Origin of the sequence: Sphingopyxis soli (genome assembly GCF_018682675.1) — a bacterium.
Classification (GTDB): domain Bacteria; phylum Pseudomonadota; class Alphaproteobacteria; order Sphingomonadales; family Sphingomonadaceae; genus Sphingopyxis; species Sphingopyxis soli.
Genome location: NZ_JAFMTR010000113.1, coordinates 1 through 57523 on the forward strand (window position 1 = coordinate 1; position 57523 = coordinate 57523).

At 65.8% G+C, this 57523-nt stretch carries 51 protein-coding genes and 1 pseudogene (1 of these 52 cut by a window edge); 19 read left to right on the top strand and 33 right to left on the bottom strand.

Annotated elements, in window-relative coordinates; all coding sequences use genetic code 11:
- Positions 1 to 65: 65 nt before the first annotated feature.
- The 9 genes and pseudogenes from J1N50_RS16760 to J1N50_RS16800 all read right to left on the bottom strand — a co-directional run bounded on the left by J1N50_RS16760 (position 66) and on the right by J1N50_RS16800 (position 9583).
- Positions 66 to 473 carry an MAPEG family protein gene (locus J1N50_RS16760; protein ID WP_215355844.1) on the bottom strand — a complete coding sequence of 136 codons (408 nt, stop codon included), beginning with the start codon at positions 471 to 473 and terminating at the stop codon, positions 66 to 68.
- 75 nt (positions 474 to 548) lie between these two features.
- Positions 549 to 1040 (bottom strand): hypothetical protein, encoded by a 492-nt coding sequence (locus J1N50_RS16765; RefSeq protein WP_215355846.1) that lies wholly within the window; start codon positions 1038 to 1040, stop codon positions 549 to 551.
- 58 nt (positions 1041 to 1098) lie between these two features.
- Positions 1099 to 1470, bottom strand: a complete 372-nt coding sequence (locus tag J1N50_RS16770; protein ID WP_215355848.1) for a tRNA-binding protein — start codon at positions 1468 to 1470, stop codon at positions 1099 to 1101.
- 105 nt (positions 1471 to 1575) lie between these two features.
- A pseudogene (locus tag J1N50_RS16775) lies at positions 1576 to 3583 on the bottom strand (ATP-binding protein).
- Positions 3583 to 3792, bottom strand: a complete 210-nt coding sequence (locus tag J1N50_RS16780; RefSeq protein WP_215355850.1) for a hypothetical protein — start codon at positions 3790 to 3792, stop codon at positions 3583 to 3585. Before J1N50_RS16780 ends, J1N50_RS16775 begins: the two are co-directional and overlap by 1 nt.
- Positions 3789 to 4805 carry a biotin synthase BioB gene (gene bioB, locus J1N50_RS16785; RefSeq protein ID WP_215355852.1) on the bottom strand — a complete coding sequence of 339 codons (1017 nt, stop codon included), beginning with the start codon at positions 4803 to 4805 and terminating at the stop codon, positions 3789 to 3791. The genes J1N50_RS16780 and bioB overlap by 4 nt, the downstream gene beginning before the upstream one ends.
- Before the next feature lie 162 nt (positions 4806 to 4967).
- The gene (gene scpA, locus J1N50_RS16790; protein ID WP_215355855.1) at positions 4968 to 7115 is read right to left on the bottom strand and encodes a methylmalonyl-CoA mutase; all 2148 of its coding nucleotides are present in this window, start codon (positions 7113 to 7115) and stop codon (positions 4968 to 4970) included.
- Between the two features lie 198 nt (positions 7116 to 7313).
- Positions 7314 to 7754, bottom strand: coding sequence for a methylmalonyl-CoA epimerase (mce, locus tag J1N50_RS16795; protein WP_215355857.1), 441 nt, complete (start codon positions 7752 to 7754; stop codon positions 7314 to 7316).
- Between the two features lie 296 nt (positions 7755 to 8050).
- Entirely contained in the window at positions 8051 to 9583 is a 1533-nt protein-coding gene (locus tag J1N50_RS16800) for an acyl-CoA carboxylase subunit beta (RefSeq protein ID WP_215355859.1), read from the bottom strand.
- A gap of 212 nt (positions 9584 to 9795) precedes the next feature.
- On the opposite strand from J1N50_RS16800, the gene J1N50_RS16805 reads away from it, so the two are divergent.
- Positions 9796 to 11205, top strand: a complete 1410-nt coding sequence (locus tag J1N50_RS16805; protein ID WP_215355861.1) for a helix-turn-helix domain-containing protein — start codon at positions 9796 to 9798, stop codon at positions 11203 to 11205.
- Here the strand turns inward: J1N50_RS16805 and J1N50_RS16810 are convergent.
- The 3 genes from J1N50_RS16810 to pgi form a co-directional block, all read right to left on the bottom strand.
- Positions 11202 to 12218 (bottom strand): NAD-dependent epimerase/dehydratase family protein, encoded by a 1017-nt coding sequence (locus tag J1N50_RS16810; protein ID WP_215355863.1) that lies wholly within the window; start codon positions 12216 to 12218, stop codon positions 11202 to 11204. The two genes, J1N50_RS16805 and J1N50_RS16810, sit on opposite strands and share 4 nt — an antisense overlap.
- Before the next feature lie 95 nt (positions 12219 to 12313).
- Positions 12314 to 13660 (bottom strand): glutathione-disulfide reductase, encoded by a 1347-nt coding sequence (gor, locus tag J1N50_RS16815; RefSeq protein WP_215355865.1) that lies wholly within the window; start codon positions 13658 to 13660, stop codon positions 12314 to 12316.
- A gap of 106 nt (positions 13661 to 13766) precedes the next feature.
- Positions 13767 to 15272, bottom strand: a complete 1506-nt coding sequence (pgi, locus tag J1N50_RS16820; RefSeq protein ID WP_215355867.1) for a glucose-6-phosphate isomerase — start codon at positions 15270 to 15272, stop codon at positions 13767 to 13769.
- 114 nt (positions 15273 to 15386) lie between these two features.
- Here pgi and lepB point away from each other — a divergent pair, with 114 nt between their 5' ends.
- The 3 genes from lepB to era are packed head-to-tail and all read left to right on the top strand — an operon-like array spanning position 15387 to position 17850.
- The gene (gene lepB, locus J1N50_RS16825; protein WP_246553701.1) at positions 15387 to 16280 is read left to right on the top strand and encodes a signal peptidase I; all 894 of its coding nucleotides are present in this window, start codon (positions 15387 to 15389) and stop codon (positions 16278 to 16280) included.
- Positions 16277 to 16960: a ribonuclease III gene (gene rnc, locus J1N50_RS16830; RefSeq protein WP_215355869.1), complete on the top strand. Its 684-nt coding sequence runs from the start codon at positions 16277 to 16279 to the stop codon at positions 16958 to 16960. The genes lepB and rnc overlap by 4 nt, the downstream gene beginning before the upstream one ends.
- Positions 16957 to 17850: a GTPase Era gene (gene era, locus J1N50_RS16835; protein WP_215355871.1), complete on the top strand. Its 894-nt coding sequence runs from the start codon at positions 16957 to 16959 to the stop codon at positions 17848 to 17850. Before rnc ends, era begins: the two co-directional genes overlap by 4 nt.
- Here the strand turns inward: era and J1N50_RS16840 are convergent.
- The 6 genes from J1N50_RS16840 to plsY all read right to left on the bottom strand — a co-directional run bounded on the left by J1N50_RS16840 (position 17847) and on the right by plsY (position 26243).
- Entirely contained in the window at positions 17847 to 19010 is a 1164-nt protein-coding gene (locus tag J1N50_RS16840; RefSeq protein WP_215355873.1) for an alpha/beta fold hydrolase, read from the bottom strand. The two genes, era and J1N50_RS16840, sit on opposite strands and share 4 nt — an antisense overlap.
- A 31-nt stretch (positions 19011 to 19041) precedes the next feature.
- The gene (gene topA, locus J1N50_RS16845) at positions 19042 to 21609 is read right to left on the bottom strand and encodes a type I DNA topoisomerase (RefSeq protein ID WP_215355876.1); all 2568 of its coding nucleotides are present in this window, start codon (positions 21607 to 21609) and stop codon (positions 19042 to 19044) included.
- 98 nt (positions 21610 to 21707) lie between these two features.
- Positions 21708 to 22700 (bottom strand): hypothetical protein, encoded by a 993-nt coding sequence (locus tag J1N50_RS16850; protein WP_215355878.1) that lies wholly within the window; start codon positions 22698 to 22700, stop codon positions 21708 to 21710.
- Between the two features lie 129 nt (positions 22701 to 22829).
- Positions 22830 to 24440 carry a vWA domain-containing protein gene (locus tag J1N50_RS16855; RefSeq protein ID WP_246553703.1) on the bottom strand — a complete coding sequence of 537 codons (1611 nt, stop codon included), beginning with the start codon at positions 24438 to 24440 and terminating at the stop codon, positions 22830 to 22832.
- Positions 24441 to 24555: 115 nt separating this feature from the next.
- Complete coding sequence (gene dprA, locus J1N50_RS16860; RefSeq protein ID WP_215355880.1) at positions 24556 to 25641, bottom strand: DNA-processing protein DprA; 1086 nt, start codon at positions 25639 to 25641, stop codon at positions 24556 to 24558.
- Entirely contained in the window at positions 25638 to 26243 is a 606-nt protein-coding gene (gene plsY / locus J1N50_RS16865) for a glycerol-3-phosphate 1-O-acyltransferase PlsY (protein ID WP_215355882.1), read from the bottom strand. The genes dprA and plsY overlap by 4 nt, the downstream gene beginning before the upstream one ends.
- 122 nt (positions 26244 to 26365) lie before the next feature.
- On the opposite strand from plsY, the gene murI reads away from it, so the two are divergent.
- From murI to J1N50_RS16880, 3 genes are all read left to right on the top strand, one after another.
- On the top strand, positions 26366 to 27175 hold the full coding sequence (murI, locus tag J1N50_RS16870) for a glutamate racemase (RefSeq protein ID WP_215355884.1): 810 nt from the start codon (positions 26366 to 26368) through the stop codon (positions 27173 to 27175).
- A 124-nt stretch (positions 27176 to 27299) separates the two neighbouring features.
- Positions 27300 to 28514: a 5-aminolevulinate synthase gene (gene hemA, locus J1N50_RS16875; protein ID WP_215355886.1), complete on the top strand. Its 1215-nt coding sequence runs from the start codon at positions 27300 to 27302 to the stop codon at positions 28512 to 28514.
- Positions 28511 to 29200 carry a nitroreductase gene (locus J1N50_RS16880; protein WP_215355888.1) on the top strand — a complete coding sequence of 230 codons (690 nt, stop codon included), beginning with the start codon at positions 28511 to 28513 and terminating at the stop codon, positions 29198 to 29200. Before hemA ends, J1N50_RS16880 begins: the two co-directional genes overlap by 4 nt.
- A gap of 3 nt (positions 29201 to 29203) precedes the next feature.
- On the opposite strand, the gene J1N50_RS16885 is transcribed toward J1N50_RS16880, so the two are convergent.
- From J1N50_RS16885 to J1N50_RS16905, 5 genes are all read right to left on the bottom strand, one after another.
- A complete protein-coding gene (locus J1N50_RS16885; protein WP_215355890.1) occupies positions 29204 to 29797 on the bottom strand; it encodes a GNAT family N-acetyltransferase in 594 nt (197 codons plus the stop codon).
- A 33-nt stretch (positions 29798 to 29830) separates the two neighbouring features.
- Positions 29831 to 30469 carry a class I SAM-dependent methyltransferase gene (locus J1N50_RS16890; RefSeq protein WP_215355892.1) on the bottom strand — a complete coding sequence of 213 codons (639 nt, stop codon included), beginning with the start codon at positions 30467 to 30469 and terminating at the stop codon, positions 29831 to 29833.
- A gap of 2 nt (positions 30470 to 30471) precedes the next feature.
- Complete coding sequence (locus J1N50_RS16895) at positions 30472 to 31692, bottom strand: BtaA family protein (protein WP_215355894.1); 1221 nt, start codon at positions 31690 to 31692, stop codon at positions 30472 to 30474.
- Between the two features lie 125 nt (positions 31693 to 31817).
- Complete coding sequence (locus J1N50_RS16900; protein ID WP_215355896.1) at positions 31818 to 32267, bottom strand: hypothetical protein; 450 nt, start codon at positions 32265 to 32267, stop codon at positions 31818 to 31820.
- A 46-nt stretch (positions 32268 to 32313) separates the two neighbouring features.
- A complete protein-coding gene (locus J1N50_RS16905) occupies positions 32314 to 33303 on the bottom strand; it encodes a threonine ammonia-lyase (protein ID WP_215355898.1) in 990 nt (329 codons plus the stop codon).
- 65 nt (positions 33304 to 33368) lie between these two features.
- Here J1N50_RS16905 and J1N50_RS16910 point away from each other — a divergent pair, with 65 nt between their 5' ends.
- The 4 genes from J1N50_RS16910 to J1N50_RS16925 all read left to right on the top strand — a co-directional run bounded on the left by J1N50_RS16910 (position 33369) and on the right by J1N50_RS16925 (position 37279).
- Positions 33369 to 34577 carry a saccharopine dehydrogenase family protein gene (locus J1N50_RS16910; protein ID WP_215355900.1) on the top strand — a complete coding sequence of 403 codons (1209 nt, stop codon included), beginning with the start codon at positions 33369 to 33371 and terminating at the stop codon, positions 34575 to 34577.
- A gap of 53 nt (positions 34578 to 34630) precedes the next feature.
- Positions 34631 to 34981, top strand: a complete 351-nt coding sequence (locus tag J1N50_RS16915; protein WP_215355903.1) for a DMT family protein — start codon at positions 34631 to 34633, stop codon at positions 34979 to 34981.
- A gap of 41 nt (positions 34982 to 35022) precedes the next feature.
- Positions 35023 to 36024, top strand: coding sequence for a glycosylasparaginase (locus J1N50_RS16920; protein ID WP_215355905.1), 1002 nt, complete (start codon positions 35023 to 35025; stop codon positions 36022 to 36024).
- A gap of 82 nt (positions 36025 to 36106) precedes the next feature.
- Entirely contained in the window at positions 36107 to 37279 is a 1173-nt protein-coding gene (locus J1N50_RS16925) for a carboxynorspermidine decarboxylase (RefSeq protein WP_215355907.1), read from the top strand.
- A 12-nt stretch (positions 37280 to 37291) separates the two neighbouring features.
- On the opposite strand, the gene J1N50_RS16930 is transcribed toward J1N50_RS16925, so the two are convergent.
- The gene (locus J1N50_RS16930) at positions 37292 to 38962 is read right to left on the bottom strand and encodes an FAD-dependent oxidoreductase (RefSeq protein ID WP_215355909.1); all 1671 of its coding nucleotides are present in this window, start codon (positions 38960 to 38962) and stop codon (positions 37292 to 37294) included.
- A gap of 253 nt (positions 38963 to 39215) precedes the next feature.
- On the opposite strand from J1N50_RS16930, the gene J1N50_RS16935 reads away from it, so the two are divergent.
- From J1N50_RS16935 to J1N50_RS16950, 4 genes are all read left to right on the top strand, one after another.
- Positions 39216 to 40409, top strand: a complete 1194-nt coding sequence (locus tag J1N50_RS16935; RefSeq protein WP_215355911.1) for a type III PLP-dependent enzyme — start codon at positions 39216 to 39218, stop codon at positions 40407 to 40409.
- Positions 40410 to 40538: 129 nt separating this feature from the next.
- Entirely contained in the window at positions 40539 to 41696 is a 1158-nt protein-coding gene (locus J1N50_RS16940) for a CaiB/BaiF CoA transferase family protein (RefSeq protein WP_215355913.1), read from the top strand.
- Positions 41697 to 41760: 64 nt separating this feature from the next.
- Positions 41761 to 42192: an MAPEG family protein gene (locus tag J1N50_RS16945; RefSeq protein ID WP_215355915.1), complete on the top strand. Its 432-nt coding sequence runs from the start codon at positions 41761 to 41763 to the stop codon at positions 42190 to 42192.
- Positions 42193 to 42204: 12 nt separating this feature from the next.
- Positions 42205 to 42657, top strand: coding sequence for an MAPEG family protein (locus tag J1N50_RS16950; RefSeq protein WP_215355918.1), 453 nt, complete (start codon positions 42205 to 42207; stop codon positions 42655 to 42657).
- Here the strand turns inward: J1N50_RS16950 and J1N50_RS16955 are convergent.
- From J1N50_RS16955 to J1N50_RS16990, 8 genes are read right to left on the bottom strand one after another with little or no spacing between them, the layout of a single operon-like run.
- Positions 42654 to 43853, bottom strand: a complete 1200-nt coding sequence (locus tag J1N50_RS16955; RefSeq protein ID WP_215355920.1) for a class I SAM-dependent RNA methyltransferase — start codon at positions 43851 to 43853, stop codon at positions 42654 to 42656. The genes J1N50_RS16950 and J1N50_RS16955 overlap by 4 nt on opposite strands.
- Before the next feature lies 1 nt (position 43854).
- Positions 43855 to 45207, bottom strand: coding sequence for an NAD(P)H-hydrate epimerase (locus J1N50_RS16960; RefSeq protein WP_215355922.1), 1353 nt, complete (start codon positions 45205 to 45207; stop codon positions 43855 to 43857).
- Between the two features lie 37 nt (positions 45208 to 45244).
- On the bottom strand, positions 45245 to 45637 hold the full coding sequence (locus J1N50_RS16965) for a hypothetical protein (RefSeq protein ID WP_215355924.1): 393 nt from the start codon (positions 45635 to 45637) through the stop codon (positions 45245 to 45247).
- Positions 45634 to 47490 carry a dihydroxy-acid dehydratase gene (gene ilvD / locus J1N50_RS16970; RefSeq protein WP_215355926.1) on the bottom strand — a complete coding sequence of 619 codons (1857 nt, stop codon included), beginning with the start codon at positions 47488 to 47490 and terminating at the stop codon, positions 45634 to 45636. Before ilvD ends, J1N50_RS16965 begins: the two co-directional genes overlap by 4 nt.
- A gap of 59 nt (positions 47491 to 47549) precedes the next feature.
- Positions 47550 to 48281 carry an N-formylglutamate amidohydrolase gene (locus tag J1N50_RS16975; RefSeq protein ID WP_215355928.1) on the bottom strand — a complete coding sequence of 244 codons (732 nt, stop codon included), beginning with the start codon at positions 48279 to 48281 and terminating at the stop codon, positions 47550 to 47552.
- Positions 48278 to 49117: a 4-(cytidine 5'-diphospho)-2-C-methyl-D-erythritol kinase gene (locus J1N50_RS16980; protein WP_215355996.1), complete on the bottom strand. Its 840-nt coding sequence runs from the start codon at positions 49115 to 49117 to the stop codon at positions 48278 to 48280. The genes J1N50_RS16975 and J1N50_RS16980 overlap by 4 nt, the downstream gene beginning before the upstream one ends.
- An 8-nt stretch (positions 49118 to 49125) precedes the next feature.
- Positions 49126 to 50766 carry a hypothetical protein gene (locus J1N50_RS16985; RefSeq protein ID WP_343227911.1) on the bottom strand — a complete coding sequence of 547 codons (1641 nt, stop codon included), beginning with the start codon at positions 50764 to 50766 and terminating at the stop codon, positions 49126 to 49128.
- Positions 50767 to 50782: 16 nt separating this feature from the next.
- Positions 50783 to 52438 (bottom strand): electron transfer flavoprotein-ubiquinone oxidoreductase, encoded by a 1656-nt coding sequence (locus J1N50_RS16990; RefSeq protein WP_215355930.1) that lies wholly within the window; start codon positions 52436 to 52438, stop codon positions 50783 to 50785.
- Between the two features lie 140 nt (positions 52439 to 52578).
- Here J1N50_RS16990 and J1N50_RS16995 point away from each other — a divergent pair, with 140 nt between their 5' ends.
- From J1N50_RS16995 to J1N50_RS17010, 4 genes are all read left to right on the top strand, one after another.
- The gene (locus J1N50_RS16995) at positions 52579 to 53343 is read left to right on the top strand and encodes a uracil-DNA glycosylase family protein (RefSeq protein WP_246553705.1); all 765 of its coding nucleotides are present in this window, start codon (positions 52579 to 52581) and stop codon (positions 53341 to 53343) included.
- A 12-nt stretch (positions 53344 to 53355) separates the two neighbouring features.
- Positions 53356 to 55113 (top strand): lytic transglycosylase domain-containing protein, encoded by a 1758-nt coding sequence (locus J1N50_RS17000; protein WP_246553707.1) that lies wholly within the window; start codon positions 53356 to 53358, stop codon positions 55111 to 55113.
- Positions 55103 to 55627, top strand: a complete 525-nt coding sequence (moaB, locus tag J1N50_RS17005) for a molybdenum cofactor biosynthesis protein B (protein WP_215355937.1) — start codon at positions 55103 to 55105, stop codon at positions 55625 to 55627. The genes J1N50_RS17000 and moaB overlap by 11 nt, the downstream gene beginning before the upstream one ends.
- A gap of 81 nt (positions 55628 to 55708) precedes the next feature.
- Positions 55709 to 56797, top strand: coding sequence for a PA0069 family radical SAM protein (locus J1N50_RS17010; protein ID WP_215355939.1), 1089 nt, complete (start codon positions 55709 to 55711; stop codon positions 56795 to 56797).
- Here J1N50_RS17010 and J1N50_RS17015 read toward each other — a convergent pair.
- Positions 56794 to 57523, bottom strand: partial view of a long-chain fatty acid--CoA ligase gene (locus J1N50_RS17015; RefSeq protein WP_215355941.1) — the end only. The gene runs 875 nt beyond the window's last position; the window shows 730 of its 1605 coding nt (coding positions 876-1605); its start codon lies off the right edge, out of view — the gene reads right to left on this strand; its stop codon occupies positions 56794 to 56796. The genes J1N50_RS17010 and J1N50_RS17015 overlap by 4 nt on opposite strands.

The window sequence follows — 57523 nt, forward strand, 5'->3', positions numbered from 1 at the left end:
ACGCGGCTGCCACCTCCCCGCAAGCGGGGAGGATTTGAAGGGCCGCTCCCCACCCCGAAGCCGCCCTATAAATTGAGCATCGCGAGCATCCACAGCGTCCACAGGCTGAGCGCCGCCAGCGTGCCGAAGGTCGCGACGACGCCGACCTGCCGCCCCAGCGGCGCCTTGCCGGGCTCCGACGGCGTGTAGAGCCCGATCACATGCGCGACGCGGCCGATCAGGAAGATCGCGCCGAGGGCCATCAGCGCCAGATGATTGGCGCGCACCGTTTCGAGCAGGCCGAGCAGGATGATCGTGATCGGCGCATATTCGGCGAGATTGCCGTGCGCACGGCTGGCGCTGATCAGCTTCGGATCGCCATGGTCGCCGAACGCGGCCTTGAGCCTCAACCGCTGGCGCACGGTATCGATCGCCGTGACGAGCAGCAGCAACGCGCAGACGGCGGCGACAAAGGCGGTTACCGGCAATGGCATGATCGTCTCCCTTCCCGTGGAACCGCAACAGCCTAGTCGGTCGGGCGCCGATTGCCAGCGGCAAAGCGCAGGCGGTCAAAGATCGGCGGGCGGGAGCGCTTCGTAGTCGGCGGCGCTCGCCGCGGTGCCGCGGTCCTCTGCAAAGCGCCACGCGTTCCGGTCCCAGACGAGCGAGGCGGTGAAGCGACCATAAGCGACGATCTCTCGCCCGCCGATCTTGGCGGTAAGGCGATAGGCGCCCTTGTGCGGCGCCGGGCGCACGGGGCCCTCGAAACGGAATTCAAGCGCGATCGGCGTCCCGGGGTCGACCTGGCGAAAGCTGCGGACATAGGCGGCGCGGATCGCGTCGTGGCCGCGAAAACTCTCGGCCGGCGCGCCGGGGATGTCGAAGACCAGCACGCCTTCGGTCGCATAGGCCGAGGTCGCGAGCGCCGGGTCGAGCGTGCGGTTCGCCTGCTGGAGCAAGCGGTAGGGCGCGACATAGTCGGCGTTCGACGCCAGGGCGGGCGTCGAGGCCGCAGCCAGCAGCGCGGCGACCGCGGCGGTGCGGATCAGGGTCTTTGTCATGCGGGGCTCCTGCGGATGTCGCAGGACTATTCGTCGTTACGCGCGCGAAGGTGACAGGTCAGAAGAGCCGCGATCCGTTGGGCACCGCGCGGTCGGGCGCGAAGAGGATCACCGCCCCCTCCTCGTCGGCAAAGCCCAAGGTGAGCACCTCGGACATGAACGGGCCGATCTGGCGCGGCGGGAAGTTGACGACCGCCGCAACCTGGCGTCCCGGCAGCTCGCCAATGGCATAGCGCGCGACGATCTGCGCGCTGCTCTTCTTCATGCCGATCGCGGGGCCGAAGTCGATCTTCAGCTTGAATGCGGGCTTGCGCGCCTCGGGAAAGGGTTCGGCCTCGACGATCGTGCCGATGCGGATGTCGACCTTCAGGAAATCGTCGAAAGTGATCGGGTCGGCGGCGGGGGCGTCGTTGTCGTGACTGAGGTGCATCCACAAAACCCCGTTCGCCCCGAGCTTGTCGAAGGGCCGTTCTTCTCGCGGATACCGTAGAAGGAAGAACGGTGCTTCGACAAGCTCGGCACGGACGGATATTGCTTATTCCATTTCCAAGATTACCGCGTCGACCGCGAGGCTGTCGCCCTGCGTCGCATTGACGCTCTTCACCGTCCCCGACTTCTCCGCGCGCAGGATATTCTCCATCTTCATCGCCTCGACCGTCGCGAGCGGCTGGCCCGCCTCGACCTTGTCGCCTGCGCCGACATGCAGCGCGACGAGCAGGCCCGGCATGGGGCAGATCAGGAATTTCGACAGGTCGGGGGGGGATCTTCTCGATCATGTGACCGGCGAGCGGCGCGACATGCCAAGGCAGCACGCGGACGTCATGGATGTGGCCGCGCGTCGTCATGCGCCAGCCAGTGCGCGTTTTGGCGACCTTTACCGCCAGTTCGCTGTCGTCGATCTCGGCGACGACCAGCCGGTCCCCCGGCGTATATTCGAGCGCGATGTCGATCTTGTCGCCGTCGACCTTGATATGCTTGTGGCCGACCTTGACCTTGTGCGTCTCGCCGTCGATCACAACTTGCCATTTGGCGGGCGGGTCGAGCCGGTCGCCGAGTTGGCCTTCGGTGCGCCGCGCGCGGTCGGCCTCGGCCGACGCCATGAAGCCCGCGATCGCCGCCAGCGCGCGCGTAATTTTCGCGTCGGTCGGCGCGCCGTGGAAGCCCTCGGGATATTCTTCCGCGATAAAGCCCGTCGTCAGCTCGCCCGAGCGGAAGCGCGGGTGCTGCATGATCGCCGAGACGAAATCGATGTTATGGCCGAGCCCCTCGATCTCGAAGCGGTCGAGCGCCGCGACCTGCAAATCGGCGGCCGCATCGCGCGTTTCGCCCCAGGTCACCAGTTTCGCGATCATCGGATCGTAGAAGATCGACACCTCGCCGCCCTCCTCGACCCCGGCATCGACGCGCACGCCATCGACGCCGCGCTCGTCGCCTTCCCATGCGGGAACCGGGGTGCGATAGCGCACGAGTCGCCCGGTCGAGGGCAGGAAGCCGCGATAGGGATCCTCGGCATAAACGCGGTTCTCGATCGCCCAGCCGTCGATCTTGATGTCGTCCTGCGTCATGCTCAGCTTTTCGCCCGCCGCGACTCGGATCATCTGTTCGACCAGGTCGATGCCGGTGATCGCCTCGGTCACCGGATGCTCGACCTGCAGGCGCGTGTTCATTTCGAGGAAGTAGAAGCTCTCACCCGTCGGGTCGGCGCCCGACACGATCAGCTCGACCGTGCCCGCGCTGTAATAGCCGACGGCCTTGGCGAGCGCGACGCACTGCTCGCCCATCGCCTGGCGCATCTTGGGCGTGACGAACGGCGACGGCGCCTCCTCGACCACCTTCTGGTGGCGGCGCTGGATCGAGCATTCGCGTTCGTTGAGGTAGAGGATGTTGCCGTGCTGGTCGCCGAGGATCTGGATCTCGATGTGGCGCGGGTTGAGGATGAATTTCTCGATGAACACGCGGTCGTCGCCAAAGCTGTTCAGCCCCTCGCGCTTGGTCGCCTCGAACCCCTCGCGGACGTCCTTTTCGTCATAGGCGAGGCGCATCCCCTTGCCGCCGCCGCCGGCGCTGGCTTTCATCATCACCGGATAGCCGATCTCGTTCGAAATCTCGACCGCATGCTCGGTGTCGCGGATTTCGCCGACGAAGCCGGGAACGACATTGACGCCCGCTTCTTTGGCGAGCTTCTTCGATTCGATCTTGTCGCCCATCGCCGCGATCGCGTTCACCGGGGGGCCGATGAAGGCGATATTTTCCTTGGCGAGCGCCTCGGCGAAGCTGGTGCGCTCCGACAGGAAGCCATAGCCCGGATGCACCGCCTCGGCGCCGGTCGCCTTGCACGCGGCGATGATCTTTTCGGCGATCAGATAGGATTCGGACGCGGGCGACGGGCCGATATGCACCGCCTCGTCGGCCATCTGCACGAACGGCGCCCGCGCGTCGGCGTCCGAATAGACGGCCACCGTGGCGATGCCCATGCGCCGCGCGGTCTTGATGACGCGGCAGGCGATTTCACCGCGGTTGGCGATCAGGATTTTCTTGAACATCAGCGATCCAGTTTCTTCCAATAACGTCTGGCGTAGAGCGAGAAACTCAGCACCGAAACGGCGATTATCGCAGCTTTCCATGGCCAGAAAGGAACCTTGCCTGGCGCTTCGTCGCTGCCCCAACTCACGAAAAAATAGACGAACCCCGTCAGCATGACCCAGATGACGAACCCCGCGACAATATTTGCGAGGACGTCGAACAACTTCACTCCGCCGCCTCCGTCAGCATCCCTTGGCGCATCGGCTCTTCGCTCTCCATCGGGCGCAGCCCCAGCTTGGCGAACAGCGCCGCGTCGGCATTGTCGCCCGCATTCGCCGTCGTCAGCAGCTTGTCGCCGGTGAAGATGCTGTTCGCGCCCGCCATGAAACAGAGCGCCTGCGTCGCCTCCGACATACTCTCGCGCCCTGCCGAAAGGCGGACCATCGATTTGGGCATGGTGATGCGCGCGACCGCGATCGTGCGGACGAATTCGATATCGTCGATCTTTGCGAGCGGGGTGCCCTCGAGCATGTCGCCGAGCACCGTGCCCTTCACCGGCACCAGCGCGTTGACCGGCACGCTTTCGGGATGGCGCTCGAGCGTCGCGAGCGCGTGGATGAAGCCGACGCGGTCGGCGCGCGTCTCGCCGAGCCCGACGATCCCGCCCGAACAGACGTTGATCCCGGCATTGCGGACCTCCTCCAGCGTGTCGAGGCGGTCCTGGAAGGTGCGCGTCGAGATGATATTCGCGTAATTCTCGGGGCTGGTGTCGATATTATGGTTGTAATAGTCGAGCCCCGCGACCGCCAGCGTCTGCGCCTGTTCCTTGCTCAGCATCCCCAAGGTCATGCAGGTTTCCATGCCCATCGCGCGCACGCCTTCGACCATCTCGACGATCGCGGGCATGTCGCGGTCCTTGGGGTTGCGCCACGCGGCGCCCATGCAGAAGCGTTTCGATCCCGCGTCCTTCGCCTGCGCCGCGGCCTGCAGCACCGTGCGCACATCCATCAGCTTGGTGGCCTTCAGCCCGCTGTCCGCGGACTTGCTCTGCGAGCAATAGCCGCAATCCTCGACACAGCCGCCGGTCTTGATCGACAGCAGCGTGCAAAGCTGGACCTCGCCGCGCGCGTGATGGCGACGATGGACGCCCTGCGCCTCCCACATCAACTCGTCGAACGGCAGGTCGAACAGGTCGGCGATTTCCTCGCGGGTCCAGTCGGTGCGGATGTCGGTATCGGTCATTCCTGGTCCTTCAATTCTTCGTCATGCTGGCTGCGGCGATGGCCTCGCTGTTTCAGCATCCATGGCCTGCTCTCTAATCCCGCGCTGTGCCAAACGAGAGGGCCGACCATGAACCCTGAAACAAGTTCAGGGTGACGATAAAAATATGACATTGCCGGGATCTCACGCAGCTTCTCCAATCGGCGGCATATTGTGCCCCAACAAGCGCAGCACATCGGCCGCGCACTCCACGACGTTCGATCCGGGGCCATAGATGCCCTGCACCCCCGCGTCGCGCAGATAGTCGTAATCCTGCGGCGGGATCACCCCGCCCGCGATCACCTTGATGTCGCTGCGCCCGGCTTCGCGGAGCTTGTTGATGAGCTCGGGGATCAGCGTCTTGTGGCCCGCCGCGAGGCTCGACGCGCCGACGACATCGACTCCGCTGTCGAGCGCGAGCACGACGGTTTCTTCCGGCGTCTGGAACAGCGGCCCCGACACGACGTCGAAGCCCATGTCGCCGAACGCGGAGGCGATGACGTTCGCGCCGCGGTCGTGGCCGTCCTGCCCCATCTTGGCGACGAGCAGCTTCGGCTTGCGCCCCATGCGGCGTTCGACTGCCGCAACGCCGTCGAGCACCTGTTGCCAACGGCTGTCACCCTCATAGGGCGCGGCATAGACGCCCTTCACCGGCGTCGGCTGGGTCGCATAGCGCTGGAAGCTTTCCTCCATCGCCGACGAGATTTCGCCAAGCGTCGCGCGGGCGCGGGCGGCCTCGACGGCGTGGGCGAGCAGATTGTTCTCGATCGACTGCTCGCCCGCCGCGGCATCGCGCAGCGCCTTCAGCGCCGCCTGGCACGCCGCCTCGTCGCGGCTGGCCTTGGTTTTGTTGATGCGCGCGATCTGCGCCTCGCGGACCTTCGTATTGTCCACCTCCAGCGTTTCGAGCAAATCCTCGTTGGCGAGGCGATATTTGTTCACCCCGACGATCACATCATCGCCGCGGTCGACGCGCGCCTGCCGCGCCGCCGCGGCGGTCTCGATCATCGCCTTGGGCCAGCCGGCGGCGACGGCTTTCGCCATGCCGCCTTCCTTCTCGACGCGCTCGATGATCTCCCACGCCTTGTCGACCAGTTCCTGCGTCAGCGCCTCGACATAATAGGAGCCGCCGAGCGGGTCGACGACCTTGGTCATCCCCGTCTCTTCCTGGATGACGATCTGGGTGTTGCGCGCGATGCGGGCGGAGAAATCGGTCGGCAGCGCGATCGCTTCGTCGAGCGCGTTGGTATGGAGGCTCTGCGTCCCGCCGAGCATCGCCGCCATCGCCTCGATCGTCGTGCGCATGACGTTGTTGTAGGGGTCCTGCTCGGTCAGCGAGACGCCGCTGGTCTGGCAGTGGGTGCGCAGCATCTTGCTGCGCTCGTCCTTGGCGCCGAGGTTGGTCATCACGCGGTGCCACAGCACGCGCGCCGCGCGCAGCTTCGCGATCTCCATGAAGAAGTTCATGCCGATCGCGAAAAAGAAGGACAGGCGCCCGGCGAACTTGTCGATGTCGAGCCCCGATGCAACGCCATAGCGCACATATTCGGCGCCGTCGGCGATGGTGAAGGCCAGCTCCTGCACCTGCGTCGCGCCGGCTTCCTGCATATGATAGCCGCTGATCGAGATGCTGTTGAACTTCGGCATCTCACGCGACGTGTAGCCGAAGATATCCGAGATGATCCGCATGCTCGGCTCGGGCGGGTAGATATAGGTGTTGCGGACCATGAACTCCTTGAGGATGTCGTTCTGGATCGTTCCGTCGAGCAATTTGCGATCGACTCCCTGCTCCTCGCCCGCGACGATGAAGAAGGCGAGGATCGGGATCACCGCGCCGTTCATCGTCATGCTGACCGACATCTGGTCGAGCGGAATGCCGTCGAACAGGATCTTCATATCCTCGACGCTGTCGATCGCGACGCCCGCCTTGCCGACGTCGCCGACGACGCGCGGATGGTCGCTGTCATAGCCGCGGTGGGTCGCGAGGTCGAAGGCGACCGACAGCCCCTTCTGCCCCGCGGCGAGGTTGCGGCGATAGAAGGCGTTCGATTCCTCGGCGGTCGAAAAGCCCGCATATTGCCGGATCGTCCACGGCCGCCCCGCATACATCGACGCGCGCACGCCGCGCGTGAACGGCGCGAAGCCGGGCAAGCCGGGGTCTTCGCGCACGTCCTCCGCGGTGTAGAGCGGCTTGACGTCGATGCCTTCGGGCGTGTGCCAAGTGAGGTCTTTGCCCTTCACTTCCTTGGCGGCGGCGGCCTGCCAGTCGGCAATGGTCGGCTTCTCGGTCATATGCGTATCTCAACCTCATTCCCCTCTCCCCTTGTGGGAGAGGGTTGCGAAAACTTGGCAGCTTGCTGCCTAGTTGAAGCTGGGTGAGGGGTTGCGGTCCAAGGACCGCGCGAGCTTCGCTCGCAACCCCTCATCCAACTGCGGCTAGCCGCCAAGCGGCAAGCCTTCGTATCCTTCTCCCACAAGGGGAGAAGGCAATCAGTGATCGCCCTTCGGCGTCTCCATAATCTCGGTCAGCACCCCGCCCATATCCTTGGGGTGAAGGAAAAAAATCAGCGTCCCATGCGCCCCGATCCGCGGCTCGCCCAGCACCCGCTTGCCCAGCGCTTCGAACGCCGCCTTGGCGACATGAATGTCAGGCACCTCGTAACAGACATGATGCTGCCCCCCCGCCGGGTTCTTCTCCAGAAACGCCGCGATCGACGCATTGCCCGGCAACGGCTCGATCAGCTCGATCTGCGTGCCATCCATCGCCCCGCCCGCGCCCGGCGTATCGACAAAGCATACCTTCACCCCCTGCTCAGGCAGGTCGAACGGATCATGAATTTTCGTCGCGCCCATGACGTCGCGGTAAAAGACGATGCTGTCGGCAATCGACGGCGTCGCAACGCCGATATGGTTGAGGCGGCCTAGTTTCATAGAGATACTACCTTGTTTCCTACCGAAATCCGCCCCTCAACCAATTCGACAACGCCTTCGTATCCTTGAGACGCCGCGCGTTGAATCGTTTGCCAATGATCACTCAGCGGTCCGTAACCGGACGACGACTTAACTTCATGGACGCTGCGGCCCTCACTCGTTAGGCCATTATCGGTGTGCCGAATATGGCCGACGGTCCAAGCCCACGACAAAGCCGCTTCGCTGTTCCGAGCCACAACAGTCAGGGAACGATGCGAGGTGTTATGTACCGAATAAATAGGCATGAAGTTCACCACCTACAGCGGAATATTATCATGCTTCTTCCACGGGTTCTCGAGGCTCTTGTTCCTGAGCTTCCGTAGCCCCAGCGCAATCCGCCGCCGCGTCGAGTGCGGATAGATCACCTCGTCGATATACCCCCGCTGCGCCGCGACGAAGGGGTTCGCGAAACGGTCCTCATATTCCTTGGTGCGCTCGGCGATCTTTTCGGGGTCGCCGATGTCGCTGCGGAAGATGATCTCGACCGCGCCCTTCGCGCCCATCACCGCGATCTCGGCAGTCGGCCAGGCGTAGTTCAAATCGCCGCGCAGATGCTTCGACGCCATCACGTCATAGGCGCCGCCATAGGCCTTGCGCGTGATCACCGTGATCTTGGGCACCGTCGCCTCGGCATAGGCGAAAAGCAGCTTCGCGCCATGTTTGATGATGCCATTATATTCCTGCGCGGTGCCGGGCAGGAAGCCGGGAACGTCGACGAAGGTGATGATCGGGATTTCGAACGCGTCGCAGAAGCGCACGAAGCGCGCCGCCTTCTTCGATGAATTGATGTCGAGCACGCCCGCCAGCACCACCGGCTGGTTCGCGACGATGCCGATCGTGCGTCCCTCGATGCGCCCGAAGCCGCAGATGATGTTCGCGGCGTGCGCCGGCTGAACCTCGAAGAAATCGCCTTCGTCGACCGTTTTGCGGATCAGCTCGTGCATGTCGTACGGCTGGTTGGCGTTCGGCGGGATCAGCGTGTCGAGGCTCGGTTCGGCGCGGTCGAACGGATCGCTCGTCGGGCGCACCGGCACCCCGCTGCGGTTGTTTTCCGGCAGATAATCGAAGAAATCGCGCGTCGCCAGCAGCGCCTCGATGTCATTCTCGAATGCAATGTCGGCGACCGAGCTTTTCGTCGTGTGCGTGATCGCGCCGCCGAGTTCCTCCTGCGTCACCACCTCGTTGGTCACCGTCTTGACCACATCGGGGCCGGTGACGAACATATAGCTGCTATCCTTCACCATGAAGATGAAGTCGGTCATCGCCGGGCTGTAAACCGCCCCGCCCGCGCACGGCCCCATGATCAGGCTGATCTGCGGCACCACCCCCGACGCCAGGACATTTTTCTGAAACACATCGGCATAGCCGCCGAGCGACGCGACGCCCTCCTGGATGCGCGCGCCGCCGCTGTCGTTGAGGCCGATCACCGGCGCGCCGACGAGCATCGCCTTGTCCATCACCTTGCAGATTTTCTCGGCATGACGCTTCGACAGCGACCCGCCGAAGACGGTGAAATCCTGGCTGAACACATAGACCAAGCGGCCGTTGATCGTGCCCGACCCGGTCACGACGCCGTCGCCCGGAATCTTCTGGTCCTGCATCCCGAAGTCGACGCAGTCATGCTCGACATAGGTGTCGAGTTCCTCGAACGAGCCTTCGTCGAGCAGCACGTCGAGCCGCTCGCGCGCGGTCAGCTTGCCTTTGCTGTGCTGCGCGTCGATGCGCTTTTGCCCGCCCCCGAGGGCGGCGGCGGCGCGGCGACGTTCCATTTCGGCGATATTGGCGGACACTCAGCTTCTCCGTCAGAATGGGAATGTGCCGTCTGCCGCCAATGACCGCGTCTTGCAAATGCGAATTTGCAAAGTTGCAAAGTGTAAGTTTGCAAAGTATCCGCCCCTTTAGCCGCTCGTGCCGAGCGAAGTCGAGATACGCTGCAGGATCGCGCCGCGCCAACGGGCATCTCGACTTCGCTCGATGCGAATGGGGATGGAGAAGCTTGGCGATGACCCCAACCCGCCTTTACGCCGGAAACCAGCTCCGCAGCCTGCGCGAGGCGCGTGCAATCCGGCAGTCCGACTTCGCGGCGCAGCTGGGCATCTCGGCGTCGTACCTCAGCCAGATCGAGCATGATGACCGCCCGCTGACCCCCGCGCTGCTCGACCGGCTGCAGAAGCTTTTCCCGCTCGAATGGGAAGAAGTCGCCGCCGAGGCGGGCGATCGCCGGGCGGGCGCGCTTCGCGAAGCCGCGGCCGATCCGCTCTTTGCCGCATCGCCGTTGCCCCCCGAGCAGCTCGAACGCGCAGCGCTCCAGCAGCCGCAGCTCGCCGACCAGTTCGTCATATTGCACGCGGCCTATCGCCGCGCAGGGCAGCGGCTGCAGATTATCGACGAGGCGCTGACCGGCGGCACTGCAGAAGGGAGCCGCCTGCCATGGGAAGAAGTGCGCGACTGGTTTCACGACGCGGGCAATTATGTGGACAGCATCGACCGCGCGGCGGAGACGCTGGCTATGCAGCTTCGCGGACGCGATCCTTCACCGGCGATCGAAACGATCGAACGACGCCTTCGCGACGCGCTGGGTATTTCGATAGTCTATCGGCAAAGTCAGGCCTTGCGCGATTTCGACGCGACGATGCGACATCTGGTAATCGATCCTTCGCAGCCGGCAGAGACGCGCCGGTTTCAACTGGCGCATCAGCTTGCGGCACTCGCGCTCGCGAACGAAATCGTCGCCGTTGTCGAAGCCTCGCCGCTCCGCACGCCGGCGGCGCGACAGCTTTTGCACGTCGGCCTCGCCAACTATGCCGCGGGCGCTGTCCTCATGCCCTACGCCCCGTTTCGCGCCAGCGCCCGCGCGGTGCGGCACGACATCGACCGGCTGCGCCTCGAATATGGCGTCAGCTTCGAACAGGCGTGTCACCGGCTCTCGACGCTCCAGCGTCCCGGTGCGCGCGGCATCCCCATGTTCTTCTGCCGCGTCGACATGGCCGGTAACATCACCAAACGGCACAGCGCGACGCGGTTGCAATTCGCCCGCTTCGGCGGCGCCTGCCCGCTTTGGATCGTCCATGAGGCCGCTGCGATCCCCGACCGCATATTGTTCCAGCTCGCCGAAACCCCCGATGGCCTGCGCTATGTGTCGATGGCGAAGGGGCTGGTGAAGCCGTCGGGCAGCTATGCGCGGAGCCCGCGTCGCTACGCCGTCGCGCTGGGGTGCGAGGCGCAATATGCCGCCGACTTCGTTTATGCCGACGGGGTCGATGTCGCCGCACCGCAGGCGGCGACGCGGATCGGCCTCTCGTGCCGTATCTGCCCGCGCGACGACTGCGACCAGCGGGCCTTCCCGCCAAGCGACCGTCCGATCCTGGTCGACCCCGACCGGCGCGACGTGGTGCCGTACCGGATCGGTTAGGGCTTCACGATCCCCCGCTCGATCAGGCTGTTCGCCGTTGCGAGGATCGCATCCTCGGGCGTCCGCATCGTCCAGCCAAGTGCGGTCATCGCGTGATTGCTGTCGCCGCCGCGGACGTTACCGAGTTCGGCGACGAGTTGCTTGAGCTCGGGCCGGAATAGCGCGAACAGCTTGAGCAGCCAGTCGGGCATTCTCCGCGTCGGCACCTTCTTCGCCTTGTCGCCGAGGTTCGCGGTCAGGATGTCCGCGACGTCGATCATCTTGAGGAACGGTCCCGAGCAGACGTAGCGCTCGTCGCGGATGCCCGGCGCGGTCAGCGTGCGATAGTGGAGGTCGGCGACATCGCGCACGTCGATGATACCGAAGCCGATGTCGGGGCACATCGGCACCTTGCCCTCGAGCAATTGCTTCACCAGTTCGATCGAGGTCGACAAGTCGTCCGACAGCAAAGGGCCAAACACCGCCGCCGGGTTGACCGAGGCGAATTCCATGGCGCCGCCCTCTGCCGCAACCCAGTCGCGGGCCGCACGTTCGGCGACGGTCTTCGAGCGCGGATAGGGCATGACACCGGGGTTGGCGAGGTTGGTCCAGTCCGACTCGTTGTAGAGTTGGCGGCCGTGGCTATGGCCATAGGCGATCGCCGCCATCGACGAGGTCAGGACGAACCGCCCGACCCCTGCCCGCTTGGCGAAGCACAGCGCGCGCAGCGCACCTTCACGCGCCGGAATGACCAGATCGTCGGCATGTCTGGGAACGTCGAGCGGAAAGGGCGAAGCGACATGCGCGACATGGCTGCATCCCGCCATCGCCTCGGCCCAACCGGCGTCATTTTCCAGGTCGGCGGCGAAGAAGCGCAGCTTGCTGTTATCGACCTGCAGCCAGCCGCGAACCTCGTCCTCGCGTTTCAGGCTGCGCACCGTCGTGTTCACGGTCCAGCCATTCGCAATCAGCTGACGGATCAGAAAGCCCGCGATATAGCCGCTGCCGCCGGTGACCAGAACATTGCCCGCCATGCGCCCCTCCAATGCCTGTTATGGGCGGGAGGATAGCATGTCGGTTGCGATTAGGAACCTTTTCCGTTTCGCCGTCACCCCGGCGAAGGGGCGCGCTATTTCAGCAGCACCAGTTCCTCGGCCATGCTCGGGTGCAACGCAACCGTCGCGTCGAAATCGGCCTTGGTCAGCCCGGCCTTCACCGCGATGGCGGCAGCCTGCAAAATCTCCGGCGCGTCGGGGCCGATCATGTGCAGCCCGACGACCTGATCGGTCGCCGCGTTCACAACCATCTTGTAGAGCGCCCGCTCGTTGCGGCCCGCGAGGACATTCTTCATCGCGCGGAAATCGCTGGTGTAGATGCGCACCGTGCCGAGCTTGTTGCGCGCCTCGGCTTCGGTCATCCCGACCGCGCCGATCGGCGGATGGCTGAACACCGCACTCGGAACGTTCTGATAGTCGACGACGGTCGGCTTCCCGCCGAAGACGCTATCCGCAAACGCCTGCCCTTCACGGATGGCGACCGGGGTCAGCTGGATGCGGTTGGTAACGTCGCCGACGGCATAGATGCTCGGCACCGACGACTGGTTGGTCTCATCGACCTTGATCGCGCCTTGATCGTCGAGCTCGACGCCGACCTCTTCCAGCCCGATGCCTTTGGTGTTCGGCACGCGACCGGTCGCCATCAGCACCGCGTCGACAATGAAGGGATCGCAATTTTCCAGATGGACGGTCAGCGTGCCATCGTCATTCTTCTCGATCGACCGGAAAGGGACATTGAACTTGAAATGTATGCCCTTGGTCATCGAGATTTGCAGCAGACGGTCGCGGATCTGCTCGTCATAGCCGCGCAGGATCGTGTCGCCGCGATTGACGATCGTCACCTGGCTGCCGAATTCGTTGAAGATGCCCGCGAATTCGTTCGCGATATAGCCGCCGCCCGCGATCATGATCCGCTTCGGCAGCGTCTCGAGATGAAAGACCTCGTTCGACGTGATCGCATGCTCGCTGCCCGGAAACTCGGGAACGTGCGGCCAGCCGCCGGTCGCGATCAGGATGCGCTCGGCAGTGAGCTCGGTCCCGTCGGCGAGGCGAACCTTCTGCGGCCCGACGATGGTCGCCCGCGTCTTGAAGACCGTGACATGGTGGTTGTCGAGCGTCTGGCCATAAAGGCCTTCGAGCCTGTCGACCTCGGCCAGCACATTGTCGCGCAGCACATTCCAGTCGAAACGGCATTCGGGAACGTCCCAGCCGAACTTGCGCGCGTCGTGGATATCCTCGGCGAAATGCGCGCCATAGACGAGCAGCTTCTTGGGCACGCATCCGCGGATCACGCAGGTTCCGCCGACCCGATACTCCTCCGCCACCGCAACGCGCGCGCCGTGCGAGGCCGCGACGCGCGACGCGCGCACGCCGCCCGAACCGGCGCCGATGACGAAGAGATCATAGTCGAAGTCGCTCATGAATTACCCCTGAAGTGGTCAGGCAGACATTCGCCGCCAGCATCAATGTGGTTACGCGCCGGCGGCTTGCCAATCGAATTTTGCGGTCAGAGACAGCGACGAGGCCTCAGGCGCCGAGCGCCGCCTGCATCAGCGCCTGCGTCGCGGGATCGAATTCGATCGTGCCCTCGGCGAGCCCCTTCGCCATCTCCTTGCCCAGCTCGACCCCGAACTGGTCGAACGGGTTGATGCCGAGCAGGACGGCGTTGGCGAAAACACGGTGCTCGTAAAACGCGATCAGCGCGCCCAGACTGCGCGGGGTCACCTGATCGAGCAGAATCGTCGTCGACGGGCGGTTACCGGGATAGGCGCGCGCGCCGTCCGCGCTCTCGCGGCCCGCCATCAGCGCCGCGCCCTGCGCGATGCAATTCGCGACGAGCGTTTCGTGATGCGCGTCGTCGAGCAGATGATCGGGCTCGCGGGCGACAACGAACTCGACCGGGGTGAGGTGCGTGCCCTGATGGAGCAGCTGGAACACCGCGTGCTGCGCATCGGTGCCGACGCCGCCCCAGGTGATCGGCGCACTTTGCCGCGCGAGCGGCTTGCCCTCAAGGGTTACCGACTTGCCGTTCGATTCCATTTCAAGCTGTTGAAGATAGTCGGGAAGCAGCCGCAAGCGCTCGTCATAAGCGAATACCGCACGCGTCTGGCAGCCGAGGCGGTTGGCATAGATCTGGTCGGCGAACGCCGCGAGCAGGCAGATATTGTCCGCGCCCTCCGCCAGCCGGAAATGCCGGTCCATTTCGGCCGCGCCTTCGAGCAGGTCGGCGAACGCATCCCAGCCGAGCGCCAGTGCGGCGGGAAAGCCGATCGACGACCACAGCGAATAACGCCCGCCGACCGTCTCGCTGAACGGCAGGATGCGCGTTTCATCGATCCCCCATTCCATCGCGCGTTCGGGCATGGCCGTCAGCGCGATGAAGCGGCCGAGCGGGTCGTCGACGCCGCCTTCCTCCAGCCATTGCAATGCCGAGGACGCGTTGAGCAGCGTTTCGGTCGTCGTGAAGGTCTTTGAAGCGACCGCGACGAGCGTGTAGGCCGGATCGAATGTCGCGAAGGCCTCGGCCAGCGCGGCGCCATCGACGTTTGACACGACCGCGACATCATAACGCTCGCTATGCCGTCCCAATGCGTCAACGAGCAGGTCGGGGCCAAGCGCCGAACCGCCGATGCCGATGTGGAGCAGGTGCCGGATTTCTCCGAACGCGCCTGCCTCGATGGCATCGACCATCATCCGCATCCGCTGATGCAGCGCCTGTGCGACATGGACGGACTCGGGGCTCCCCTCGCCGCGTTCGGCGCTATGCTCGGCCGCACGATTTTCGGTGGGATTGGCGATGCCGCCCGAAAACAGCGTCTTGCGGCGCCCGGCAAAGTCCTGCGCGGCGGCGAGACCGCCCAGAATGCCGATCGCCGCATCGTCGAGATGGGTCTTGGCGAAGTCGAAGCGGATATCGGCGACCGTGCGAACCAGCGCCTGCAACCGCGCCTCGGGATCGGCCCCCACGAGGTCGGTCAGCTTTTGCGGCTGCCAGTCGGCAAGCGCCTGCCAGGCCTGATCGGCGGTCGTCATGTCGCAGCTCCTTCGATTTCGGGCCTCGCCTCTACGCCAGCGGCCGCCGCCGCGCCAGCGCGATCCGCCGATATTTGCTTGACGCGCAGACCTATTCGTCGCCAATGCCGGGCGATGACCGACGCCAGCCTGACCGCCGACAATTCACCCGCCGCAAAGCCCGGCCCCACGACTCCCGAGCCCGCGCCCGTTTCGGCGAAGGAAGAGGCCGTCGACACCGTCCGCTTCCTCGCGCTGCTGGCGATCGCGGTGCTGATTTTCCGCAGTTTTTTCCTGTCGCCCTTCAACATTCCGTCTGAATCGATGCAGCCGCGCCTGCTGATCGGCGACTATCTGCTCGTGAACAAGATGGCCTATGGCTACTCGAAATACAGCCTGCCTTTCAGTGTACCGCTGATTCCGGGCCGCATCTTCGCGCGCACGCCCGAACGCGGCGACGTCGTCGTGTTCAAGGCGCCGCCGGTCAACGACAATGATTATATCAAGCGCGTGATCGGTCTGCCCGGCGATACGGTGCAGGTAAAGGAAGGCATTGTCTGGTTGAACGGCAAGCCGCTGAAGCGCGAGCCGATGGCCGATTTCGTGATCCCGGTGACGCAGAACATGATCGACGCCTCGCGCACCACGGGCACCCTGCCCTGCTACGCCCCGCAGTTCGAAGAGATTGGAGCCAATGGCCAGCGCCAGTGCCGGTACCGGCAGTTCCGCGAGACGCTCCCCAGCGGCAAGAGCTATGCGATCCTCGACATCACGACGATACCCGAGGACAATACCGAACCTGTGACGGTGCCCGCCGGACACCTGTTCCTGATGGGCGACAACCGCGACCGCAGCGCCGACAGCCGCTTCGAGGCGCAGGAAAACGGTGGCATCGGCCTGGTTCCCGAGGAGAATCTCGTCGGCCACGCGCTCGTCGGCATGTTCTCGACCGATGGTTCGGCCAGCTGGATCAACCCGATCAGCTGGTTCACCGCCGCGCGCTGGAGCCGTATCGGGGAAGGCTTTTGAGCGACCGCGTTTCCGCGGAGACGATTGCAGCCCTCACCGGCGCCAGCCCCCGCAACCTGAGCCTCTATCAGGAGGCGCTGACCCACGGCAGCAGCGGCGCGGGCGACTATCAGCGGCTTGAGTTTCTGGGCGACCGCGTGCTGGGCCTCGTCATCGCGTCCGAATTGTTCCGCCGTTTTCCGAAGGCTGCCGAGGGCGAGCTTTCGTCGCGGCTTCATGCGCTCGCGTCGGGCGAGACGTGCGCGCGGATCGCGCAAGGGCTGGACCTCAACGCGCATGTCCATTTCGGCAGCCAGGCGATCGGCGACGGCGGACGCTATAGCGACAATATCGCCGCCGATGCGCTCGAAGCGTTGATCGGCGCGCTCTGGCTCGATCTCGGCGAGGAGGCCGCACGGGCTTTCATCGTCGCCAAATGGGGCGCGATGATCGAGGGACAGGTCGCCGCACCCAAGCATCCCAAGGCCGCGTTGCAGGAATGGGCGCTCGCGCGCAAACGCCGCCCGCCCGAATATCGCCTCGTGCGCCGCGAAGGCCCCGACCACGCACCGCGCTTCCTCGTCGCGGTCGCGGTCGGCAAGCTCGCGGAAGCGGAGGGCGAAGGCGCCTCGAAGCAGGCGGCCGAAAAGGCGGCGGCGGCGGCGCTGCTCGAACGACTGACACAGGAAGAAGAAAAATGACCCAGCGCTGCGGCTTCGTGGCCGTCGTCGGCGCGCCGAACGCCGGCAAATCGACCCTCGTCAACGCGCTCGTCGGCCAGAAGGTCGCAATCGTCAGCCCGAAGGCGCAGACGACCCGCACGCGGCTGATGGGCGTCGCGATGGAGGGCGATGCGCAGATCGTCCTGATCGATACCCCCGGCATCTTCGCCCCGACGCGCCGCCTCGACCGCGCGATGGTTGCCGCCGCCTGGGGCAGCCTCGAGGAAGCCGAGGCGATCCTCGTGATGGTCGACGCCGCGGCCAAACTGACAGGCCGCGTCGAGCGTGTGCTCGAAGGCATCGCGAACCGGCCCGAAAAGAAATATCTGATCCTGAACAAGGTCGACCTGACCAAGAAGGACAAGCTGCTGACGATCGCGACCGGGCTCAATGCGAAGGTGGCGTTCGACGAGACCTATTTCATCTCGGCGAGCAGCGGCGACGGGGTCGCCGAGCTCAAGGCCAATCTCGCGAGCCTGATGCCCGAGGGGCCGTGGCACTTCCCCGAGGACGAGGTCAGCGACGCGCCCGAACGCATGCTCGCCGCCGAAATCACGCGCGAGCAGCTCTACCGCCAGCTCCACGAGGAGCTGCCCTATCAGTCGACGGTCGAGACCGAGCTGTTCAAGACGCGCCCCGACGGCAGCGCCGAAATCCACCAGCAGATTTTCGTCGCGCGCGACAACCAGCGCGCGATCGTGCTCGGCAAGGGCGGCGCCCGCATCAAGGAAATCGGCGCCCGCGCCCGCGCCGAACTGACCGAATTGATGGGCCGCAAGGTCCACCTGTTCCTGCACGTCAAGGTGAAGGAAAACTGGGACGAGGACCGCAGCGTCTATCGCGACATGGGGCTCGACTGGGTCGATTAAATCCGCCGACAGTCGTTCGGAGGCGGAGTTCCGTCAAACCGCGCGGTGATCCAGCCGATCGTTTCCTGCGCGCTGTCCTTCGCGCTGGAACCATGATCGCCCGCCATGTCGATCCAGCGCATCGGCGTTCCGCGCCTGCAGACCGCTTTCGCGAACTTGCGCGTGACGGCGGGCGCGACGATCGTGTCTTTGCTGCTCTGCGCGATCAGCAGCGGGCCCGGCACGCGCGCGGGATCGACGCTGTTGGCACGCGCGAAGGAGCCGAAGGGCTCGATCTTCGCAATGTCCTTGGTCCGGGTGGCGCGGGCGATGGTCAAAATGCCGAGGATCGTCCCGAGCTTCGGCTTCTTGTTGAAGGCGACGCAATTATTTTCGGCCAACCGGCGGATGATGCCCTGATTGGTGCGATTGGTGATGCCGTCCTGCGGGAAGCCATAGAGCGTCGACCAGCTGTGCAGCGCAAAGGATAGCAGCAGCGCGCGAGCATTCTTGTCGCTGCCTTCACGCAGGTTGGCGGCAAGATCGGTCGGCGGCGCGGCGGCGGCGGTGCCGACGAGCGTCAGATCGGGCGCGTAGCTCCGCGCCGACATCGCCGTCCACAGCGCGGCATGACCGCCCTGCGACTCCCCCCAAACCGCGAAGCTGCGGCCCCCAGCGGCGCCCGGAATCTCCCGCGCGGCCCGTACCGCGTCGAGAACCGCATTCGCCGTATCGGGACCGACAAGAAAGGGGTGCATTGTCGGACTGGCAAGGCCGATATAATCGGGGGCGACGACGACATAGCCCGCGCGAACGGCATCCATCCCCGCGCTATATTCAAAGAAATTGGAGCTTAGCGACGGCGCGCATTTCTCCGCAACACCCCACGCGCCATGCGTCCAGGCGATCACGCGGCGCGGGCGCGGCGGGATCGCTTCCATCGGCGCCGCGACGATGCCGGTGACCTGGAAACGCTGGCCGTTGCCGTTGCTGGTCCAATAGAGGATTTTCCAAGCCTGCACCCCCGCTGGCGTCGCCTGCATCGGCTCGGCGGAGATCAGCGTTCCGGGTTGCTGCGCAGCGGCGGGCAGCACGAACAGGGCAAGAAGGGCGGACAAGACGGCAAGCGAGCGGCGCATCGAAATACCTCCCGATGCGCCGATGCTACCATAGTGGCCCATAGGCGTCATCCCGGCCTTCGCCGGGATGACACTATTCTGCGGGTGCGGCCTTTTTTGCCGGCGTTTTTTTCGCCGGAGCCTTCTTGGTCGGCGTTTTCTTTGCCGCAGCCTTTTTCGCCGGCGCCTTCTTCTTGCCCTTAGCCGGTCCCTTCGCCGCGCGCGCATCGATCAGCGCGATCGCTTCTTCCTCGGTCAGGGCATCGGCCTCGACCGTCTTGGGCAGCGTCGCGTTGGTCGTGCCGTCGGTCACATAGGGACCGAAGCGCCCGGCCATCAGCTTTATCTCGCCGCCACTCGTCGGATGCGGGCCGAATGTCCTGAGCGGTTCGGCCTTGGCCCGCGCGCCGCGACCACCGCCGTTCGCGGCATCGGCGATCCGCGCGACCGCAGCATTCATACCGATGTCGAAGATCTCGGCGGTGCCGGTCAGCTTCGCATATTTGCCGTCGTGGAGCAGATAGGGGCCATAGCGGCCGAGCCCTGCCATGATGACCTTGCCGCTTTCGGGATGCGTCCCGACTTCGCGCGGCAGGCTGAGCAGCCGCAGTGCATAGTCGAGGTCGAAATCCTCGGCGGGAATGTCCTTCGGGATCGACGAGCGTTTCGCTTCCTTGCCCTCGCCGAGCTGGATGTACGGGCCGAAGCGCCCGCTGCGCTTCGACACTTCCAGCCCGCTTTCGGGGTCGGTACCCATCACCTCGGGGCCACTGTCGCCGGCATCGGAACCGCCCGGCTGCGCAAATTTCCGCGTGAACTTGCAGTCGGGATAGTTGCTGCACGCGATGAACGGCCCGAACTTGCCGCCACGCAGCGCCAGCCGCCCGGTGCCGCAATTGGGGCAGAGCCGGGGATCGCTGCCGTCGCCCTTGTCGGGGAACAGGTAGGGGCCGAGAAATTCGTCGAGCGCCGCCGTGATCTCCGACGGCTTCTGCTCCATCACTTCGCCGGTGCGCGGCTTGAAGTCGCGCCAGAAGCGTTCGAGCACCGCCTGCCACTGCGCGCGGCCGCCCGACACGTCGTCGAGCTCTTCCTCAAGCCCCGCGGTGAAATCATATTCGACGTAACGATTGAAGAAACGCTCGAGGAACGCCGTCAGCAATCGCCCGCTCTCTTCGGGAATGAAGCGGTTCTTCTCGACCCGCACATAGGCGCGATCCTTCAGCACCTGCAGGATCGCGGCATAGGTCGACGGACGCCCGATGCCGAGCTCCTCCATCTTCTTGACGAGGCTCGCCTCCGAATAGCGCGGCGGCGGCTGGGTCTCGTGGCTTTCGACCTCGACGCCGGTCTTCGCGGGCGCATCGCCCTTGCCCATCGCGGGCAGCAGGCGCGCATCCTCATCCTCGGCGTCGTCGCGCCCCTCGTCGTAGAGTGCGAGGAAGCCCGGAAACTTCACGACCTGCCCGGTCGCGCGCAGCACCGTCTTCCCCGTGCCGTCGGAGAGATCGACGCTGGTCCGTTCGAGCCGCGCCGACGCCATCTGGCTCGCAAGCGCGCGCTTCCAGATCAGTTCGTAGAGGCGCGCATGATCGCCGCCGCCGACCTTGTCCTTCGAGAAGTCGGTCGGACGGATCGCCTCGTGCGCTTCCTGCGCGTTTTTCGCCTTGGTCTGATATTGGCGCGGCTGATCGGGAACATAGCCGCCATCGTAACGATCGGCGATCGCCTTGCGCGCGGCGCTGATCGCGCTGCCGTCCATCTGAACGCCATCGGTACGCATGTAGGTGATCGCGCCGTCCTCGTAGAGATCCTGCGCGACACGCATCGTGTGGCTCGCGGAGAAACCGAGCTTGCGCGCCGCCTCCTGCTGGAGGGTCGACGTCGTGAACGGCGGCGGCGGGTTGCGGGTGAGCGGCTTGGTCTCGACCGTATCGACGGTAAAGTGGCCGGCCTTCACATCGGCCTCGGCGGCACGCGCGTCGGCTTCGGTGCCGATCGACAGCCGCTCGATCCTCTCGCCCCGCCAGCGCGACAGCCGCGCCTTGAACGGCGTGCCGGCCATCTCGAACAGGCCGGTTACCGACCAATATTGCTGCGCAACAAAGGCCTCGATCTCGCGCTCGCGCTCGACGATCATGCGCAAGGTCACCGACTGGACGCGGCCCGCCGATTTCGCGCCGGGCAGCTTGCGCCACAGCACCGGCGACAGGGTGAAGCCGACCAGATAGTCGAGCGCACGGCGCGCGCGGTACGCGTCGATCAGGTCGGTGTCGAGCTCGCGCGGATGCGCCATCGCGTCGGTGACCGCCTGCTTGGTGATCGCGTTGAAGGTCACGCGGTCGACCGTCTGCGGCAGCGCCTTTTTCTGGCGCAGCAGTTCCTGCACATGCCAGCTGATCGCCTCGCCCTCGCGATCGGGGTCGGTCGCGAGGATCAGGCGGTCTGCGGACTTTGCCGCGTCCTGGATTTCCTTCAGCCGCTTCGCCTTGTCGGGATACAGCTGCCACTGCATCGCGAAGCCGTCGTCGGGATCGACCGATCCGTCCTTGGGCGGCAGGTCGCGGACGTGGCCATAGCTGGCCAGAACCTTGAAATCGCGACCGAGATATTTCTCGATCGTCTTCGCCTTGGCGGGCGATTCCACAATCACCAATTGCATTGAAAAACTCGTTCCCCGATTACTCTCACGTACACGCGCGAGGGTGGCGGGCGCCCCGGCCCTCCGTCAAGCGGATTTAAGGAGCGCCCTCACCGGGGTCAACGGAGAGCGCCCAGACGCCCAATCAGAAGCTCGCTGGCAAGCGTCGCCGCCTTCGCTGCACCCTCCTCATAGTTGCCGGGCTTGGCGGTGAACTCGAACTTTCGCGTCTTACCGAAACGCAAGCCGCCGAAACCCATGACTGCGGCGACGCCCCCCGCAACATTGGCTCCCGACTGCAAGGCCTTGTCGGCGCCGCTTGAAGCGTCGGCCATTTCGACGAACTCGCCCTCGACCGCGACCGGCGCCTTTATGGTGATGACCGACTGCTTGCCGTTCGGCGCGATCAAGGTCATGCGCGAATAGTCAGCACTCACCGATAGCGCGCTGTTGACCTGAATGCCGCCAAAGCTGAACGCGCCAGGGCGCTTCTGCTGCGAAAAGTCGATCAGATAGACGACGTCGATCACCCCGATCCCACTCTCCTTGGCATATGTGGAGAGCGCATAGCTCGCCTGCCCCGCCGACATGTTGATCCCGATGCTGCTCATCCCCGAGCCCTGGAAATCGCCCGGGATCATCAGCAGCGAAGGGAATGCGGTCGGCTTGAAATAGGTCGCTTTGCCTTTGCTGCCCTTTTCGAGCGCGATGTTGATGTCGAGCGGCACGTCCTGCGACTTGAGCTTGGAAAGCGCGCCGTGCCCGAACAGCTCGGCTACCGGCTGCACCGTGTAGCCACTTGCCGCGAGCTGCCGCACGAAGTCGGCATAGGCGGCGTCGGTCACCGCCTGCATCATCTCGGGTGTCACGCCGACGAGCGCGCTCTTGGCTTTGGTCGTGCCGCCGAACGCGCCCATCAATCCACCGGTCGCCGCGGTCTGGTCGATGGATTCAAAGATGAAGCCGACGTTGAAGGCGCCGACGGCGACGGCGGTAACGCCCTTGGCATTCGCCGGTCCCGAAATCTTGACCGGTTCGGCATCCTTGGCGTTGGCGATGACAGGCTGAACCAGCAGCGCCGCAATCGCGGCAGCCGACAGCAATTTCTTCATGGGTCATATCCTCCGACCCCGCACCCTGCCGGTCGACCCTACCGACCGAAGAGAGAGGTTAATCGAAGCAACCCACGGTCCCCCGCATCGGTCAGATGCGGGGGCGAGTCAATGTCTGACGTCAGAGCGTCAACCGTTCTGCCATTTGAAGTCGGCCGGCAGGATGCATTTGCCAGCGTCATATTTGCCGACGCTGCGGATGATCTCCTGATCCTCTGGTTCGATGCGGCGGCCGCTGATCTGGCTGTCGATTACCCGGCGGACAAGTGCGTCGAGCTTGGTCACCAGATAGCAGTCGATCGCTGGCGGCGCGTGCGGATTGCCCACACCGCTGTCGTCGGTCAGGAACAGATAGCGCGACTGGGTCGCCGCGGCCATCGCGCGCATCGCATATTCGGCCTTGTCTGCGACGCCCGACGCCGCGACCGGCGTGATGTGGATCCGTTTGGCGCGCGCGACTTCGGCGGCTTGCCAGGTTCGTCCGAACAGTTCGTCGTGCGGCGGCGCGTCGGCGACGAGCAGCAGCGATTTGACCGCATCGGGCCGCCAGTCCTGACCGACCGCGCGGATCAACGCCTGGTCCATCGCCTCGGGATAGTCGCCCCCGCCGGTCGCATATTGCTGCGCGAGCGAACCCTGCGCCGCGCCGACGTCGCGGGTAAAGGCGATGGTGCGCGTGACGTAATCGTCGCCAAGGTCGCGGTAAAAGACAAAGCCGATCCGGATATCGAGATCGCGGTGCTTTGCGGTGATCGACGCGATGATCGAGCGCATTTCGGACTGGAGGTAGCGGATCTCGTCGCCCATGCTGCCGGTCGTATCGACGACAAGCATCAGGTCGAGCTTCGTCGCCTTCACCGCCATATGGTTCGCGGTCAGGCCGACCGTCTGGCCGCCCGCCGCGCCGCTGACGAGCACGGTGCGCGCGTCGGCGATCGTGCGCCCGGCCTTCCGCGCCGAAATGGTGATCCGCTCGCTCAGCCGGTCGAGGCCGGGGAAAAAGACCACGCTGCCGTCAGCCTGCGTCGCCATCGTGATGCTGTTGCCGTCGCTGCAGGTGACGACGACATCGGCGAAGGGAATCGGCTGGCCGCTGCGGTCGTTGACCTTCACCGTCACGACCCGCGTCGTATCGACCCGCGGCATCGTCCGGATCTCCTGCCCCAGATTGCTGCGGTTTACATAAGCGGCATAAAGTTCGGGATTCAGCAGGTCGTCATGCTCGCCGGCGGTCAATATTCCCGACTGCGGCTGCGGATAGGGGCGCGGCGGCATTCTCGAAACGTCGCCCCGTGCCCCGAAGCCGGCGGCGGATCCCGCGCTAATCCCTTCAACGGGCGGCGTGGCGCTGACCGGCGCCGATGCCTCGGCTGATCCGGCAGCACTGCCCGTCACCACCACCTCGCGCGCCGCGCCATCGACCGCCGGAGACGGCGGAGCCATCATCGGCGGCGGAGGCGGTGGAGGAGGCGGCGGCGGAGGCGGAGGAGCCTCGGGCATCGGCCTCGCCATAACCGCATCGTCGGCTCGCTCGCGGCCGCCGCGCTTCTTGTACGCCCCTTCATTCTGCTGCGGCTGCGGCCTCTCTTCGGGGTCGAGACGCGGCAGCGGCCCCGCATTGCGGCAGAAGCCCTGCTGCGGATCGACAGTCCGGGCATTGGCGATTGCCAAGGGCAGCGGCGTCGGGCCCGAAGCCAGCACGGCAAATATGGTGACACCTGTCAGCAATCGATTTCGCATCATCCAACTCCCCGGCATGAGATACAATATCATCAACCTGTCGGCCAGCCGCTGAACCGTGGCTGAACCGCGATGAGTGGTTAGATTGTCGGGAGTTGCGCCGCTGTGCGGCGGGTCACATCAGCGACACCCGCGCTCCGGCGTGCCGCGCAACGCGGCCGGCGAGTTCGAGTTCGAGCAGCACCAGCTGGACCGCAGCCGCGGGGCGCCCGGATTGCCGCACGATCTCGTCCACCGCAACCGGCGTCGGGCCGAGAAGTCCGGCGACAGCATCGCGATCCCCGTCCCCCGTCTCGATCGCCTGCGCCATCTCGAAAGACGCGGGGCGCGGTTCACGCGCCATGCGATCGTCGATCGGGCCCATCGCTTCGAGCACATCGTCGACGGTCTGCACCAGCGTTGCGCCCTCGCGGATCAGTTGGTTGCACCCTTGCGCGCGCGGATCGAGCGGCGACCCCGGCACAGCCATGACCTCGCGCCCGAAATCGCCTGCGCGCCGCGCCGTGATCAACGACCCCGAACGCGGCGCCGCCTCGATCACCAGGGTTCCGTGCGCAAGGCCTGCGATGATGCGGTTGCGCGCGGGGAAGTGCCGCGCCAATGGTTCGGTGCCCGGCGGCTGCTCGGCGACCAGCAATTGGTCGCTCGCGATCTTTTCCTGCAGCGCGGCATTTTCGGGCGGAAAAGCGATGTCGATCCCGCTCGCGATCACCGCTGCGGTCGATCCGCCGAGCGCACCGACATGCGCGGCGGTATCGACCCCGCGCGCCAGCCCGCTGACCACGGTCACGCCGCGCGCGGCGAGATCGGCCGCCATCTGCCGGGCAAAGCGGCACGCGATCGCCGAAGCGTTACGCGCGCCGACGATCGCGACAGACGGCCGCTGGAGCATCGCCATGTCGCCGCGCACGATGATGACGGGCGGTGCGCCCTCGGCCTCGCGCAGCAGCGCGGAATAGTCCGCGTCGTCGCTGAACACGTGCCGCGCGCCCAATTCGGCAACGCGCTCGATCTCGCGCTGCGCGAGTTCGGCGGGGGCGATACGCGGTTTCCCTGCGCCGCCCCGCAGCACAAGGCCGGGTAACGCCTCGAGGGCCGCCTCGCCCGAACCGAAGCGCTGCATCAAATGATGCCAGCTTACCGGACCGACATGCGGCGTGCGGATCAGGCGCAGCCGTGCCAGCCGCTCGGCGTCCGTCACGCAGCCTTGTCCTTCTTCGAGCCGATGCGCGGTTCGGTGCCCGCGCGAAGCCTCGCGATATTCTCGCGGTGGCGCCACAGCACGATCACTGCCAGCCCGGCGAGCCCGGTCGCATAGACCGGATAGCCGAGCGCCAGCGCAGCGACCGGCGCCGATACCGCACCGACCATGCCGCCCAGCGAAGATATGCGCGAGAGCAACGCCGCCGCGAGCCACACGACCGCGAACACGACGCCGATCGGCCACGCGAGCGCGAGCGACAGGCCAAGCAGCGTCGCCACCCCTTTCCCGCCCCGGAATTTGAGCCACACCGGATAGCAATGGCCGATCATCGCCGCCGCGCCTGCGATCATCGCGCCGTCCTGCCCCAACTCGGGCAAAAATTGGCGCGCCAGAAGCACCGCAACCGCGCCCTTGGCGCCATCGAGGATCAGCGTTGCCGCCGCCAGTTCCTTGCGCCCCGTCCGCAGCACATTGGTCGCGCCGATATTCCCCGAGCCGATCTGGCGCAGGTCTCCGGCGCCGAACAACCGCGTCAGGATGATCCCGAAGGGGATCGACCCCAGCAGATAGCCCGTCAGGGCCAAAACGATGATCGTCACACGGCGCTCCCCAGCTTGCCGGACTCGCCTCCGGCTGCCCGCGCCTTTTGGCGGCAGTGGGGGCTATGGGTCAACGCCATGCTTGCCGCGCGGCGGGCGTTTGGCGTATCGCCGCGTCCGATATGGATCATTCCCCCGAACCGGACGCGCCCATCCTCTTCTTCGACAGCGGTCTCGGCGGGCTATCCGTGCTCGACCCGACGCGCGCGCTGCTTCCGACCGCACGGTTTGTCTATGCCGCCGACTATGCGGGCCTGCCCTATGGCAAGAAGACGAACGAGGAACTGGCCGCGCGCGTTCCCGCTCTGCTCGGCCGCCTCGTCGAGCGATATCAGCCGCGCCTCGCGGTGATCGCGTGCAACACCGCGTCGACGATTGCCCTGCCGCACGTTCGCGCCGCACTCGACTTGCCGATCGTCGGCACCGTCCCCGCGATCAAACCCGCTGCCGAGTTGACCCAAACCGGCGCGATCGGCGTCCTCGGCACCGAGGCGACGGTGCGCCAGCCCTATGTCGACGACCTCAGCGCCAAGTTCGCCAGCGACAAGACGGTGCTTCGCCATGGCAGTCCCGGGCTGGTTACGGCCGCCGAGGCAAAGCTCAATGGCCAGCCCTATGACCCGGCAGCCATCGAGCGCGCGATCGCGGGATTGCGCAACCAGCCCGGCGGCGATGCGATCGACGTCATCGTCCTCGCCTGCACCCACTTCCCGCTGCTCGCCGAAGAGCTGCAGGCGGTTGCCGGCCCCGGCGTTCGCCTGATCGACGGAGCGGCAGGGATTGCGCGGCGCATCGCCTATCTGACCGACGGCCAGCGGTGGCCTGCCGACCCCGCTCCCGGCATCGCGGTGTTCACACGCAGCGACGATCGCCCGCCCCCGCCCCTCGCGGCGCTCGCGCCCTATGGCATCGGGTCGATTGAGACAATTTGACACAACTGCTGCGAATCGTTCGCACTGGCTTTCCCAGCCTTTCGAGGGTAATGCGGCGCGGAATACCGTCGCCGGAGGGAGCGGCGCCGACGCCGAACTGGCACCTGACATGCGGGGCTGAGACGTGAACTATAACGATATTTTCGCACGCGCGATCGACCGGTTGCACGAAGAGGGCCGCTACCGCGTCTTCATCGACATTCTGCGCAACAAGGGCGCTTTTCCGAACGCGCGCTGCTTCGCGGGCCACAACGGGCCGAAGCCGATCACCGTCTGGTGCTCGAACGACTATCTCGCGATGGGCCAGCATCCCAAGGTCATCGAGGCGATGGAGGAGGCGCTGCACGACGTCGGCGCCGGTTCGGGCGGCACGCGCAACATCGGCGGCAACACCCATTATCATATCGACCTCGAGCATGAACTTGCCGACCTGCACGGCAAGGATGGCGCGCTGCTCTTCACCTCCGGCTATATCTCGAACGAGGCAACGCTCGGCACGCTCGGCAAGCTGCTCCCGAACTGCATCATCTATTCGGACGAGCTCAACCACGCCTCGATGATCGCGGGCATCCGCAATTCGGGCTGCGAAAAGCGCGTGTGGCGGCACAACGATCTTGAACATCTCGAGGAACTGCTCGCCGCCGACGATCCCGACGCCGCAAAGCTGATCGCGTTCGAGAGCGTCTATTCGATGGACGGTGACGTCGCGCCGATCCATGCGATCTGCGACCTTGCCGAAAAGTATAACGCGCTCACCTATTGCGACGAAGTCCATGCCGTCGGCATGTACGGCCCGCGCGGCGGCGGCATCACCGACCGCGACGAGGCGGCGCACCGTGTCACGATTATCGAAGGGACGTTGGGCAAGGCGTTCGGCGTGATGGGCGGCTATATCGCCGCCGACAAGAATATCGTCGACGTGATCCGCTCGTACGCGCCGGGCTTCATCTTCACCACCAGCCTTTCGCCGGTGCTCGTCGCGGGAGTCCTCGCCAGCGTCCGTCACCTCAAGGCGTCGAGCGTCGAGCGCGACGCGCAGCAGGCGGCAGCGGCCTATCTCAAGCAATGCTTCCGCGACGCCGGACTGCCGGTGATGGATTCGACGACGCACATCGTCCCGCTGATGGTCGGCGATCCGGTGCGCGCGAAGAAGATCAGCGATATATTGCTCGCCGAATATGGCGTCTATGTGCAGCCGATCAATTTCCCGACCGTGCCGCGCGGCACCGAACGCTTGCGCTTCACGCCTGGCCCGGCGCATGACGAGGCGATGATGCGCGAATTGACTGAAGCGCTCGTCGAAATCTGGGACCGTCTCGAGCTGCGCAAGGCCGCGTGACGACCGCCCGCGGCTATGACGAGGTCGTCCGGGGACGCCGCTCGATCCGCGGTTTCCTCGACGAGCCCGTTCCGAAAGAGTTGGTGGCCGAGATACTCGAAGTCGCGATGCGCGCGCCCTCGTCGTACAACAACCAGTGCTGGAATTTCTCGGTCGTCACCGGCGCACCGCTCGATGCGATCCGGCGCGGCAATACCGAGGGCATCCTGGCCGGCAAGCCCGACAGCCGCGAATTCCGGCGGTTCGATGGCGGAGCCGACATGCACCGTGCGCGCCAGATCGAGGTTGCGAAACAACTCTTCGGCGCAATGGGCATCGCGCGCGACGACAAGGATGGGCGGCAGGACTGGGTGCTGCGCGGCTTTCGCCAGTTCGATGCGCCGGTTAGCATCGTCGTGACCTATGACCGCGTCCTGCTCGGCAGCGACATCGCGCCCTTCGATTGCGGCGCCGTCACCAATGCGCTGGTCAACGCCGCCTGGTCGCGCGGGCTGGGCTGCGTGATCAACAGCCAGGGCATCATGCAAAGCCCCGTCGTGCGCGAACATGCGCGCATCCCCGACGATCAGGTGATCATGATCTGCGTCGCGATGGGCTGGCCCGACGAGAGCTTTCCGGCCAATGCGGTCGTATCGAACCGCAAGAGCATCGAAGACGCCGTCCGCTTCGTCGGCTTCGACGATTGACCCTCAGGCCGGCGGCCGCATCATACCCCAGAAATGGGGACCGCCGCCGGGAACATCCCATTCGATCTGCGTAACGAAACCCAGTCGTTCGTATAGCGGCACATTCTCCGGCGTTGCGGTCTCCAGCCAGCACGGCACCCCTTCGGCATCGGCAACCGCCGTCTGCGCGCGGATGATCCGCCCGCCATGGCCTTTGCCCTGATGGTCGGGCCGGACGCCGACATAATGGAGATACCAGAAGCGCCCCTTGGGCCGGTGCGCGTCGATGCTGCCCTGCACTTTCAGCCCGCGCGGCAGGGTTGTGCCGAAGGTCGCGATCAGCGGAAGGACGCTGCGCAGCAATTCGAGCGTGCCGCTGTCGGCCTGCCCCGGCGCGCGCCAGAGAGCGGCGGCCTCGTCGCCGTCCGAACGCAGCGCCACACCCGCACGGACGTCCGCAGGCACGAGCACCCGAAACAGACCCCGCAGCGCCCGCTCGCGATGGCCGGGATCGGGCAATATCCAAGACAGCGCCGGATCGGTCTGGAACGCCTGCGCCAGCGTCTCCACCACCGCTGAAAGCTGCTCACGCTCCGCCTGTCCAATCGTCTCGCCCATTTACCCCTCCTTTTCGGTGACGATAGCAGCAAATCAGCCGCGCGCGAGACCGCCGCGGATCGCATAGCCGCGATAGAGGCTGCGGCAATGACTCGTACTGCCGGTTTCCTTCGCCAGCGCCACGATGACGCGGCCGAGCTCGGTACGCGGCGCGACATGGAACTGGGCCAGCCAGCCGAACAGCGCGCGCCGCCAGAGCCCTGGCAACCGGTCCTGCTGGCCGAAGTCGACGAGCTCGAGCCGCCCGCCGGGCGCAACGCAGCTTGCGGCCTGGACCAGCGCCGCCTTCCAGTCGGGGATCATCGACAGCGCATAGCTGATGAACACGCGATCGAAGGTCGCGCGGCCGAACAGCGCCTGCGCGTCGAATTCGCACGCATCGCCCTGCGCGAGCGCCGCGGTGACACCGGCCTTGGTCACCGACGCACGCGCGGTCTCCAGCATCGCGTCCGAAATATCGATCCCGAACAGCTGCGTCTCCGGCCACGCCTTGCCCACCGCGATGAGGTTACGCCCGGTGCCGCATCCGATTTCGAGCACGCTCCCGCCCGGCGGCGGCGCGAGATCGGCGATCAACCCGTCGCGCCCCAGCAGATAATATTTCCGCGTGAGGTCGTAGATGTGCCGCTGCGTGCGATAGACGCGGTCCATCAGCTCGCCATGCGCCGCCACGCTCAGGCGTCTTTCAGCACATAGAGATGAACCCCGCCGTAGATTGCCGAGCGATCGCGGCGCGTGTAATCGAGCGACGCGTCCTCGCGATAATCCCACCGGCTGAGCAGATCGTCGGGGAGACGGCCGGGCAGCAGCGTCGGCTCGGCAGCGGTGCGGAAGAGAACCCGCGCACCCGGACGCGCCGTGCGCGTGACTTCGGTCCAGAGGGCAGCGAGCTGCGCGTCGCTCATCCAGTCCTGCGCGTCGAGGAAGATATAGCGATCGAAGCTTGCGGCGTCGTTTGCGGCGAGCATGTCGGTCATGTTCGCGTGCAGCATCGTCACCCGCTCGGCGCGCGCGCGCACCGCGGCATAATGACCGGCCTGCAGATAGGGCGGCAGCGGCGCCGCCTTGCCCCTGCCATAGCCGCGCCCGAACGCCTGCCAGGCGAAATAATTCTCCTCGAGCGGGAAGTCGCAGGCGAGCTTCTCGAGCCGACCGCGCAGCACGTCGGCCATCGGCTTGCCGTCGGCAAGTGCATCATATTGCGCCGGCGGGATGCCGAGCCCGAAGAGCGACGAGCGCTGGTCGGTGATCCAGCGGATCAGCTTGCGATCGAAGAAGGGCGCAAATTTCTCGTCGAAAATCGCGCGCTGCTCCGCGATCGTCTTGGCGCCCAGAAATTGCTTCAGATCGATCCGGTGCATCCGCGCGACCAGATGTGCGAGCCCGATGAAATTGCCGAGCAGACCGCGCTTGTAGAGGCCGCTGGCGAAGCCGTTGATGCGGCGGCGTCCGACAAGGTCGCGGCCTTCCCAATAACGGCGGCTCGTTTCGTCGAGATGCGGACGGATGAAGGTGCGGTAGTCGGCGATATTGGCCACGCTGTCGGCTTCGGCGAAGAAGCGGCGGAAGCTCTCGTAATCGGGCAGCCGCTGCGCCGCGACGCGTTTCAGATTGTTGAGCGCGACATGCGCCGTGTTGAGGTCGACCGCGACGATCTCCGCCGGGTCGGCGGTCAGATAGGATAGCGCATTGCAACCGCCGCTCGCGATCGTCGCGATCCGGTTGCCGGGCTCGATCGCCAGCGCCTCCATGTCGACGACCGGATCTTCCCAGATCTGTGCATAGACCAGCCCCTTGAAAGCCAGCGCAAAAGCGCGGTCGAGCAGGCGCTGCTTCTGTTCGGCATCTTCGCGAACAACGGCGGCGGCGATCTTGCGATTGGGCTGGCTGGCCATAGGTCATGGTCTCCCGGAGAGAGGTGGATCCGGGGCCGCGCATGGCAGCATTTGTTGCGATTCCCGCGTCGTTTCGATGACAAATCGGCGACAGCGTCAAAAAAGCCCTGTCGCCGTTTCGCAGATCAATCGCGGCAATAACCTTCGCCCGACTTCACGATCAGGCATTCCTTCTTGCCGGCGAGATATTTGAGGCCGGTTTCATCACCGCTGCCGCGGCGGAGCGACAGCTCTTCGCTGCCGCGCTTGAACTTGATGCCATGCTCGCTGTCCTCGCCGTCATAGGTGCCCTTGGTGTCGAGGTCCGACTGCATTTCCAGCTTGTACTTGCCGGGCTCGGTGGGAGTGATCGTCGCGTACATCCCCTCGACGCCGGTCCATTTTCCGGCCCAGCTTGCAAAACGATGCGAGGCCGTAGCGGGATCGGTCGCGTCCGCACCCTCGGCCGGAACGGTCTCGACTGGCACTTCCTCGGTCGTCGTCGGGGTATCGGTCGGCGCCGGGGCTTCGGCCTTCTCGCATCCCGTCAACAGGGCCAGCGCCATCGCGCCCGTCAGCATCATGCTCTTCTGCATCATACGTCTCCTTCTCCGTCTCAACGCTCGGGGACCGACAAGTTTCCTATTCGGTAATGATATCGGCGAATTTCAGCGGGTCGACATTGCCGCCCGACAGCGTGACCAGCGTCGCATCGGTCAGCACGACCTTCCCCGCCAGCACGGCCGCCAGCGCGGCGGCGCCACCGGGCTCAACCACCAGATGCAGTTTCTCGAAGGCGAGGCGCACCGCGTCGCGAACCTCGCGTCGCGTCACGACCACGCCCCGAACCCCACGCGCCTGAAGCACCGCAAAGTTGATCGGCCAGGTCTGGGGCGTCTGGAGGGCGTCGCATTCGGTCGGATAGGCCATGTCCTCGACCGAAAGAATCTTGCCCTCGGCAAGGCTGCGCGTCACATCGTCCCACCCCTCGGGCTCGACCGCGACGATTTCGGCATCGGGCAGAGCGAGAGCGAGACCCGCCGACAGACCGCCTCCGCCGCAACAGGCGACCACCTTGTCGGGCCCGGCGATGGCCCGCGCCTTCATCTGCGCGGCTGCCTCGATGCCCACCGTGCCCTGTCCCTCGATGATCCACGGATCGCCATAGGCATGGACGAGCGTCCCGCCACGCTCTGCAATCAGCTTCGCCGCCACGGCGTCACGCGATTCCGTGACGCGATCATAAAGCACGACATCCGCGCCCAGCCGCCGCGTCGCCGCGAGCTTCATCGCCGGCGCGTTGCTCGGCATCACGATTGTCGCCTTGATCCCCAGTCGCTTCGCAGCCCATGCAACGCCCTGGGCGTGATTGCCGCTCGACACGCCGACGACACCCTCGTTCGCTTGCTCGGGTGTCAGATCGGTCAGCCGGTGCCAGGCGCCGCGGATCTTGAAGGCTCCGACCGGCTGCAGACACTCGGCCTTGCACCAGATCGTCCTGCCCTCGACGTCAAGCGGTAACAGCGGGGTTCGCGGCAGCAAGGCCGCGACTTTCGCCGCTGCGCGTTCGACGCCTGCAAGCGTCGGTGCCCGCGCGGGGTCGATCAGGGCATCGGGGCTTTGTTCTGTCATGGCTTCGTCCTATAGGGCGCGGCATAGTTGACAAGCGGCATATGCCCGCACAGGAGATTATCGAGATGAGCAAGGTTCTGGTGATCGGCGCAGGCGGCGTCGGTTCGGTCGCGGTCCACAAGATGGCAATGAATGCGGACATCTTCCCCGACATCACGCTCGCCAGCCGTCGCAAGTTCAAGTGCGATGCGATCGCCGAGTCGGTCAAACAACGCACCGGCATCACGATCAAGACGGCCGAGGTCGACGCCGACCATATCGACGCCACCGCGGCGCTGATCCGTCAGGTCGGTGCGACGCATGTCGTGAACCTCGCGCTGCCCTATCAGGATCTGACGATCATGGAGGCGTGCCTGTCGACCGGCGCGCATTATCTCGATACCGCAAACTACGAGCCGCGCGACGAGGCGAAATTCGAATATCACTGGCAGTGGGCGTATCAGGATCGCTTCAAGGACGCGGGCCTGATGGCGCTGCTCGGTTCGGGTTTCGACCCCGGCGTCACCAGCGTTTTCACGACCTGGCTGAGGAAGCATCACTTCGACCGCATCGACACGCTCGACATTCTCGACTGCAACGGCGGCGATCATGGCCAGCATTTCGCGACCAACTTCAACCCCGAGATCAATATTCGTGAAGTGACCGCGGTCGCGCGTCACTGGGAAAATGGCGACTGGGTCGAAACCCCGCCGATGTCGGTCAAGCAGACCTTCGACTTCGAGGCCGTGGGACCCAAGAATATGTACCTCATGTATCATGAGGAGATCGAAAGCCTGAAAACCCACCTGCCCGAGATCAGGCGTATCCGCTTCTGGATGACCTTCGGCGATGCTTACATCCAGCACCTGACCGTCCTCCAGAATGTCGGGATGACGCGGATCGATCCCGTGATCTACGAGGGCAAGGAGATCATCCCGCTGCAGTTCCTCAAAGCCGTGCTCCCCGAACCCTCGAGCCTCGGCGAGACGACAAAGGGCAAGACGAACATCGGCGTGATCGCAACCGGCCTGGCCAAGGACGGGACGGAAAAGACGCTCTACCTCTACAATATCTGCGACCATGAGGACGCCTATGCCGAAACCGGCAATCAGGCGGTCAGCTACACCACCGGCGTCCCCGCGATGATCGGTGCCGCGATGATGGTAACCGGAACATGGTCAGGCCAGGGCGTGTTCAACATGGAGCAGATGGACCCCGATCCCTTCATGGACATGCTGAACAAGCACGGGCTGCCGTGGCAGGTGAAGGAACTGGACGGGCCGCTCGATTTCTGATTGCTGCTGCGGGGGCCGGCCAGTGTCGGCACCCGCGTCTGCAAGGGAATCCCATGACGGCCTATATCCTGCCCATCGGGCTGCTCTTCGTCTCGAACATCTTCATGACCTTTGCCTGGTACGGGCATCTGGGCGACATGTCGCGGCCGGTATGGCTGGCGGTCCTGGTCGCGTGGGGCATCGCCTTTTTCGAATATTGCCTTGCCGTCCCGGCGAACCGCGTCGGTCACGCGGTCTATACGACCGCAGAGCTCAAGACGATTCAGGAAGTGATCACGCTTGTGGTCTTTGCCGGCTTCGCGACCTTCTGGCTTGGCGAGCGGCTGACGGTGAACCACCTGATCGGCTTCGCGCTGATCTGCGGCGGCGCCTTCTTCATCTTCAAGGCGCCGATTGCAGCCTGACGCCCCGCCCGCTACCCTCGCCGCCAGCGGGAGAACGGGCGATGACGGATAAGGCAATTTCCAGACGGTTTTTCGGCGCGGCAGCAGCGGGGCTGGCCGCGCTCGGAATTCCAGGCGCCACGGCGAAACCCGCCGCGCCGAAGGTCATTCCGACCGGCAAGCCCTTCATCCTGACGACATGGGATTTCGGCCCTGGCGCCAATGCCGTCGGCTGGCCGATGCTCGCAAGCGGCGCATCGGCAATCGACGCGGTCGAGGCGGCGATCAACCATGTCGAGCTGCTCGGCGACTATTGGGTCGGCGCGGGCGGTGTCCCCAACGAGGTCGGTGAGACGACGCTCGACGCGATGATGATGTGGGGACCGACGCACGATCTCGGCGCGGTCGGCTGCCTCAAGCGCGTCAAGAAGGCGATCTCGGTCGCGCGGGCGGTGATGGAGAAGACGCAGCATAGCCTGATCGTCGGCGACGACGCGACGCGCTTTGCCGCGCGCATGGGTTTCACCGAAACCACTCTGACCAGCGTCGTGTCGCAGCAGGCGTGGGACAAATGGGCCGCGAAGGGCGAAAGGACGAACGCCTTCGACCCCGAACCGATCCGCACGGCGGAAGCGCTGGCGCGGCACGACACTGTCGGCAGCATCGCGCTCGATGCGGCCGGCAATCTGTGCGTCGGCTGTTCGACCAACGGGCGCGAGTTCAAGATCCCGGGCCGCGTCGGCGACTCGCCGATCGCGGGAGCCGGCGCCTATGTCGATCAAGCGGTCGGCGGCGCGGTCGCGACCGGCAACGGCGACGTCATGATGCGTTTCCTCCCGACGTATCACGCCGTCGAACTGATGCTCGGCGGCATGGCGCCCCAAGCCGCCGCCGAAGCCGCGATCAAGCGGATCGAGGATGCGGGCTACAGCATCGGGGGCGGCATCGCGGTGATCCGCCGCGACGGCGTGCATGGCGGCGCCAAAACCACCGGATGGGAGGACACACAGTTCAGCTATTCGGTCCAGACCGCAACGGGAAACGTCAAGGTCCCGGTGTCTTGAAAGCGACCCGTCGCGCCGTCACCTTGCGCTCCGCAGACCCGATCCGCTTTCATCCACCTGTAAAACACTCTAGAGGCGCGCCATGGAAACCAGAGCCGGCGACCCCGGGGCCTTCGCCCACTTCGACCTGACCCGCGTCCCCTCGCCCGCTTTCGTGGTCGATGCTGCGAAAGTGCGCGCGAACCTTGCCGTGCTGCGTCATATCGGCGACCAGTCGGGCGCGCGCGTGCTTGCGGCGCTCAAGGCCTTTTCGATGTGGTCGCTGGGATCGACCGTCACCGACTATCTCGACGGGGTCTGCGCATCGGGGCTCTACGAAGCCAGGCTCGGACGTGAGGAATATGGCGGCGAAGTCGCGACCTATTGCGCGGGGTACAAGGAAGCCGACCTCCCCGAAATCGCCCGCCTGTCGGATCATCTGATCTTCAACTCGCCCGGCCAGATCGCCCGCTTTCGTCCGCTGCTCGACGAGCTGCGCGCGCAAAGCGAGCGCTTCGACATCGGCCTGCGCATCAACCCGATGCACAGCGAGGGCGAGGTCGCGAAATACGACCCGGCCGCGCCGTGCAGCCGCCTCGGCTTCCCGGTTACCCAATTACTCCCCGAGCATATGGCAGGCGTCGACGGCATCCATATGCACAGCCTGTGCGAACAGGATTTCCCGCCGCTTCAGCGCACCTGGCAGGCGGTGCAGCCAATGCTGCGCCCCTTCTTCGGCCAGCTCAAATGGATCAATTTCGGCGGCGGCCACCATGTCACCCGCGCCGACTACCAGACCGACGACCTGATCTCCTTTCTGAAGCAGGTGCGCGCCGCGACGAACTGCGACGTGATGATCGAGCCGGGCGAGGCGGTTGCACTCGACGCGGGCATCCTCGTTGGCGAAGTGCTCGACCTGTTCGACAACGGCATGCCGATCGGCATCACCGACATCAGCGCGACCTGCCACATGCCCGACGTGATCGAAGCGCCCTATCGTCCCGCGATGCTGGGGGAGAGACCGGATGGAATGCCGACACGCCTTGGCGGCCCTTCCTGTCTCGCCGGCGACGTGATCGGCGACTATCGCCTGCCCGGCGACGCGCATATCGGCCAGCGCTTCGCCTTTCTCGATCAGGCGCATTATTCGATGGTGAAGACGAACACCTTCAACGGCGTGCCGCTGCCATCGATCTGGCTGTGGGACAGCGAGACCGACGACCTCAAGCTGATCCGCGAGTTCGGTTACCAGGATTTCAAGACGCGGCTGAGCTAGCCACCTTATTCGTCATCGGGATGCTGCAACGGCTTCCGCGCTGATCTCCGCCAGCGCCTGGTGGATGTCGCTCACCACGACCGATCCCTCGCCGACCGACGAGGCGACGCGCTTCACCGACCCCTTGCGCACGTCGCCCACCGCATAAATCCGCGGCCAGCTCGTCTCGAAGCGGCTCGGCATCCGGTCGAGCGACCAGCCTGCGCGCACGAGTTCGAGCGGTGCAATATCGGCACCGGTCTTTACGAAGCCCTTTTCGTCGCAGACCATTTCCTTCGGCAACCAGCCGGTGTTCGGGTTCGCGCCAAGGAAGAGGAACAGGAATTTGCAGTCGCAAAGATCCTCCGCGCCGGTCTCGCGGCAGCGATAGGTCAGGCCGTCGAGCTGCCCTTCGCCGCGCAGCGCCACGACATCGGTCGATCCGATGATTTCGATATTCGGATGTTCCTCGAGCCGCTTGACCAGATATTCGGACATCGTCTCGCGCAGGCTCTTGCGCCGGAAGATGACATAGACCTTCTTCGCGACGCCCGCGAGATAGATCGCCCCCTGTCCCGCCGAATTGCCCGAGCCGACCACCGTCACCTCGGCGTTGCTGCACAGCTGCGCCTCCATCGGCGTCGCGCCATAATAAATACCGCGCCCCTCGTAATTCTCGATCCCCTCGATCGGCAGGCGCTGATATTGCGCCCCGCTCGACACCACGACCGCCCGGCTGCGCAGCTTGCGCCCGTCGGCGAGATGCAGACAATAGGCATCGCCGTCGCGCCCGATCGATGCCGCACGCACCGGCGACACCAGCCGCGCGCCGAACTTCTGCGCCTGCACGGTCGCGCGGCGCGCGAGCTCGTTGCCCGAAATGCCGGTCGGAAAGCCGAGATAATTTTCGATCTTCGAGGACGTCCCCGCCTGCCCCCCCGGCGCCAGCGCGTCGATGGCGATCACCGTCAGCCCTTCGGATGCGGCATAGACCGCCGCGGCGAGCCCGCCCGGCCCGCTGCCGACGACAAGCACGTCCGCGGTCGCCCCGTCGGGGAGCAGGTCCAGCCCCAGTGCCTGCGCCAACTGTTCGGGCGTCGGCTGGATCAACACGTCGGCGGCGCCAAGAATCGCCACCGGCAATTGCTCCTCGGTCAGCCCGCGCTCGGCCATCAGATGAGCCGCAACAGGGCCATCGGCAGGGTCGAACCAGCGGTGCGCAACGCCATGCTTCATCAAAAGGTCGCGCAGCGCGTAAACCGTGCGGTCCATCGCGGCGCCCAATACGATGGTCGCCGCGAAACCCCGGCTGTTGCCGAATTCGCGTCGCGCCGCAAACACGCGCACGAACACGTCGGAAAAGTGGCTGTTGCCCGAAATCAGCCGCTGGAAACTTTCATAGGGGATACGCAGTATGTCCCCGTCCGCTCCCATTTCGACGCGCGACAAATGGCGCTGGCCCGTGAGCACCGACAGGTCGCCCGCGAACTGCCCCCGCTCCATCCAGCCGACGCGGCGGCGCCCCTGGTCCGTGGTCGCGAAGATATCGGTGTGCCCTGACAGCGTGATGATGCAATCGGGCGCCATCGTTCCTTCCGCCAGGATCAGATCGCCCGCCTTATGCGATTCGACGGCGCCGAACGGAATCAGCTCTTCGAGTTCGGCGTCCGAAAAGGTGTGGTTGACGTCGGCGGGAGGAGTCATGGCGCGCGAAATCCTTTTGTCGGGAAGAGCGATATGTCGATAGCGTAAGTCGGGCATTTTGTCTCGCTTTCGCCCCTTCGGCGCAGCTCTGCCCCGTTTCGGCGCGAGTGTTACCGCAGCGTTACAAAATTGCGCGATTGGGCCTTTACAGCGGGGACCCCCCTCAATATATCGCCCTCCGCTGCCCCAGGGGGACTTCCAATAACCGCAAGGCAGCCTTTGTGTTGAACGTTATTTTTGGGGGTCCCTTGAGTTGCACCAGCATCATAGCGCCCACGGGCTGATTCAGGCACTTTCGCCGGTCGAACCTGTTACGCTTGTCCGCCCGCACGCCGCGGCGCGCGCAGCGCGTTTCTTCATCGAGCGATTTCCCGGCACGACCATGTATGCGGTCAAGGCGAATCCGTCGCCCGACCTGCTGCGCGTGCTCTGGGATTCGGGTGTTACGCATTATGACGTCGCCTCGATCGCCGAGGTGCGCCTCGTCGCGCGTACGCTTCCGAACGCGACGCTCTGCTTCATGCATCCCGTGAAGGCCGAGGAAGCGATTTCCGAAGCCTATTGGAAGCATGGGGTGCGCACCTTCTCGCTCGACACCATGGACGAGCTTCAGAAAATCGTCCGTGCGACCGAGGGCGCCGCCGATCTCAATCTGCTCGTGCGCCTGCGCGTCTCGTCCGACCATTCGAAGCTCAGCCTCGCCGCCAAGTTCGGCGCCGAGCCCGAGGATGTCGGCGAGTTGCTGATGGCAACGCGCCAGGCCGCCGATGCGCTCGGCATCTGTTTCCATGTCGGCAGCCAGGCGATGACGCCGCACGCCTATGCGCAAGCGATGGAGCGCGTCCGCGCCGCAATCGTCGCGGCCGCGGTCACCGTCGACATCGTCGATGTGGGCGGCGGATTCCCGTCGACCTATCCGGGCATGGAGCCCCCCCCGCTCGGCGCCTATTTCGAGACGATCCACCGCAGCTTCGAAAGCCTGCCGATCAGCTATTCGGCCGAACTCTGGTGCGAGCCCGGCCGCGCGCTGTCGGCCGAATACAGCTCGCTGATCGTTCGCGTCGAAAAGCGCCGCGGCGAAGAGCTCTACATCAACGACGGTGCTTACGGGGCGCTGTTCGACGCCGCGCATGTCGGCTGGCGCTTCCCGGTGACGTTGCTGCGCGAGCCCGAGAGCGATGCGGAAATGGCCGCGTTCAGCTTCTACGGTCCGACGTGCGACGACCTCGACCATATGGCGGGGCCCTTCTTCCTGCCGGCTGACGTCAAGGCAGGCGATTTTATCGAGATCGGCATGCTCGGCGCCTATGGCTGCGCGATGCGCACCAGGTTCAACGGCTTCGGTGCGGAAGAAATCCATGTCGTCAGCGACGAGCCGATGGCAAGCCTCTACACTGGCGAAGCCGCGCCCGAGCGCCGCAGTGCGACGGTGACGAAGCTTTTCTGAACGACGTGGAATAGTGGATACAGAGGCCGGTGCAGCGATGCGCCGGCCTTTTTCTTCGCGCGCAATTGCCTTTTCCGTTTTCTTCCGCAACGATTCCATCGTGGCGCAAAAAGGAGAGGCAATCACCCTATGACCATGCTCGCCGGTATTCGCATCGTCGACCTGACCACGGTCATTTTCGGCCCCTATGCGACGCAGATGCTCGCCGATCTCGGCGCCGAGGTCATCAAGGTCGAAACCCCGGGTATCGGCGATGTATCGCGCTATCTCGGCTCTGGCATTCCGGATCCGACGATGGGATCGACGCATCTGACCGTGAACCGCGGCAAGCGCTCGATCGCGCTCGATCTCAAAAATCCCGAGGATGCAGCAATTCTGCGCGATCTGATCGCCACCGCCGACGTCTTCTTCCACAATGTCCGCGGCAAGGCGATAACGCGGCTCGGCTTCGACTACGAGGGCTGCGCGGCGATCAAGTCCGACATCATCTATGTCCACGGCACCGGCTTCGGGCAGGACGGTCCCTATGCCGATCTGCAGGCGTATGACGACGTCATCCAGGCCGCGACCGGCACGACGAGCCTGCTTCCCCGCGTCGATGGCGATCCACGCCCACGCTATTTCCCATCGCTGATCGCCGACAAGATCGCCGGGCAGTTCGGCTCGCAGGCGATCCTCGCCGCGCTCGTGCACAAACTGCGCACCGGCGAGGGACAAAGGGTCGAAGTGCCGATGTTCGAATGCTTCGCCGCCTTCATGCTGACCGAACATCTGCGCGACGCGACGCTCGACCCGCCGATCGGCCCCGCGGGCTATCCGCGTCAGCTCGATCCGACCCGCCAGCCCTTTCCGACCGCCGACGGCCATATCGCGATCGTCCCCTACACGCCCGAATCCACGGCGCGCCTGATGGGTCTGCTCGGCAGCGAAGCCTTGCTCGGGTCTCCCGAATTCGAGGAGGCGAAGGCCAAGGGCAACCATATGCCGCTGGTCTATCGCGAAATCGCGCGGAAGACGCCAACGAAGACCACCGCCGAATGGCTCGATCTCTTCGCCGCAAACGACATTCCCGCCATGTCGGTCCGCGATCTGGAAGATATCAGGGACGACCCGCATCTGGTTGCCACCGGCTTCTTCCGCCACCGCGAGCATCCGCAAGTCGGCGGCTTCTGGGAAATGCAGCCGCCGGTCCGATATAGCGCCGCCCCGCCCCGCGACCTCGGCTTTGCGCCGACGGTCGGCGGCGACGGCGACGCGATCCGGGCGGAGATCGCAAACAGCCGGTAAACTTCGGCCGTTGCATTGTCGGCCGGGCACCTTAGCATGGCGGCACATCATAAGGGGGAGCCATATGTCGGATAGTTTGCTCGCACCCGGCGCGGTGCTCGCGCTCTGGACGATCGTCATGTTGACCTGGGCCGGCGTGACACGCTTTCAGGCCTTTTCCAAGCTCGGCATCGACATCAAGGCAGCGCCGCCCGGCGGCCGCGGGGTCGATCTGGAGGGCGTGCTGCCGCCGGAAACCAACTGGAAGTCGCACAATTACACGCACCTTTGCGAACAGCCGACGATCTTCTACGCCGTCCTCGTCTTTCTGGAGCTATCGGGCGGCAACACCGAGCTGACGCGCGGGCTCGCCTGGGCCTATGTCGTGCTGCGCATCGTCCACAGCCTGTGGCAGTCGACGGTCAACCGCATTCCGGTGCGCTTCGCCATCTTTTTGGTGGCGACCTTGTTCCTGCTGGCGCTGGCCGTACTGGCCGTCATCGCAACTCTGGGTTGAGGGGGAGAGAAAATGGGAACGAATGCCATATTGGGGCCGGTCGCGACGCTCGCGCTTTGGTCGATGGTCATGTGGGTGTGGATGTATGCGACGCGCATCCCCGCGATGCAGCGTGCCAAGATCGACGCCAAGAATCTCGTCGGCACCACCGGTCGCGGCCTCGACGAGGTGCTGCCCGCCGAGGTGCAGTGGAAGGCCCACAATTATAACCATCTGATGGAACAGCCGACGGTCTTCTACGCCGTTGCGCTGGCACTGGCGGTCGGCGGCATGGGCGGCGGGCTCAACGCCCAGCTTGCCTGGGCCTATGTCGGCCTGCGCATCCTGCACAGCCTGATCCAGGCGACGGTCAACCGCGTCATGTGGCGCTTCGGCGTGTTCGCGCTCGCCAGCCTCGCGCTGATTGCGCTATGCATCCATGCCTTCATGGGCTTCGTGCTCCACTCGGGACTGTTCGCCCACTAGCGGCTGAATCGCGCGGCCAGTTCCACGTGGGTCGACCAACGGAACTGGCCGACCGGCTGCACCCAGTCGAGGCGATAGCCGCCTGCGACGAGCAACCTCGCATCGCGCGCGAAGCTGGCGGGGTTGCAACTGACATAGGCAATGGCGGGCACCGTCGACGCCGCGATCTGCTTTACTTGCTCCTCGGCGCCCGCGCGTGGCGGATCGAGGATCACCGCGCCGAACCGATTGAGCTCGGCGGGAACGAGCGGGCGGCGGAACAGGTCGCGATGTTCGGTCGCGACCAGCGCTCGTGCGCGGTTCGCCGCGCCGGTCAGCGCTGCAATCGCATCGCGCGCGCCCTCGGCGGCATAGACTTTCCGCCCCGCCTGCACCGACAGGGCAAAGGTTCCGATCCCTGCGAACAGGTCAGCCGCCGCCGCCGCATCGCCGATCGCGCGCCTCACCGCGTCGACCAGCGCCGCCTGCCCCGTCGCGGTCGCCTGCAGGAAGGCGAAGGGGGGCACTTCGACCGATATGTCGCCAAAGCGCATCGTCGGCGGCTCGGGTTGCCAGACCGTCTCCAGCCCGTCGCCCTGATCGATCGCCAGCCGCGCCAGCCGATGCCCTCCGGCAAAATCCTGCAGCGCCATTGCCGCGTCAAGCCCGTCGGCCTTCACGCCCTCGATGATGATTTCAGCGCCTTGGTCGAGCATCTGCAACTTGACCTTCACCGGGCGACGCTGGGGCGCGATCGTGCCGAGCAGGGTGCGGACCGGCGCGACCAGCGCGAACAACTCGGGCAGCAGCAGCGGGCACATGCGCATGTCGACGATCTGGTTGCTCTGCGCAGCGTTGAAACCGAGCGCGACCTGCTTGCCGATCCTGAGTGCGGTCAGCGCCGCGCGGCGGCGGCTCGCGGGCGGGGAGATCAACGCGGGCCGTATGGCGCCCGCCTCGACCTGCTGCCCTTCCAGAGCGCCGACGACGCGGTCACGCACGAAATCCGCCAGCGCCCCATCGGCGACATGCTGCAACTGGCAGCCGCCGCACTTTCCGAAATGGCGGCACACCGGCTCGGCACGGTTCGGCCCCGGCAGCAGCGTCCCGTCGGCGGCGAGCCGGTCGCCCGGCACGCCGCCCGCAACATGGCGGCCGTCGGCAGTCACGCCATCGCCGCGCGCGGCAATGCGCTTGATCGGCGTACTGTCTGTCATTCTATTCCCCAACCAGATCGTCGGCGACAAGCCCGGGGCCTATATGCGCCGCGCGCGCAATATGCCAGGCCGCAGCCTGGACGGCCGCATCGAAGGGGTCACCACCGCGCGACAGCATGGCCCCGCAGGCGCCCGCCAGCACGTCGCCCGTCCCCGCCGTCGCGAGCCACGGACTGCCCGGCCATGCCGCGGCAACGCGGCCGTCGGGCGCAGCGATGACGGTATCGGCGCCCTTGTAGATCACGACCGATCCCGTTTCCGCAGCCGCTGCGAGCGCGCGATCGATCTTGCCCCCTTCGGCGCCGGGAAAGGCCCGCACAAACTCGCCCTCATGCGGGGTCAGGATCGCCGTCAGCCCGCCCCCGCGCAGTCGCGGCAGCGCGGCGTCGATCGCCGCGGCATCCAGAACCAGCGGCCTGGCGCTGTCGATGGCGGACGCGACATCGCGATCGAGCGCCATGCCGGCCGGATAGCCCGGACCGATGACCACGGCCCCGACCCGTTTGTCGCCGAGCCGCGCCGGATAATGGTCGCCATCTTCGGCGATGATCGCGGACAGCGGCGCCGTATCCGCTCCGCTCAGCACCGCGTAACCCGCCCCGGCGCGTAAGCCTGCGGCCGCCGCAAGCGCCGCAGCGCCCGGCATCGGCCCTGCGCGAACGAGCATCATCCCGCGGCTGAACTTATGCGACGTAACGCCGGGTAGCGGCGCGGGCGGACGCGGCAGCGTGCGGATCGTCGCATCGCACACGATCCCGATCCCGGCGAGCAGGACGCGTCCACAATGCTGCGCCGCAGGCAACAGCACGTGCGCGCGCTTCAGCGCCCCCAGCGCCACCGTCACATGCGCCGGAAGCGGCGGCGCCCAATCATGCTCACCGTCGGCATCGACACCGCTCGGCACATCGACCGCGATCACGCGGCGAACAGCCAGCGCCCGAAGCCGCCCGGCCAGCTCGGCCGCCAACGGCCGCGTCAAACCGACGCCGAACAGGGCATCGACCGCCACGGGCGCCGGGGCAAGCGTCTCGTCGATCGGTTCGACCGCCCCCGCCCACTTCGCCCGCGCCGCCTTCGCAAGGTCGGTGGTCGGCGGCGCAAGCGCCGCAACGCGAACATTCGCCCCGCGCTCACGGAGCAATCGCGCCGCGACATAGCCATCGCCGCCATTGTTGCCTGGGCCGCACAGAATCAGAACCGGCGCCCCCGCCGCCATTCGCCACGCGATATCGGCCACCGCCGCACCCGCACGGTCCATCAGCTCGGAAAGCGAGGTGCCCGACGCCGCACAGGCCGCTTCGGCGTCACGCATCGCACTGCTGGTCAGAATCGGGGCGTCGGCGGGAACGGACATCGGCGCAGATCCTAGCACGCCCGAACCAAAAGTCGCGCTACTTCGGCCCCTTCGTGTTCGCGGGCAGGCGATAACGGTCGCCGTCGACCGCGACCTCGATCACCCCGTCGCCGATGATCGTGACCTTGGCGGGCTCCGACCCGTCGGCCGAGATCACGCCGCGCCCGTCGGTCGCGATCTGCAGGCGGCGGTACCCGACGTCGGGCTTGCCGACGACCAGGATCGCGCCGTCGGCGCCGCTCATTTCGTCGATGGTGCAGGTGCGGTCGAATCCCTTCGCCCCTTCGAGCGCGCATTCGATGCGCCCGTCCTTCAGGGCGTCGTTCGACCCGCGCGCCTCGGCTTCGGCCAGCGCGCCATTTTCGGGTGCGCCGTTGCAACCCGACACCAGCAGCAATGCGCAGGCCGGACCGAAGAGGCGCCCGATCATTTGCGCCGGAGCTGTGACAGATCGCGCACCGCGCCGCGCGCCGCACTCGTGGTCATCGCCGCATAAGCCTCCAGCGCCACCGAAATCTTGCGCGGCCGTGGCTTCGCGGGCTGCCAGGCGGCCTCGCCCTTCGCGTCCATCGCGGCGCGGCGTTCGGCCAGCACGCTGTCGGCGACCATCAGGTTGATCGCGCGCGCGGGAATGTCGATCTCGATCATGTCGCCATTCCCGACCAGCCCGATCGCGCCGCCCTCGGCTGCCTCGGGCGAGACATGGCCGATCGACAGCCCCGACGTGCCGCCCGAGAAGCGCCCGTCGGTGATCAGCGCGCAGGCCGCACCGAGCCCCTTCGATTTGAGGTAGCTCGTCGGATACAGCATTTCCTGCATCCCCGGACCGCCCTTCGGCCCTTCGTAGCGGATGACGACGACGTCGCCGGCCTCGACCTGTCCGGTCAGGATGCCGGCCACCGCAGCGTCCTGGCTCTCATAGACTTTCGCCGGACCCGAAAATTTCAGGATGCTCTCATCCACACCTGCGGTCTTCACGATGCAGCCGTCGAGCGCGATATTGCCCGTCAGCACCGCAAGCCCGCCATCCTTGCTGAACGCATGATCCGCCGACCGGATCACGCCGCCTTCCCGGTCCAGATCGAGCGAATCCCAGCGCCGGTCCTGGCTGAACGCGGTCTGCGTCGGCACACCGCCGGGCGCCGCGAGGAAGAATTTCTGCACGTCGGGATCGTTCGTCCGCGCGATATCCCATTTGCTCAGCGCATCGCCCAGCGTCGCGCTATGCACCGTCGGCAGATGCGCGTGGAGCAAACCCGCGCGATCGAGTTCGCCGAGAATCGCCATGATCCCGCCGGCGCGGTGGACATCCTCCATATGGACGTCGCTCTTCGCCGGCGCGACCTTCGACAGGCACGGCACGCGGCGCGACAGCCGGTCGATATCCTCCATCGTGAAGTCGACCTCCGCCTCGTGCGCCGCGGCCAGCAAGTGGAGCACCGTGTTCGTCGACCCGCCCATCGCGATGTCGAGGCTCATCGCATTCTCGAACGCCTCGAAGCTCGCAATGCTGCGCGGCAGGACGCGCTCGTCACCCTCTTCATAATAGCGGCGGCACATTTCGACGACGATCCGCCCCGCGCGCAGGAACAGCTCCTTGCGGTCGGCATGTGTCGCCAGCGTCGAGCCATTGCCCGGCAGCGAAAGCCCCAATGCCTCGGTCAGGCAGTTCATCGAGTTCGCGGTGAACATCCCCGAGCAGCTGCCGCAGGTCGGGCACGCCGAACGCTCGATCGTCTGCACCTCCTCGTCGGTATATTTTTCATCCGCGGCGGCGACCATCGCATCGACGAGGTCCAGCGCGACCTCCTTGCCTTTGAGCACCACTTTGCCGGCCTCCATCGGGCCGCCGGAGACGAACACCACGGGGATGTTGATCCTGAGGGCCGCCATCAGCATTCCCGGCGTGATCTTGTCGCAGTTGGAGATGCACACCATCGCGTCGGCGCAATGCGCGTTGACCATATATTCGACGCTATCGGCGATCAGGTCGCGGCTCGGCAGCGAATAGAGCATCCCGTCATGCCCCATGGCGATGCCGTCATCGACCGCGATCGTGTTGAATTCCTTGGCGACGCCCCCGGCGGCCTCGATCTCGCGCGCGACCATCTGGCCAAGATCCTTGAGGTGGACATGGCCGGGCACGAACTGGGTAAAGCTGTTCACCACGGCGATGATCGGCTTGCCGAAGTCGCTGTCCTTCATTCCCGTCGCGCGCCAGAGCCCGCGCGCGCCCGCCATGTTGCGGCCGTGGGTGGTGGTTCGCGAACGATAAGAAGGCATTTGACAACTTTCTGATAATTTTATTTCACAAATTAGCGAAGAAAGGCGCCATTACACGCCTATTCGGCGATATACAATGCCACTTTCCTGCACATACGTCCCAATTGTTCGGCGAACCGTGCCTGACCCGCCGCATCGCGCACCAGATCCTGCCGCATCTCGATGCCCACATAGGGAATATCGTTTGCCTCGGCGTGCCGGTTCATCGTCGCGTTGAGCAGCTTGCCCGAATAGGGAAGCTGGTCGCCGACATTCAGCCCCTCCTCGGTCAAGGCGGCGATCGCCGGCCCCGCAAGCCGGTCGTCCTGATTGTAGAGAACCCCGACGTGCCACGGGCGCGCCTGCGCCGGATCGCTCGCCAGCGCCGGCGTAAAACTGTGCAGCGACAGGATCATCGCGGGGCGATGCGCCGCGATCGTCGCCGCGATATGCGTATGATACGGCCGGAAGAAGCGCGCCAGCCGCGCCTCACGCCCCGCATGGTCGAGCGCATTGCCGGGAATGGCATGGCCATCGCTCGCGATCGGAATGGCGCCGGGGACGTCCTCATCGCGATTGCAGTCGACCACGAGCCGCGACACGCCGCCGAGGATCGCCGCATCGACAACGCCCGCCTCGACGAGCAGCGCCGCCACCTCGGCAACGCCCAGATCGATCGCAATATGCTCGCGCAGCAACGCTCGATCGATGCCGAGATCGATATCCGGCGGCACATATGCCGACGCATGGTCGCCGATCAACAGGATGCCGCCGGCACGCGGCGTCCCGAGCTGACGCCACGCCTCGCTCATCGCAGCGTCCCTGCCATCTGCCACCAATGCGGATGGCTCTCCGCGAGCCGCACCGCCGCCGCATCGCGCTCCGCAGGCGCGTCGAACAGCGCGAAACAGGTCGCGCCCGATCCCGACATGCGCGCCAGCCACGGCCGGCGCGCGCCAAGCTCGGTCAGCACATCGGTAATCGCCGGGCATTGCGCGATCGCCGCGCGCTGCAAATCGTTGCGCGCCGTGAACAGCTGCGCGCGCATGTCGGCGCCGGTGAACAGCGGACCGCGATCGACGCCGTCCCATGCCGCGAAAATCGGCCCCGTCGATACCCGCTGACGCGGATTGACGAGCAGCACGGGGGTGCCGGTCAGGATCAGCTCGGGAACCGGACTCAATTCGTCGCCGACCCCGACGCCAAGGCATGTCGTGCTGGCGATGCAGGCGGCGATATCGGCGCCGAGCGGGCTCACCAGCCGCGCCAGCGTCGCGTCGCCCAGTTCGGGCAGGAAATGCCGCCGCACGAGCCGCGCCATCGCCGCCGCATCCGCCGACCCGCCGCCAATCCCCGCCGCGACGGGGAGCCTCTTGGCCAGCGTTAACGCCAGCGGCGGCACGCGTTCGGAGCCATAGCGCTCGCGAAGCAGCGCCAGCACGCGCAGCACCAGATTGTCGGGGCCATTGCCTAGCCCCCCGGCGAACTCTCCGTTGATCGACAGACTGTCGGCGGAGGCGGGCGACGCTGCGATCGTGTCGCCATGGTCGACAAAGGCGAACAGGGTCTCGATCAGATGATAGCCGTCGCTCCGTCGCGCGCGAACGTGGAGCGCCAGGTTGATCTTCGCCCAGCCGCTTTCCTGCATGTCCGCCATCACGGCGCCGTGGTAGCGGCGCTCAGCCCGTCGCGCAGCTTCGCTTCGATCCGCGCCGCCATGTCGGCCTCGGCCAGCAGCGCGGCTGCGCGCCACGTATAGCGCGCCTGGAACCGCCGGCCCGCCTGCCAATAGGCGTCGCCCAGATGCTCGACGATCACGGCATTGCCCGGCTCGCCGCGCTGCGCCAGCTCGAGCAAAGGCACCGCATCGTCGATGCGGCCGGTCAGGAAATAGGCCCAGCCGAGCGAATCGGTGATGCTCGCGCTTTGCGGCTCGGCCTTCCACGCCGCCTCGATCCGCGCGAGCGACTGTTTCACGTTCTTGCGGCGCTCAAGCGCCGAATAGCCCGCAAAATTCAGGATCGTTGCATCGCCGGGGCGCAGATTGACCGCCTTTTCCATCAGCGGCTCCGCGCCGTCCCAATCCCCGGCCTGCAACTTCAACTCGGCGCGGGCGATCAGCAGCGAACCGCGCAGCGACATATCGTCCGGTGCATCGCCCAGCGTTGCTTCGAGCCCCATATAGGCGCGTTCCGCGGCCGCGGGATCGTTCGCACGGCGCGCGATATCGGCAAAGCGGATGAGCAGGCTGCGCGCCACCGGCTCGGCACGCGCGGCTGCGTCGGCGAGTTTTACGGCGCTCGCCATATCGCCCGCCTCGGCGAGCAGTTCGGCATGACGCATCTGCAGCGCCGCGGGCTGCGCGGTCCGGCTGTCCGCCAGCAGCGCCATCGCATCGCGCCCCTGCCCGTTGCGATCGAGCGCCTCGACGAGCGCCGAGCGTACCGTCCAATCCTGATCGCCCAGCCAATAGGCGGACCGCGCGAACAACAGCGGCAGCTTCGGGCTGCCGTTTGGGGTCCGCGCCAGCCCGTCGGCGAGCAGCCCGAGCCAGTGCGCCGCGCCGCCGCGTGCCGTCGTCACCGGCTGGCCCGACAGCAGCAGCATCGGGTCTTCGCGCCCGCCCGCCGCCATCGCGGTCCGTCCGCGCAGCGCCTTCGCGGCGTCGGCCTGCCCCGCAGCATCGAGCGTCGCCGCCAGGCGCAACGCGGCGAGTTGGCTCGTGCGATCGCTCAGCACCGTGTCCGCCGCCAGCCTGGCCCCTTCGGTGGACTGCTTCGCCGCAACCCTGACCAGCGCCGCTTCGAGCGCCAGCGTCGGTTCGAGCCGCCCGCGCGACAGCGCCGCGATCAGGTGCCGCTCGGGTTCCTTCTCGCGCGCGCCGACGTCGATCCAGCTGTTCAGCGCCGGCGTCACCAGATTGGCGATCGCATCGCCGCCGGTCTTGTCGGGCCGCCCCCCCAAAAAGGCGCGCGCGCCCTTCCAGTCGGACCGTTTCATCGCGTCGACGACAAGCACAAGCTGCGCGTCGAAGCGGCGTTCGCCGTTTGCCCAGAGCTGCGCGGCAGCGCCGCGCGCCGCGATCAGGTCGCCCGCCTGGATCGCCTGTTCCAAAATCCGCCCGCGAAGCCCCGGAAGGTCGGGCGCCGCGCTGGCGGCGCTGGTCAGGGCAGACAGCGCCGCGGCGGGATCGCCCGCATCCTCGGCCAGCCGCGCCCGCACCAGCGCATTGACCGCCGCGCCGCCGTCGCTCGCGGCTTCGGCGGGAACCGCCGCCGCAAGGACGCCGACGGCCACAAGCCAGCAAGCGGACTTACATGTTCGGGTAATTGGGGCCTCCGCCGCCTTCGGGAGTGACCCAGTTGATATTCTGGGTCGGATCCTTGATGTCGCACGTCTTGCAATGGACGCAATTCTGCGCGTTGATCACGAACTTCGGGTCGCCCTCGTCCTGTCCGACGATCTCGTAAACGCCTGCGGGACAATAGCGCTGCGCAGGTTCGTCGTACATCGGCAGATTATATTCGACCGGGATCGACGGATCCTTGAGCTGCAGGTGAACCGGCTGATCCTCCTCATGGTTGGTGTTCGACAGGAACACCGAGGAGAGGCGGTCGAAGGTCAGCACGCCGTCGGGCTTCGGATAATCGGGTTTCGGCATCTGGTCGGCGCGGTAAAGGGTCGTGTTGTCGGGATGGTGCTTCATCGTGAAGGGGACGCGGATCCCCAGCGTTTCGAGCCACATCGTCATGCCCGACAGGATGGTGCCGGCGAGGTCGCCGAACTTCTCGACCAGCGGCAGGACGTTGCGAACGACGCTCAGTTCCTTCTTCACCCAGCTTTCGTCATAAGCCGCCTGATAGGCGTCGAGCGTATCGGACCCGCGGCCCGCGCTGACCGCGGCGAAGGCGGCCTCTGCCGCCATCATGCCCGACTTCATCGCGGTGTGCGTGCCCTTGATGCGCGGGACGTTGAGGAAGCCCGCGGTGTCGCCGATCAACGCGCCGCCCGGGAATGCCAGCTTCGGCACCGACTGCCAGCCGCCGTCGCTGATCGCGCGTGCGCCATAGGAGACGCGTTTGCCGCCCTTCAGGATCTTCGCGATCTCGGGGTGCGTCTTCCACTTCTGCATCTCCTGAAAGGGGGAGATGTGCGGGTTGCGATAGTTGAGCCAGGTTACGAAACCCAGCGCGACCTGCCCGTTCGCCTGATGATAAAGGAAGCCGCCGCCGTTGGCATTCTCGTCGAGCGGCCAGCCCTGCGTGTGGATGACGCGGCCCGGCGCGTGATTCTCGGGCGCGATGTCCCAGAGTTCCTTGATCCCGATGCCATAGACCTGTGGCTCGCAATCGGCGTCGAGCGCGAATTGCGGCTTGAGCATCTTGGTCAGGTGCCCGCGCACGCCCTCGGCAAAGAAGGTATATTTCGCATTGAGTTCGAGTCCGGGCGCATAGTCGGGCTTGTGACTGCCGTCGCGCGCGACCCCCATGTCGCCGGTCGCGACGCCTTTTACCGAGCCATCTTCGTTATAGAGGATTTCGGCGGCCGCGAAGCCGGGGAATATTTCGACGCCCAGCCCCTCGGCCTGCTCGGCCAGCCAGCGGCAGAGATTGCCCAGGCTGCCCGTATAGGTTCCCTTGTTATGCATGAATCCGGGGGTGATGAAGTGCGGAACGCCGAACTTCCTGTTCTTCGTGAGCACCCAATGCTGGTTGTCGTTCACCGGAACCTCGGCGAGCGGACAGCCCTGCGTCCGCCAGTCGGGGAGCAATTCGTCGAGCGATTTCGGATCGATTACCGCGCCCGAAAGGATATGCGCGCCAACTTCCGAACCTTTTTCGAGGACGCAAACCGACAGCTCGCTGCCCGCCTCGTTCGCCAGCTGCTTCAATCGGATCGCCGCCGAAAGCCCTGCAGGCCCCGCCCCGACGATCACGACGTCATAGGGCATTGATTCCCGTTCGCTCACCGCAATCACCTTTCTGCCGTCCCCGCGCCGATCATTCATCGTGTCCGGCGCTCATTCTGTCACGAAACGCGATGCCCGCCAATTGACGCGCCCGTCAACTGTCTGTTTGAAACAAATTCATGGGTGGGCGAAATTCAGCCTTGCTGGCCGAAAGCTATCATGACTGGTGGTCGCTGGCCGGGGTCGACGCGCTCGTCGGCGAAGCGCCGGCGGGCTGGCTCGACGTGCCTGCCGCGAATGACACCGCGGCAAAGTCCAGAATCGCGCCGATTGCGGCGCCCGAGCCCGCCCCCCTCCCCGCTGCGCTCCAGCGTCAGGAAGCGCCCATCGAGGCCGGCGCAAAGGGTCCGGTTGCGCTTCCCGGCGCGTGGGACGAGTTCCAGAGCTGGCTCGCGTCGAACCCCGATGTTCCCGGCAGCCAGTGGGATGCGCGCCGTGTGCTTCCCGTCGGCAACGCCGGGGCGCCATTGATGCTCCTTACCGCGTGGCCCGAAATCGACGACCAGCGGGACGGAGCGCTCTTCACCGGCCCCGCCGGCCAATTGCTCGATGCCATGCTCGGCGCAGTCGGCGCGACGCGCGGCGACTGCTATCTCGCCAGCCTCGCGATTACCCGGCCACCGGGCGGCCGCATCGACGAGCGCGACGCCGCCGAGCTGGACCGGCTGCTGTGGCACCATCTGCGCCTCGCGAAGCCTGGCCGCTTGCTGCTCATCGGCGGCGACATCGTCCGGATGGCGGCGAAACTCCAGCTCGCAGACGCGCGCGGAAAGTTACTCGATATTAACCAAGATGGCGGCAAATTGGAGACCGTGGCAGTCGCGCATCCCGCGATACTGCTCGCCCGGCCCGCCCAGAAGGCGGCCGCCTGGGACAGTCTGAAACTGTTCAACCGGGGACGTTGACAGATGAGGAATATGACCGCGAAGCTCTTGTCCTGTGCCGTCGTCGTGCTCGCAGCCGGCTCGGTGCCCGCTCTTGCCGCCGATGCGAGCCCGTCCGATTTCCGGGCCGCTCCGCAAACAGTGCCCGACATCCTCTCCGCCAAACAGAAGCAGCTCTACACGCAGGTGCTCGCCGCGATCCGAGGCCAGCGGTGGGCCGAGGCGAAGGCGCTGATCGGCGACGACAATGGTCCGCTCGCGGACTTTCTGCGCGCCGAACTGCTGACCGCCGCGAACAGCCCGCGCGCCGAAGTCGCGGACATCATGCCGATCCTTTCGCGCTCGCCGCAATTGCCGCAGGCCGACCAGCTCGGCCGTCTTGCGGCGAAACGCGGCGCGACCGACATTCCGGCGCTGCCTTCGCAGGCGCGGCTCGCCTGGGCAGGCAGCGCGCCGCGCCGAGTCGGCGCGGACAGCATAAGCGATCCGTCGGCATCCGGCCTCGCGCGCTCGATACCCGACCGGATCAAGAACGACGACCCCGCCGGCGCCGAAGCGCTTTACAGTGCCGCCGCCGACAAGCTGACGCCCGAGGCGCGCGACGAATGGCAACAGAAGATCGCCTGGTCCTATTATATCGAGAATGACGATGCGAACGCGCTTCGCCTCGCGCTCGCCGCGGCGCAGGGCCGCAGTGCTTGGGCGACGCAGGCCGCATGGGTGCAGGGTCTCGCCGCGTGGCGCCTGCGCGACTATCGCACCTCGCTCGTCGCCTTCGATCGCGTCGCCAAGGAAGCGCCCGACAGCGAATTGCGCGCCGCGGCCTATTATTGGGCCGCGCGCGCCGCGATCGCCTCGGGCGAACCGGCTTCGGTTCAGCCGCGGCTGCGCGCCGCCGCAGCGAACGAGGAAACGCTCTACGGCCTGCTCGCCGCCGAGACCCTGGGGGTCGAAACCGATCGCCAGCGCGAGAATGTCCGCCCCGATCGCAGCGCTTGGCGCGCGCTCGAGGATCTGCCCAACGTCCGCGCCGCGATGGCCTTTGCCGAAATCGGCGAGGATGGATATGCGGACGAACTGCTCCGCCATCAGGCCCGCATCGGCGACCCGCGCCAGCACGAACAACTGATCGGCATGGCGCAGGCGCTCAGCTTGCCCGAAACGCAACTTTACCTGGCGCACAACACGCCGCAGGGGCGCAAGCTTTCGGCCGCGACGCGCTATCCGCAACCAAGGTGGGAGCCCAATGGCGGCTGGCGCGTCGATCCGGCGCTGGTGTTCGCCCACACGCTCCAGGAATCGAGGTTCCAGCGCAAGGCGGTCAGCCCCGCGGGTGCGACCGGGCTGATGCAGGTGCGTCCCGGGACCGCATCGGACCTCGCGCGCTGGAACGGCGACGGCCGCGCGCCCGGCGACCTCAAGATCCCCGCCGTGAACATGGATTTCGGCCAACGCTATCTGCAATATCTCAGCAAGGACAGCTCTATCGGCGGCCAGCTTCCGAAAGTCATCGCCGCGTATAACGCCGGCCCCGCGCCGATCGCACGCTGGCAGACCGAGATCCGCGATGGCGGCGACCCCCTGCTCTACATCGAATCGATCCCCTATTGGGAAACGCGCGGCTATGTCGGCATCGTGCTCCGCAATTACTGGATGTACGAAGCGCAGCAAGGCAAGCCCTCGGTCAGCCGCGCCGCGCTCGCGCAGGGCAAATGGCCGCGCTTTCCCGACAGCAAGGACCGCGTGCGGCTGACCTGGGCCGGACCCGCTGGCCTCGCCAATGCCGATTGACGAAAGCCTGCCGTTCAGGCCGGTCCGCATCGCCGTCCTGACCGTGTCGGACAGTCGCAGCGCGGCCGACGACAAGTCGGGCGACAAGCTCGCAGACCTGCTGACGGCGGCGGGCCATATCCTCGCCGAGCGCGCCATCGTCCGCGACGACCGCGACCAGATCGTCTCGCGCCTCCACAATTGGATCGACAATCCCGAGATCGATGTCGTCCTCACGACCGGCGGCACCGGCGTCACCGGCCGCGACGTCACGCCCGAAGCGCTGCACCGGCTCGACGGCAAGGATATTCCCGGTTTCGGCGAGCTGTTCCGCTGGATCAGCTTTCAGAAGATCGGTACGTCGACGATCCAGTCGCGCGCCTGCGCGATCGTCGCTCGCGGCACCTATATCTTTGCGCTCCCCGGTTCGACCGGCGCCGTCACCGACGCGTGGGAGGGCATCTTGTCGACCCAGCTCGACAGCCGCCACAAGCCTTGCAACTTCGTCGAGTTGATGCCACGGCTGACGGAATAGAAGAACGATCGCACCCGCGAAGGCGGGGTCCGACGAATATTTGTTCTTTCTTTGTTCCCATCGATGCGATAGTTTCTGCCGATGGAATCCGCCAAGCCCCTCCCCCCTGTTTCCGGCCGCGGCGCCCCCACCAATTTGCGCCCGACCCGCACCGGATCGCTCGACCGGACGGCCGATGGCGACTGGCTGGACGTGGCGGAGGACGTCGATGGCGCACCGCCGCCGCTGCGCACGACCGTTACCGTCGAGCGCCCGAAGACGATCATTTCCCGCAACACGTCGCCCGACATCGGCTTCGACCGCTCGATCAACCCCTATCGCGGCTGCGAACATGGCTGCATCTATTGCTTCGCGCGGCCGACGCACGCCTTTCACGACCTGTCGCCCGGGCTCGATTTCGAAAGCAGGCTCTTCGCCAAACCCGACGCCGCCAAGCTGCTGCGCGCCGAACTCGCCAAACGCAGTTACAAGGTTGCGCCGCTCGCGATCGGCACCAACACCGACGGTTATCAGCCGATCGAGCGCGAATGGGGCATCACCCGGTCGATCGTCGAGGTGCTGGCCGAAACGCGGCACCCGCTGCTGATCACGACCAAGTCGGACCGCCTGCTTCGCGACATCGACCTGCTCGCCGCCATGGCGCGCGACAATCTGGTCGGCGTCGCGATTTCGGTGACGACGCTCGATCCCCGGGTCGCGCGGACGCTCGAGCCGCGCGCGCCCCACCCGCGCCGACGCCTGGCTGCGATCCGCAAGCTGATCGATGCGGGGGTGCCGACGCAGGTCAATATCTCGCCGATCGTGCCCGCGATCACCGATCACGAGATCGAGGCGATCATGGCGGCCGCGGCGGAGGCGGGCGCGATCCGCGCCTCCTACATCCTGATGCGCCTGCCGTTCGAGGTCGCGCCGCTCTTTCGCGCCTGGCTCGCGGCGCATTATCCCGATCGCGCCGACAAGGTCATGCATATGGTGCAGGACATTCGCGGCGGGCGCGACAATGACCCCGGTTTTTTCACGCGCATGAAGGGACAGGGCATCTGGCCGCAGCTCATCCGCCAGCGCGTCAAGCGCGCCGCGCGCCAACATGGCATGGACAAGAGCTTCCCGCCGCTCCGCAGCGACCTGTTCCGCCCGCCCGAGCGCGACGGCCAGATGGAACTGTTCTAGGCGGCAGTCAAAGACCGCAGCTTGTAATCCTTGTAATCGTCGCGGATTTGGCGCTTCAACAGCTTGCCCGTCGCGGTGTGCGGCAGTTCGTCGACGAACACGACTTCATCGGGCAGCCACCATTTGGCAACCTTGTCCTTGAGGTAATCGACGACGCTCGCCTCGCTCACCTCGGCGCCCGGCTTCTTCACGATCAGCAGGATCGGCCGCTCGTCCCACTTGGGGTGAAAAACGCCGACAGCTGCCGCTTCCTGCACCCCCGGCGCGCCGACCGCGGCGTTTTCGAGTTCGATCGACGAAATCCATTCACCGCCCGACTTGATGACATCCTTCGCGCGGTCGGTGATCTGCATCACGCCGTCGGGATGGATGACCGAAACGTCGCCGGTGTCGAACCAGCCGTCGTCGTCGGCGGCATCCTCGCCCGCCTTGAAGTAGCGCTGGATGATCCACGGCCCGCGAATCTGTAACCGCCCGCTCGTCACGCCGTCGCGCGGAAGTTCGTTGCCCTCGTCATCGACGACGCGCAGTTCGACCCCGAACGGCGGACAGCCTTGGCGGCAGACGATATCGACGCGCTCGTCGAACGCCATCTCGTCCCAGTTCCACGGGCGCTTGCCCATCGTCCCGATCGGCGAGGTTTCGGTCATGCCCCACGCGTGACCGACGTCGACCCCCGCCTTCATGAAACGCTCGATCATTGCGCGCGGCGCCGCCGATCCGCCG

Coding starts and splice junctions, on each gene's coding strand:
- moaB (WP_215355937.1), top strand. CDS start 55,103: ATGCCGATTGACGAAAGCCTGCCGTTCAGGCCGGTCCGCATCGCCGTC.
- topA (WP_215355876.1), bottom strand. CDS start 21,609: ATGCAATTGGTGATTGTGGAATCGCCCGCCAAGGCGAAGACGATCGAG.
- J1N50_RS16955 (WP_215355920.1), bottom strand. CDS start 43,853: ATGACAGACAGTACGCCGATCAAGCGCATTGCCGCGCGCGGCGATGGC.
- J1N50_RS16925 (WP_215355907.1), top strand. CDS start 36,107: ATGGAAACCAGAGCCGGCGACCCCGGGGCCTTCGCCCACTTCGACCTG.
- J1N50_RS16920 (WP_215355905.1), top strand. CDS start 35,023: ATGACGGATAAGGCAATTTCCAGACGGTTTTTCGGCGCGGCAGCAGCG.
- J1N50_RS16930 (WP_215355909.1), bottom strand. CDS start 38,962: ATGACTCCTCCCGCCGACGTCAACCACACCTTTTCGGACGCCGAACTC.
- J1N50_RS16950 (WP_215355918.1), top strand. CDS start 42,205: ATGGGAACGAATGCCATATTGGGGCCGGTCGCGACGCTCGCGCTTTGG.
- era (WP_215355871.1), top strand. CDS start 16,957: ATGACCCAGCGCTGCGGCTTCGTGGCCGTCGTCGGCGCGCCGAACGCC.
- J1N50_RS16895 (WP_215355894.1), bottom strand. CDS start 31,692: ATGGCCAGCCAGCCCAATCGCAAGATCGCCGCCGCCGTTGTTCGCGAA.
- mce (WP_215355857.1), bottom strand. CDS start 7,754: ATGAAACTAGGCCGCCTCAACCATATCGGCGTTGCGACGCCGTCGATT.
- J1N50_RS16850 (WP_215355878.1), bottom strand. CDS start 22,700: ATGAAGAAATTGCTGTCGGCTGCCGCGATTGCGGCGCTGCTGGTTCAG.
- J1N50_RS16770 (WP_215355848.1), bottom strand. CDS start 1,470: ATGCACCTCAGTCACGACAACGACGCCCCCGCCGCCGACCCGATCACT.
- gor (WP_215355865.1), bottom strand. CDS start 13,660: ATGAGCGACTTCGACTATGATCTCTTCGTCATCGGCGCCGGTTCGGGC.
- lepB (WP_246553701.1), top strand. CDS start 15,387: ATGACCGACGCCAGCCTGACCGCCGACAATTCACCCGCCGCAAAGCCC.
- J1N50_RS16840 (WP_215355873.1), bottom strand. CDS start 19,010: ATGGGCCACTATGGTAGCATCGGCGCATCGGGAGGTATTTCGATGCGC.
- J1N50_RS16805 (WP_215355861.1), top strand. CDS start 9,796: ATGACCCCAACCCGCCTTTACGCCGGAAACCAGCTCCGCAGCCTGCGC.
- J1N50_RS16905 (WP_215355898.1), bottom strand. CDS start 33,303: ATGACAGAACAAAGCCCCGATGCCCTGATCGACCCCGCGCGGGCACCG.
- J1N50_RS16885 (WP_215355890.1), bottom strand. CDS start 29,797: ATGGGCGAGACGATTGGACAGGCGGAGCGTGAGCAGCTTTCAGCGGTG.
- J1N50_RS17000 (WP_246553707.1), top strand. CDS start 53,356: ATGACCGCGAAGCTCTTGTCCTGTGCCGTCGTCGTGCTCGCAGCCGGC.
- J1N50_RS16765 (WP_215355846.1), bottom strand. CDS start 1,040: ATGACAAAGACCCTGATCCGCACCGCCGCGGTCGCCGCGCTGCTGGCT.
- J1N50_RS16760 (WP_215355844.1), bottom strand. CDS start 473: ATGCCATTGCCGGTAACCGCCTTTGTCGCCGCCGTCTGCGCGTTGCTG.
- J1N50_RS16960 (WP_215355922.1), bottom strand. CDS start 45,207: ATGTCCGTTCCCGCCGACGCCCCGATTCTGACCAGCAGTGCGATGCGT.
- J1N50_RS16965 (WP_215355924.1), bottom strand. CDS start 45,637: ATGATCGGGCGCCTCTTCGGTCCGGCCTGCGCATTGCTGCTGGTGTCG.
- J1N50_RS16810 (WP_215355863.1), bottom strand. CDS start 12,218: ATGGCGGGCAATGTTCTGGTCACCGGCGGCAGCGGCTATATCGCGGGC.
- J1N50_RS16900 (WP_215355896.1), bottom strand. CDS start 32,267: ATGCAGAAGAGCATGATGCTGACGGGCGCGATGGCGCTGGCCCTGTTG.
- J1N50_RS16980 (WP_215355996.1), bottom strand. CDS start 49,117: ATGCAGGAAAGCGGCTGGGCGAAGATCAACCTGGCGCTCCACGTTCGC.
- ilvD (WP_215355926.1), bottom strand. CDS start 47,490: ATGCCTTCTTATCGTTCGCGAACCACCACCCACGGCCGCAACATGGCG.
- J1N50_RS16975 (WP_215355928.1), bottom strand. CDS start 48,281: ATGAGCGAGGCGTGGCGTCAGCTCGGGACGCCGCGTGCCGGCGGCATC.
- J1N50_RS16945 (WP_215355915.1), top strand. CDS start 41,761: ATGTCGGATAGTTTGCTCGCACCCGGCGCGGTGCTCGCGCTCTGGACG.
- J1N50_RS16910 (WP_215355900.1), top strand. CDS start 33,369: ATGAGCAAGGTTCTGGTGATCGGCGCAGGCGGCGTCGGTTCGGTCGCG.
- J1N50_RS16940 (WP_215355913.1), top strand. CDS start 40,539: ATGACCATGCTCGCCGGTATTCGCATCGTCGACCTGACCACGGTCATT.
- pgi (WP_215355867.1), bottom strand. CDS start 15,272: ATGACGACCGCCGATCAGGCCTGGCAGGCGCTTGCCGACTGGCAGCCG.
- bioB (WP_215355852.1), bottom strand. CDS start 4,805: ATGACCGATACCGACATCCGCACCGACTGGACCCGCGAGGAAATCGCC.
- J1N50_RS16915 (WP_215355903.1), top strand. CDS start 34,631: ATGACGGCCTATATCCTGCCCATCGGGCTGCTCTTCGTCTCGAACATC.
- J1N50_RS17010 (WP_215355939.1), top strand. CDS start 55,709: ATGGAATCCGCCAAGCCCCTCCCCCCTGTTTCCGGCCGCGGCGCCCCC.
- scpA (WP_215355855.1), bottom strand. CDS start 7,115: ATGACCGAGAAGCCGACCATTGCCGACTGGCAGGCCGCCGCCGCCAAG.
- murI (WP_215355884.1), top strand. CDS start 26,366: ATGGATCATTCCCCCGAACCGGACGCGCCCATCCTCTTCTTCGACAGC.
- J1N50_RS16855 (WP_246553703.1), bottom strand. CDS start 24,440: ATGCGAAATCGATTGCTGACAGGTGTCACCATATTTGCCGTGCTGGCT.